Source organism: Sporocytophaga myxococcoides (genome assembly GCF_000775915.1).
GTDB lineage: Bacteria > Bacteroidota > Bacteroidia > Cytophagales > Cytophagaceae > Sporocytophaga > Sporocytophaga myxococcoides_A.
Map to the genome: position 1 here is coordinate 1 of NZ_BBLT01000006.1, position 57,671 is coordinate 57,671.

The 57,671-nt window shown below is 37.8% G+C and carries 46 protein-coding genes and 1 pseudogene (1 of these 47 running past the window's edge); 34 read left to right on the top strand and 13 right to left on the bottom strand.

Annotation, left to right across the window (positions count from 1 at the left end):
• The 12 genes and pseudogenes from MYP_RS14480 to MYP_RS14540 form a co-directional block, all read left to right on the top strand.
• On the top strand, positions 1-185 hold a 185-nt coding region (locus MYP_RS14480), incomplete at its 5' end, for a hypothetical protein (RefSeq protein ID WP_045464768.1).
• The gene (locus tag MYP_RS14485) at positions 182-421 is read left to right on the top strand and encodes a hypothetical protein (RefSeq protein ID WP_045464770.1); all 240 of its coding nucleotides are present in this window, start codon (positions 182-184) and stop codon (positions 419-421) included. The genes MYP_RS14480 and MYP_RS14485, both read left to right, overlap by 4 nt.
• Positions 421-3,141 (top strand): CHC2 zinc finger domain-containing protein, encoded by a 2,721-nt coding sequence (locus MYP_RS14490; protein WP_045464772.1) that lies wholly within the window; start codon positions 421-423, stop codon positions 3,139-3,141. The genes MYP_RS14485 and MYP_RS14490 overlap by 1 nt, the downstream gene beginning before the upstream one ends.
• A gap of 133 nt (positions 3,142-3,274) precedes the next feature.
• Positions 3,275-4,168, top strand: a complete 894-nt coding sequence (locus MYP_RS14495) for a tyrosine-type recombinase/integrase (protein ID WP_045464774.1) — start codon at positions 3,275-3,277, stop codon at positions 4,166-4,168.
• The gene (locus MYP_RS25150) at positions 4,158-5,003 is read left to right on the top strand and encodes a tyrosine-type recombinase/integrase (RefSeq protein ID WP_081990531.1); all 846 of its coding nucleotides are present in this window, start codon (positions 4,158-4,160) and stop codon (positions 5,001-5,003) included. The genes MYP_RS14495 and MYP_RS25150 overlap by 11 nt, the downstream gene beginning before the upstream one ends.
• Positions 5,004-6,297: 1,294 nt before the next feature.
• Positions 6,298-6,618: a hypothetical protein gene (locus MYP_RS14510; RefSeq protein WP_045464778.1), complete on the top strand. Its 321-nt coding sequence runs from the start codon at positions 6,298-6,300 to the stop codon at positions 6,616-6,618.
• A gap of 271 nt (positions 6,619-6,889) precedes the next feature.
• Positions 6,890-7,861 (top strand): annotated as a pseudogene (locus MYP_RS14515) (RHS repeat-associated core domain-containing protein); the annotation flags it as partial.
• 103 nt (positions 7,862-7,964) lie between these two features.
• Entirely contained in the window at positions 7,965-8,582 is a 618-nt protein-coding gene (locus MYP_RS14520) for a hypothetical protein (protein WP_156140644.1), read from the top strand.
• Between the two features lie 502 nt (positions 8,583-9,084).
• Positions 9,085-11,052, top strand: coding sequence for an RHS repeat domain-containing protein (locus tag MYP_RS14525; RefSeq protein WP_045464783.1), 1,968 nt, complete (start codon positions 9,085-9,087; stop codon positions 11,050-11,052).
• A gap of 4 nt (positions 11,053-11,056) precedes the next feature.
• Positions 11,057-11,494, top strand: a complete 438-nt coding sequence (locus tag MYP_RS14530) for a hypothetical protein (RefSeq protein WP_045464785.1) — start codon at positions 11,057-11,059, stop codon at positions 11,492-11,494.
• Positions 11,495-12,248: 754 nt separating this feature from the next.
• Complete coding sequence (locus MYP_RS14535) at positions 12,249-12,521, top strand: hypothetical protein (protein ID WP_156140646.1); 273 nt, start codon at positions 12,249-12,251, stop codon at positions 12,519-12,521.
• Between the two features lie 219 nt (positions 12,522-12,740).
• Positions 12,741-13,010, top strand: coding sequence for a hypothetical protein (locus tag MYP_RS14540; RefSeq protein ID WP_045464789.1), 270 nt, complete (start codon positions 12,741-12,743; stop codon positions 13,008-13,010).
• Between the two features lie 132 nt (positions 13,011-13,142).
• Here the strand turns inward: MYP_RS14540 and MYP_RS14545 are convergent, their stop codons facing one another.
• Entirely contained in the window at positions 13,143-14,615 is a 1,473-nt protein-coding gene (locus MYP_RS14545) for a T9SS type A sorting domain-containing protein (RefSeq protein WP_081990532.1), read from the bottom strand.
• Between the two features lie 315 nt (positions 14,616-14,930).
• Between MYP_RS14545 and MYP_RS14555 the strand changes: the two genes are divergently transcribed.
• Positions 14,931-15,116, top strand: coding sequence for a hypothetical protein (locus MYP_RS14555; protein WP_045464795.1), 186 nt, complete (start codon positions 14,931-14,933; stop codon positions 15,114-15,116).
• Between the two features lie 131 nt (positions 15,117-15,247).
• Here the strand turns inward: MYP_RS14555 and MYP_RS26765 are convergent, their stop codons facing one another.
• On the bottom strand, positions 15,248-15,382 hold the full coding sequence (locus tag MYP_RS26765) for a hypothetical protein (protein ID WP_262506780.1): 135 nt from the start codon (positions 15,380-15,382) through the stop codon (positions 15,248-15,250).
• Between the two features lie 89 nt (positions 15,383-15,471).
• Between MYP_RS26765 and MYP_RS14560 the strand changes: the two genes are divergently transcribed.
• The 6 genes from MYP_RS14560 to MYP_RS14585 all read left to right on the top strand — a co-directional run bounded on the left by MYP_RS14560 (position 15,472) and on the right by MYP_RS14585 (position 21,916).
• The gene (locus MYP_RS14560) at positions 15,472-17,325 is read left to right on the top strand and encodes an arylsulfatase (protein ID WP_045464797.1); all 1,854 of its coding nucleotides are present in this window, start codon (positions 15,472-15,474) and stop codon (positions 17,323-17,325) included.
• 171 nt (positions 17,326-17,496) lie between these two features.
• Positions 17,497-17,877, top strand: a complete 381-nt coding sequence (locus tag MYP_RS14565) for a rhodanese-like domain-containing protein (protein ID WP_045464799.1) — start codon at positions 17,497-17,499, stop codon at positions 17,875-17,877.
• Between the two features lie 160 nt (positions 17,878-18,037).
• On the top strand, positions 18,038-18,607 hold the full coding sequence (locus tag MYP_RS14570) for an RNA polymerase sigma factor (RefSeq protein ID WP_045464801.1): 570 nt from the start codon (positions 18,038-18,040) through the stop codon (positions 18,605-18,607).
• Entirely contained in the window at positions 18,604-19,653 is a 1,050-nt protein-coding gene (locus tag MYP_RS25155; RefSeq protein ID WP_052430227.1) for a FecR family protein, read from the top strand. Before MYP_RS14570 ends, MYP_RS25155 begins: the two co-directional genes overlap by 4 nt.
• Complete coding sequence (locus MYP_RS14580; protein ID WP_045464803.1) at positions 19,646-20,917, top strand: hypothetical protein; 1,272 nt, start codon at positions 19,646-19,648, stop codon at positions 20,915-20,917. Before MYP_RS25155 ends, MYP_RS14580 begins: the two co-directional genes overlap by 8 nt.
• 327 nt (positions 20,918-21,244) lie before the next feature.
• Complete coding sequence (locus MYP_RS14585) at positions 21,245-21,916, top strand: alpha/beta hydrolase family protein (protein WP_045464805.1); 672 nt, start codon at positions 21,245-21,247, stop codon at positions 21,914-21,916.
• A 217-nt stretch (positions 21,917-22,133) separates the two neighbouring features.
• Here the strand turns inward: MYP_RS14585 and MYP_RS14590 are convergent, their stop codons facing one another.
• A complete protein-coding gene (locus MYP_RS14590) occupies positions 22,134-23,096 on the bottom strand; it encodes an alpha/beta fold hydrolase (RefSeq protein WP_197060103.1) in 963 nt (320 codons plus the stop codon).
• 611 nt (positions 23,097-23,707) lie between these two features.
• On the opposite strand from MYP_RS14590, the gene MYP_RS14595 reads away from it, so the two are divergent.
• The 9 genes from MYP_RS14595 (at position 23,708) to MYP_RS14635 (ending at position 35,343) form a co-directional block, all read left to right on the top strand.
• Positions 23,708-28,048 (top strand): DEAD/DEAH box helicase, encoded by a 4,341-nt coding sequence (locus tag MYP_RS14595; RefSeq protein WP_045464806.1) that lies wholly within the window; start codon positions 23,708-23,710, stop codon positions 28,046-28,048.
• Positions 28,049-28,151: 103 nt separating this feature from the next.
• The gene (locus MYP_RS14600) at positions 28,152-29,072 is read left to right on the top strand and encodes a methylenetetrahydrofolate reductase (RefSeq protein WP_045464808.1); all 921 of its coding nucleotides are present in this window, start codon (positions 28,152-28,154) and stop codon (positions 29,070-29,072) included.
• A gap of 94 nt (positions 29,073-29,166) precedes the next feature.
• Positions 29,167-29,799: a pyridoxamine 5'-phosphate oxidase family protein gene (locus MYP_RS14605; protein ID WP_045465454.1), complete on the top strand. Its 633-nt coding sequence runs from the start codon at positions 29,167-29,169 to the stop codon at positions 29,797-29,799.
• Positions 29,800-30,064: 265 nt separating this feature from the next.
• Positions 30,065-32,098 carry a M3 family metallopeptidase gene (locus tag MYP_RS14610; protein ID WP_045464810.1) on the top strand — a complete coding sequence of 678 codons (2,034 nt, stop codon included), beginning with the start codon at positions 30,065-30,067 and terminating at the stop codon, positions 32,096-32,098.
• Positions 32,099-32,362: 264 nt separating this feature from the next.
• A complete protein-coding gene (locus MYP_RS14615; protein ID WP_045464812.1) occupies positions 32,363-32,950 on the top strand; it encodes a hypothetical protein in 588 nt (195 codons plus the stop codon).
• Between the two features lie 236 nt (positions 32,951-33,186).
• Complete coding sequence (locus MYP_RS14620) at positions 33,187-33,669, top strand: GyrI-like domain-containing protein (protein ID WP_081990533.1); 483 nt, start codon at positions 33,187-33,189, stop codon at positions 33,667-33,669.
• Positions 33,670-33,737: 68 nt separating this feature from the next.
• The gene (locus tag MYP_RS14625; protein WP_045464816.1) at positions 33,738-34,277 is read left to right on the top strand and encodes a dihydrofolate reductase family protein; all 540 of its coding nucleotides are present in this window, start codon (positions 33,738-33,740) and stop codon (positions 34,275-34,277) included.
• 105 nt (positions 34,278-34,382) lie between these two features.
• Positions 34,383-34,790, top strand: coding sequence for a hypothetical protein (locus MYP_RS14630; RefSeq protein WP_045464818.1), 408 nt, complete (start codon positions 34,383-34,385; stop codon positions 34,788-34,790).
• Between the two features lie 154 nt (positions 34,791-34,944).
• A complete protein-coding gene (locus tag MYP_RS14635; protein ID WP_045464820.1) occupies positions 34,945-35,343 on the top strand; it encodes a lipocalin family protein in 399 nt (132 codons plus the stop codon).
• Between the two features lie 192 nt (positions 35,344-35,535).
• Here MYP_RS14635 and MYP_RS25160 read toward each other — a convergent pair whose 3' ends face one another.
• On the bottom strand, positions 35,536-37,341 hold the full coding sequence (locus MYP_RS25160; RefSeq protein ID WP_052430228.1) for a glycosyl hydrolase 53 family protein: 1,806 nt from the start codon (positions 37,339-37,341) through the stop codon (positions 35,536-35,538).
• 200 nt (positions 37,342-37,541) lie between these two features.
• Here MYP_RS25160 and MYP_RS14645 point away from each other — a divergent pair, with 200 nt between their 5' ends.
• Positions 37,542-37,943, top strand: a complete 402-nt coding sequence (locus tag MYP_RS14645; RefSeq protein ID WP_045464822.1) for a hypothetical protein — start codon at positions 37,542-37,544, stop codon at positions 37,941-37,943.
• A 287-nt stretch (positions 37,944-38,230) separates the two neighbouring features.
• Here the strand turns inward: MYP_RS14645 and MYP_RS14650 are convergent, their stop codons facing one another.
• Both MYP_RS14650 and MYP_RS14655 read right to left on the bottom strand, forming a co-directional pair.
• Positions 38,231-42,883, bottom strand: coding sequence for a DUF7619 domain-containing protein (locus MYP_RS14650; RefSeq protein WP_045464824.1), 4,653 nt, complete (start codon positions 42,881-42,883; stop codon positions 38,231-38,233).
• A 354-nt stretch (positions 42,884-43,237) separates the two neighbouring features.
• On the bottom strand, positions 43,238-43,543 hold the full coding sequence (locus MYP_RS14655) for a hypothetical protein (protein WP_156140648.1): 306 nt from the start codon (positions 43,541-43,543) through the stop codon (positions 43,238-43,240).
• Between the two features lie 289 nt (positions 43,544-43,832).
• On the opposite strand from MYP_RS14655, the gene MYP_RS14660 reads away from it, so the two are divergent.
• The gene (locus MYP_RS14660) at positions 43,833-44,687 is read left to right on the top strand and encodes a HEPN domain-containing protein (protein ID WP_045465457.1); all 855 of its coding nucleotides are present in this window, start codon (positions 43,833-43,835) and stop codon (positions 44,685-44,687) included.
• 25 nt (positions 44,688-44,712) lie between these two features.
• Complete coding sequence (locus tag MYP_RS14665) at positions 44,713-45,306, top strand: hypothetical protein (RefSeq protein WP_045464828.1); 594 nt, start codon at positions 44,713-44,715, stop codon at positions 45,304-45,306.
• Between the two features lie 223 nt (positions 45,307-45,529).
• Here MYP_RS14665 and MYP_RS14670 read toward each other — a convergent pair whose 3' ends face one another.
• The 4 genes from MYP_RS14670 to MYP_RS14685 form a co-directional block, all read right to left on the bottom strand.
• The gene (locus MYP_RS14670; RefSeq protein ID WP_045464830.1) at positions 45,530-45,994 is read right to left on the bottom strand and encodes an HAD domain-containing protein; all 465 of its coding nucleotides are present in this window, start codon (positions 45,992-45,994) and stop codon (positions 45,530-45,532) included.
• 608 nt (positions 45,995-46,602) lie between these two features.
• Entirely contained in the window at positions 46,603-47,235 is a 633-nt protein-coding gene (locus MYP_RS14675; RefSeq protein WP_045464832.1) for a transposase, read from the bottom strand.
• Between the two features lie 606 nt (positions 47,236-47,841).
• Entirely contained in the window at positions 47,842-48,990 is a 1,149-nt protein-coding gene (dinB, locus tag MYP_RS14680) for a DNA polymerase IV (RefSeq protein ID WP_262506781.1), read from the bottom strand.
• Entirely contained in the window at positions 48,977-51,925 is a 2,949-nt protein-coding gene (locus MYP_RS14685) for a DNA polymerase III subunit alpha (RefSeq protein WP_045464834.1), read from the bottom strand. Before MYP_RS14685 ends, dinB begins: the two co-directional genes overlap by 14 nt.
• A gap of 807 nt (positions 51,926-52,732) precedes the next feature.
• Here MYP_RS14685 and ilvC point away from each other — a divergent pair.
• On the top strand, positions 52,733-54,253 hold the full coding sequence (gene ilvC, locus MYP_RS14690) for a ketol-acid reductoisomerase (protein ID WP_045464836.1): 1,521 nt from the start codon (positions 52,733-52,735) through the stop codon (positions 54,251-54,253).
• Positions 54,254-54,342: 89 nt separating this feature from the next.
• Here the strand turns inward: ilvC and MYP_RS14695 are convergent, their stop codons facing one another.
• A complete protein-coding gene (locus MYP_RS14695) occupies positions 54,343-55,221 on the bottom strand; it encodes an alpha/beta fold hydrolase (protein WP_045464838.1) in 879 nt (292 codons plus the stop codon).
• 103 nt (positions 55,222-55,324) lie between these two features.
• Positions 55,325-55,720 (bottom strand): rhodanese-like domain-containing protein, encoded by a 396-nt coding sequence (locus MYP_RS14700; protein WP_045464840.1) that lies wholly within the window; start codon positions 55,718-55,720, stop codon positions 55,325-55,327.
• A gap of 145 nt (positions 55,721-55,865) precedes the next feature.
• Between MYP_RS14700 and MYP_RS14705 the strand changes: the two genes are divergently transcribed.
• The gene (locus MYP_RS14705) at positions 55,866-56,768 is read left to right on the top strand and encodes a LysR family transcriptional regulator (protein WP_045464842.1); all 903 of its coding nucleotides are present in this window, start codon (positions 55,866-55,868) and stop codon (positions 56,766-56,768) included.
• Positions 56,753-57,202 (top strand): GNAT family N-acetyltransferase, encoded by a 450-nt coding sequence (locus MYP_RS14710; RefSeq protein ID WP_045464844.1) that lies wholly within the window; start codon positions 56,753-56,755, stop codon positions 57,200-57,202. The genes MYP_RS14705 and MYP_RS14710 overlap by 16 nt, the downstream gene beginning before the upstream one ends.
• A 240-nt stretch (positions 57,203-57,442) precedes the next feature.
• Here the strand turns inward: MYP_RS14710 and MYP_RS14715 are convergent, their stop codons facing one another.
• Positions 57,443-57,671: the 3' portion of an Hsp70 family protein gene (locus MYP_RS14715; RefSeq protein WP_045464846.1), read on the bottom strand. It continues 1,013 nt past the right edge of the window; 229 of the gene's 1,242 nt are visible here — the last part of the coding sequence; its start codon lies beyond the right edge, outside the window — the gene reads right to left on this strand; its stop codon occupies positions 57,443-57,445.

A 57,671-nucleotide genomic window follows, 5' to 3' on the forward strand; every position in this document is an offset into this window, starting at 1 on the left:
AAACCCTTTTAAAGGACTATTGTAGCCCTGAGGCGTTTGCTATGGCCCTCGACGAAGCTATGTTAAGAATGGTATTACAGCTGAGACATGATCCGGAAGCCTTAAAGAGTACGGTTCGTCATTACGAAAAGCTGTACATATTGAAAAGTCTCATTGTTTATCCTGAAATCCTTCACCAGCCATGAAAGCAGAAAAGACAAGAGAATTAAGGTTCCGATTAGGACAGCTGTTTTGTGAGAGCTTAAGAATGAGCCAGAGCCTTTACCAGTTGTGTCTTATAAGAGAGAAGATAGAAGGCAGAGGCTATGAGCAATATGATAAAGGAGATATACTTGGAGAGTTCGCAAGGCTTCAGGGAGTACTGAGCGAACTGGACCGAGAAATGAAAAGCATACATGATCTGTTAAACCATCCTAAGTAATGGAGATATCGGAAATCAAGGAAAGCCTTGCAATAAGTACAGTACTGGACTATTACGGGCTAAAGCCTGACAAGAACCACCGTTTGAACTGTCCGTTCCATGAGGACAAGACGCCGAGCATGCAGGTGTATTATAAGACCGATACGGCCTACTGCTTCTCAGCTAACTGTACAACTCACGGCCGAAGTCTTGATGTAATAGAGTTTATTATGTACAAAGAGCAATGCAGCAAAGGGGAAGCCATCAACAAGGCGAAATCCCTTGCTGGTCAAAGCTCCCGACCTCAGTCTTTAAAAGCGGTAAAGTTGGAGGCAGAAACAGGAAAATCGAATCTTGCCCGTATTGCAGTATTAGGAAAAGTCATGAGCGAAGCCCGCCAGAGCTTGCAGCGGAGCAACAAAGGACAGGCATACTGTAAAGAAAGGAACCTTGATTATATAAAACTTGAAATAGGTTTTTTAGAAGAAAGATACCATAGAAACTGGAATACAGCTTTAAAAGCCAGTGGCCTTGAAATCGGCCTGCTTACAGAGCAGGAGAATAAAACTCTTAGTCCTGTATTGAGGAACTGTCTGATCTTCCCGATCAGAAACAAGTCCGGCCAAATCGTCAATCTTTACGGGCGTAGCATAGCAGGAAAGAATCACTACTATCTTAAAGGGAGACATCAGGGTTTATATCCCTGTTATCCTAAAGCAGAAACACAAAGACTGATACTAACGGAAAGCCTTATAGATGCTGCAACTTTAGCGCAATATATATTAAAAGAAGAGTATGAGATACTGGCCTGTTATGGCACGAATGGTTTTACAATAGAGCATGAAGAAATAATCAAAGTATTAAAAGGATTAGAAGAAGTGATCTTCTTTTTTGATGGAGACGATGCTGGAAGAGCAGGAGCAGAGCGGATATCCGAAATACTTAAAACTTATAACTTAAAACTTACCACTACAATAGTTCCCACACCTGAAGGCGAAGACATCAATAGTCTTGCACAAGGCCACGCAGAGGAAGCAGCAGAACTGTTTCCTCATCTTTTAAGCCAGCGTACAACGCTTGAAAAACAGATTGCTTCAACAGAAAACAGATCTCTTTTAACAGAAGCGGAAACCCTGCAAGAACCAAAATCCTGTATATCCTCCAATCCCATATATCCTAGTTCTGACAGCTTAGACATCACTAATCCCGATAAAATTACCTACGAAACAGAAGCCGTTAAAATAACAATCTGGGGCGGTATAGAAAAGCACAACTTACACAGATTAAAACTAAGTCTGAGTCTTGAAAACAAAGGCAGCGGTCAGAGCTTCCGGGATGATGTGAACTTATACAGCAACAGGAGCTTTAAGCAGTTCCTTCAGAATGCCTGTGAAGAACTGGGAGTACTGGAAACATTTTTAAAAAACATTTTGCAGGACTTTACAAAAGAAGTAGAAAACTACCGCCTTGATCAGAAAGAAAAAGCAGCGATACAGAACAGACCTGAGAAAGTGGAACTGAGCGGGAATGAGCAGAAAGAAGCAATCGAACATCTTAAAGACAAATCTCTTGTAAAGAGCCTCCGTTACTCCATGCAGCAATGCGGACTGATAGGAGAGACAGATAACGGGCTTTTGCTGTTCCTGATCTTTTTAACAAGATACTTTGATAGTCCGCTTCATGCTCTGGTACATGGCAGTTCAGGAAGCGGAAAGACGAATCTATTAAAAACGATCTTAAAACTGGTACCGGAAGAATGTAAGTATGAAACCACGGCTTTAACAGAAAACGTACTGTTCAGACCGCCTTATAGAAGCTTCTGGAAAAACAAGATCCTGTTACTGGAAGACCTTGACGGAAGTTATAAAGCATTACTGCCACTAAGGGAGTTTATGACAGCACAGAGGATAAGCAAGTTTGTAACGGAAAGTGATCCGAGAACAGGAGCCTTTAAACAGGTACATTTACAGGCAGAAGGACCGATCTGTATAGCCGGAGCCACTACCAAAGACAAGATCTATGAAGATAACTCAAACCGCTCCTTTTTAATACATGTGAATGAAAGCAAAGCGCATCAGGATGCAGTTCTGGACTATCAGAACAAACAGGCTGCCGGACTTACAGATACTACTTCAGCAAAACAAACAGCTCAGAAAGTACACAACATACAACGTATGTTAAACCACAATCTGAAAGTAATAAATCCCTTCCAGCCCTCATTGAAGCTACCTGAATACGTGTTCAAGAAACTGAGAACGAACACGCATTATATTACATTAATACAGTCTATCACCTTCCTTCATCAGTACCAGCGTGAAATAAAGCAGAGCCGTGCAGGGGAATATTATATAGAAACCACATTGGAAGATGTGGAGCTGGCCAACCTGTTAAGCAAAGAAAGTTTACTTAGAAAATCTGATGAGCTGAGCGGAGCAGTAAGAGAGTTCTTTGAATCCCTGAAATCCACAGTGCGACAGACCAACAGAGATACCTTTACAGGTAAGGAAATCAGAGAACAGTTCAGAATGCATCCTATGCAGTTCAATCGCCGGATTACAGAGCTTCAGGCAAGGGGCTATCTGAAACAGGCGGGGGGCAATCAGAAGACAGGCTATGAATATACAATCACGACCTGGGATGATTATAAAGTCCTTCAGAGTGCTTTAAATATCATGGATGATACATTGTCTGTTCTGTGGCAAAAGTACCCTGATGGGAAGTATAACAGAAGCATAACATAAGTATAACACTAAAAAAAGCGGAGCAACGGCAAGTTAAGTTATTGTAAAACAGGATAAATAAATTAAGTATAACAGTATAACAAGTATAACACGGAATGAGGATGGGGGTACTGTTTTTTGTAAAAGGCACGGCATGAAAAAGTTAAAGTTAAAAGAGGAAAAACACAAAAGACTTGAATCCGGCTTTAAGGAATGGTTAAAGGTAACAGGTTACTCAACCTCAACAGTAAACAGCCTTCCAGCTCATATAAAAGAGTTCTTCTACTGGCTTGAACAGAGCGATCTAAGAATAGAAAGTATACCCCCTCAAACCCTTCAAAGCTACTTCCTTTATCTGAAACAACGTCCAAGACAAAGAAGGACAGGAGCATTAAGCAACAACTATTTATTAAAGCATCTTCAGGCCATAAAACGCTTGAGCGAATACCTGAGAAATACAGATCAGGAAAGTTTTGATGCGGATATTGTCATTACCGGAGATAAACGAAAGATCCCGGAAATATTAAGCAGGGAAGAAATAAAGCAGCTGTATGAAGCAACGGAAGACAGCCCGATGGGACTAAGAGACAGAGCCATGCTAGCAGTTTATTATGGCTGCGGACTAAGGAGAAATGAAGGCATCAACCTTGACAGAGAAGACATTTTAACGGATAAGAATCTGTTGTACGTACGCTATGGGAAGGGCAATAAAGAGCGTTATGTACCAATGACAGCAGAGGTAAAAGAAGATATAGAGAGTTACCTGCTTTATGGGAGGCCTTTTTTAGTGAAAGAAGAATATGAAGAAGCTTTCTTTTTAACAGAAAGAGGAGAGAGGCCGGAAAGCCAAAGCTTGAATATCAGATTAAAACAGCTGACAGAAAAAGCAGAGATCAACAAAGTAATAAGCCTTCATATCTTACGTCATACTATTGCCACCCACCTTTTAGAAAGCGGTATGAGTCTTGAGAACATCGCCCTGTTTTTAGGGCATGAAAGTCTGGAAAGTACTCAAATCTATACCCATATAATGAACAATGACCTTTGAAGATTATCTGAAGACCCGGCAATTAAGCTCTGATACGATAATACGGTATAAGAAGCTTTTAGGGCCATTTTTTGACTGGATGAAGGATAGAGGCCAGGAAGAAGAAGAAATCGTTTACAGCGACCTTTTAGATTATATTAAGACCTGTCGGAAGAAAGAACATAGTAACAGTTTTATCAATCAGCAGCTAACAGCAATAAGGCATTATTACAATTACCTGAAATACATCGGAAAAGTAAATAGCAGTCCGGCAGCAGGACTTTTTGTAAAAGGCAGCAGAAAAACCGTTCCTCATGATCTTTTAAATGAAGAGCAGCTGAAAGAACTTTACGATAACTTTACGCCTGAAGAAGAAGCGGAAATACAGCAAAAAGCCATACTGGGCCTGATGGTCTGGCAGGGCCTTTTAAGTAATGATCTTGCAATACTTGAACCTCATCATCTTAAACTGAGAGAAGGTAAAATAGAAGTACCGGGCACAGGTAAGACAGACAGAAGAATCCTGCCACTGGAAGCAGGACAGATTATAGACCTTTACGAATACCTAACAAAAAGAGAACAGAAAAATAAAACACTGTTTACCGGAACAGGCAAAGAAAGCGACTTACAGAACGTCCAGGACAAACTAATAAGAAAGCTCAGAAAGAACCATGCCTTCCTGATCAATGCAAACCAGATCAGACAAAGCAGAATAAGCCTCTGGATAAAGCAGTACGACATAAGACAGGTTCAGTACCTTGCAGGACATAAGTATGTAAGCAGTACGGAAAGGTATAAAAGCACCGACCTTGAAGACTTGCAGAAAGAACTTGAAAAGCACCACCTGGGAAGCTGAGATCCAAATCCCAAACCCGCACTAAGCCAAACGCACAAACCCACCGCACGGGCCTTGCGTTCCGCCAACTGGCGGACACGCATAGAGGTATAAAGGCGTTCGTGCAGTCCTCGCTTAGTTCCGTCAGGCAGTGCTGCAAGGCGTTCGTTCGTGCAGGGTCAACCGCACAAACCCACCCTTCACCCTTCCTCTCTCAGCCTTGCATCACCGCTCCACAAGTACAGCCTTGCGTGCCTCCGGCAGTACTTGTTCCGCTCTGCCTTCCTTCACACGCTCCGGGCTTCCTCACGGCTGCTCTTGTGTCCGTGTCTTCGCTTCCTTCGTTCGTGCCTCACTCAGTCAGCAAAGCCCCGTACACCCGCAGCCTGAGTTATTGCTCGCCTGCTATGCACCACCGGACACGGCCGGTCGCTCCCCTCGTGGGTCGCTTCTTCCGGCCGGCCGCTGTTGCGCTCGCATAGGCGAGCAGGTTGACTGCCTGTATCTGGTGACTGGAGCCTTTTAGATACCTGCTTCGGGTTGACTAAAAAAAGCTCTCTATCAAAGGACGCGGTAGAGTACAGTTCCCTCATACCCAAACATAAAGCAAAGTTACGGGCTGCGGAACCGACAAGCACAAGGATGCGCTTCGCCGGAAAGAAAAAAAATCTCCACCCTCACACGCACCAACCGCACAGCCACCGGGTAGTATTTTTTTCCTTCCGCCCTTGCACTTGTCTCTCCGACCCGTGTGGATGGGGCATTATGTTTAAGTATTCGTTTCGTTATCGCATAGGTGGCTGGTGGCTACTTGGCGGTGTTTGTCCTTCTCCTTCGTTCCGTATCCGCTTCTCTCGTTTAGGCGGTGTTCACGAGTATAGTATCCAGGTTGGCAGGTGGCAGTTAGCACTATCAGAGCTCCCTTTTTAGGGGGCTTTTTTTTGAGCATCCAGTCTTCACGGATTGACTGATCCCAACCTTTAAAAACGACAGTCAACACAAATAAAAACAACAAACAAAAAGATAGCACAAAGTTAGGGCAGGGCACACCCGCAAAGCCACGCCCTGATTAAAAAGCAATGAACCCGCCCGTTTAGCCGTCCCACGTGCTGACCCGCCGTAAAGCGGTCGGAACCCTTGCTTTTTACCCGTGCCCGCCCTGAAAAAAGCGCTTTCTTTTTTTCTGTTTTTTCTTTTGAAAAAATAAGCGGGCAAGCCCGGAAGACATAGCAGGAAAGGAGAACATGAAAATCAAAGTTCAACTGAAATCCAAAACTCAAATGAAAAGAAAATCACAATCAACGTTCCCGTTCAAATGCAGACGCTTTGCGACCTTCTGGAAACCACACCTGAAAGCGTGATCCAAAGCTTTATAAATGATCTTTCACAGGAAAATGCAAGCAGCGGAAGCGATGAAAGGCACATGGCAGCAGAATATTTTATGCGCTGCGGATATGGAATGCACCTGTTCGAATATAATCAGATTGATGGCATGTTCAGCGGACTGGATGACGTACGGAAAGCATTTTATAATTATGGAAACAGCCGTATGGAAGAATACCAGAGCTACCGCAAAGCTTATCTGAAAGAATGGAGCAAGTACTGGAAGGAGGAGAAGAAAAAGAAAGGGCTTTAAATAAAAGAAGTAACGGGGCGGCAGCCCCGTTACTTCTTATGATGAATCAGAAGTCTTACAGGAGCTTTTTTATCTTCAAATGAGGAAAGTGTCGGGAAGATAAAAACAACTTGCCAGAGAGCTTTTAAATACTGATTTTTTATTAACTTGCAGAGTATAAACGTTCTTTGAATACAACAGTGGGGAGGCATTGAAAGCAGAGCCACTGAAAAAAAACAGGCCTAAGCAAGCATAAGGAGGCAGCGATTCCGGCGCGGATTATTATCCGTTCGGAATGATCGCTAAAGCTTACAACTCCAATAATTATAGATATGGATTTAACGGAAAAGAAAAGGATGATGAGCTAAAAGGTGGAGGAAATAGTTATGATTTTGGAGCTAGACTTTATGATCCTAGGTTAGGTAAATGGTTGGCTGTTGATAATTATTCTAATAAATATCCAAGCGTTTCACCTTATAGTTTTGCTTTCAATAATCCCCTTTTGTTTATTGATCCTTCTGGTGATACAGTAACTGTTCATGTAACAGCCATAAAAGTTGGGACGACAGATATTAACTTATTTTCCTCAGATGAAGTATCAAGTGGTACAACTCAAAAAACAAAAGAAGTAAATGTTTATAGAATTGATGTTACCAATCAGGCTGGTAGTACAGCAACGTTCTATTATACAAGGATTGCCTATAGAGGTGATAAAGACAACCCAGATGCGGATCCAACTGAAGTTACATTTGATCCATCTGAAGACGGTGAAATTTTCCTAGGAAAAATTAGGAGCAGATGGTCTGGTACCGATAATGTATTAGAGATTACGCCTATGTCTGGCAATAGGGAAGATGGATATGACTCATATAAAGGATTGGCTGATGACAGGGTTTTGCAAAATAGAAAATATGTACAATTCCATCTTAAAGGTGCTTCAGATGGTTGTTTGCTATGTGTAGGGTCTGGGCAATTTGAAACTACAGAAACAGGACAAACAATTGATAATACAAATTTAAAGGCAAATTCAGGAGATACTCAGAAGGAATTTATGAAGAAGATTAAAGATTTTAGAAAAGCCGATAATGATGCAGGAAATTCAGATGTTATAATAATTAAAGTTGATCAATTGAAAAAGTCTGCAACTGCAGCTACAACTGCGACTGAAGAGAATACAAATACTAATACTGAACAAAATGCAAATACTAATACAGATTCCAATAATAATAATGGAGGAACTGTAGATCCTATAAAGAATGAATAATATGTTAATCTTTAGACTAAAAGTTTTTTACGCCTTAATAATATTAGTGTTGATGACCGATTGTGTCAGAACAGATAAACATAATGGGGCAAAACCAAATAAGATGACATTGGTATCTTTTGATTCAACTCAATTAACAAGTCAATGCGGAAATGGTTTTTATGTGGATGTTAAAATTGAATCTCGTCCCACTTTGAGAAAAGAGTTGGAGAAATATTTGTATAAAGCACTTATTGATTATGAAGTATGTGGGCAAACTCCAGATTCTTTGTATACTAAGGAATCATTCAGTAAAACAATTTTATATGTTTATGATAATGAATATTTTCTTAATAACTCTGCTTATGATGATAAAAGTAGATGGAGGGAATCCTATGTTAACTTACTTAAAAATTGTAAGAGTGATTCTGTTTTATATAAATTAACTGATAGTTTGTTATATAGAAATATAGCTGATGGGTTAATTGCTCTCTGGGATAAAGATATTACTAAGTTGGAGCTTCTTGATAGTTATGCCCAAAAAAATAATAATAACTACTATAAGTTAACATTGCTTGCTATAATATATCATAATAATGGGTTGGAGAATAAAAAAAATAATGTTCTACAAAATTTGATTTCATTTAATCGAAAAGAAACGAAAGAGTTAATAGAATTAATGAATAAAGAGAAGAAGGTAGATTATTTTACATATATGGAAACAATATTTGGTGGAATGTAATTTAGTATTTTAATTTCATTTTTAGAGTCACAACTGTTGTAATCTATATGTAAGCAGTACTTCTGATGAAAGAAGTCTATGAATGAGAATGAATAGATTGAGAATAATTTACCAATAGGTCCGAAAACGTTCGGTTTTCGAAAGAAATTCTTTAAAGTAAAATATGAAGAGTATCTACTAGAAGTTAATTAACATTTCATAGTAGGTACTTTTTCTGTTCTTATATGGATTATTAATGATAATGGTTAATAATAAAAGTCGTTCATTGAATTATTGACTATGTTTACTATCAGAAAGGAAAGAACGATCAGCTGGTTCATAAGTATGAATATGACGGAGATAACAGAATCACTCAAGTATCTACCAGTACGGATGGTGTAAACTGGGTAAAGAGGCAGAGTACGATTATTATGCGCATGGCCCTCTTGCTCAGGCGAAGATAGGAAGAAACGCTATTGAAGTTCAGAACTATGCCTATACACTACAAGGCTGGATCAAAGGAGTGAAAGGAGATCAGTTCAGTTATGCACTAGGATACTATGATAAGGATGGTAAGAAGGATTATTCAGCTATTGGTGGAGGTACTCAGGGCTTGCAGACTACCCCTGTAGCCTTGAATGATCAGGGCAAAAATACCAGTTTGTACAATGGCAATATTGCTACCTGGACAAGTCTGAATAAGGAAGTAAACTACACAACTGTCAGCGGGCAGCGCGTTTATCAGGCCTGGACCCAGCAGTTTGAATACGATCAGCTGAACAGGATTAAATCGGGCAAGACTCCTGGAAATGACGCCTATAAAAACACTTATGCTTATGATGCCAATGGCAACATAACAAGCCTGAACAGATACAATGAAAGTGGCGTTCAGTTTGATCAGCTGAGCTATAACTATGAAAACAAGAAAGCAGGCTACCTTGCCAATACCAATAAACTAAGATCTGTTTCTGATCTTCTGTCGATGGCTGGAGTTCATATTTCTGATATTGATAACCAGGGAACAGATAACTATGAATATGATGAGATAGGTAACCTGAATAAAGATGTTCAGGAGCAGATCAAGAAAATCGAATGGACCGTTTATGGTAAAATAAAAGCAGTAACAAGGGAAGGAGGAAGCTCGAAATCAAATCTGAGCTTTGAATATGATGCATCCGGAAACCGGACAGTGAAAATTGTGACGGATAAGGACGGAAATATTACAAAAACTTTCTATATTCGTGATGCTCAGGGAAATGTCATGAGTACTTATGAAATTCCTTCAGCAGGTTCTTTAACATTAGATGAACAATACATCTACGGTAGTTCAAGGTTGGGAGTACTGAGAAATGAGGTTAGATCTTATGAACTGACGGATCATTTGGGTAACGTAAGATCTGTAATAGGAGAGTTGAGAGATGTTAATAATCAGGTGGATGTGGTTTCTGCTATGGATTATTATCCTTTCGGGATGATCGCGAAGTCATTTAACTCGAATAACTACCGTTATGGGTATCAGAGTCAAGAAATGGATAATGAAATCTATGGAACGGGAAATGCATATTCCTTTGAATATAGAATACATGATCCTCGTATTGGTAGATTTTTAAGCATAGATCCAATGTTTAAGGACTTTTCATGGAATAGCCCATACGCCTTTGCAGAAAATAAAGTAATACATTGTTTTGAACTTGAGGGTCTAGAAAGTGTGGATGTTAATTCAGGTGAAATCGATAATACTCTTACTGGAGATAAGGATAATGTGAATGCGCAAAATAAAAGTAAAGACTTTTCCCCATGGGCAGATTTAATACCGTTAAAACCTTCAAATGCAGTAGTGGATGCAGCAGCAGAAAGAGTAACAGGGCTTATGTTACAACCAATAGAAGAAGCTTATGGGAATCAATTAAATTTAGATTACTATTCGGTAAGTATAACTAAACTTCCAACTGGTACTTCCCCCGAACAATTGTATGAATACATACGTCAAAACTTTGCACAATTTAAAACTGGTAGTGGTACTAACTTTACAGCCTATGATAGTGATGAAGGGGCAAAATGGAAATCCAAAGATGCAATTGGTTCTGTAATGACATTTGAGATTCCCTTATTTGGCGATGGAGGTCCATTTACCCCTAACTTAGACGAATTATCTGTAATTGCTACTGATGTTAAACCTAACTATTGGGTATTTTCTCCTGTGTTTACATTACAAGATTTAGGTCATCCCGTTTGTGGAAATAGGCAATTTGGTTTGATTCCAAATCAAAATCAAGGTTATACCTTTTTTACAAGAGGTGCTGATAGACCTTGGGGTGGCCCCGATGCTCTTTTAGACAATGCGTTAGTATTTCCAGGTGCAGAAAGGTTGTGGCCACAGGTTATGGCAAACGTAGTGAAATATGTGAATGATAATGGTGGTCAAGCTACTGTTAACCCTTATATCTCTAAGCGAATTGATTGGACGGAGGATTACTTAAAGAAGAAATAACTTTATGAAGAAGATTGTAAAGGTTTTGCTTACGACTTTTGCTGTGATATTGATATCATTTTCAATACTTGCATTATTTTCAGAACAAAATTATTTATACGTTGTCCTAATTGGAGGTTTAAGCTATTTTGTGCCATTTGCTATATTGAATTATATATATGTATCTATAATTTTTTATGGGATATTACAAAAGTCTTATTTTGCAAAACTTTTTGTTCAATTGATGATCATAACAAGTATTTCTACCATCTTGGTCATAATTGCAGTTATCTCAGAAATGTATTATCATTATTCCAAGTTTGATATTGACATTCTAATAGAGAATAAAAGGAATGTTTTTCAATATTTCATTTTTGGAATAGTTGTAGCAGTAGTCACAGGAATAATTGATTATTTAATATTTTTTAAATCACTGACTATGCCTGCTAAAAAAGGATTGTAAATGTCATACACCCCGGCTGGTGTCTTCACCAGACGGAAATTGTGCCGCAACTCCCACAATCTTTCCGTAAATAAGACTTCGATACAACGAAGTTGATGAAAATGAAAAGGTTGAGGGTAGTAGATAAGTGAGTTCGAAAGGCGGTTCTTTTTAAGAAGGAATTTTAAAAAGTATAAGAAGAAAAAGTATCTGAAAGAAGTATTTTAACACTTCGGACAGGTACTTTTTCTGTTTTGTTCGAGTCTTATGGCTTTGGCTTGTCTTATTTGTTCTGAAAAGTTCATATCGGGGAGTTTTTGGGTATAAGCTTCGATAGGAGTAAGTCCTTTTATCCCCGCTCACACCAGGTCTGCCGACTACTCCCCGGCTGGTGTCTTCACCAGACGGAAATTATGATAAAGTAATAGAGTTAAAAAAGCCGGAGCTGGTATGACGAGATCGGCAACCTGATCAGGGATGAGAAGGAGGAGATTGACCGCATCGAATGGACGGTTTACGGTAAGATCCGGAAGGTTATCTTCAAAGGAACTAATGACAAAGTATCGGTAGATTTTGCTTATGATGCGAGCTGGATTCCCTTTGTTAGTGGATGCTAATAGTGTTCCCAAGTTTAGATAAATCTTCTGATTTATCTCGATAGGGTGTTAGGGTAGAAGGTTCCATTATGGATATTGAGGTGATTTAATAAATTCCCTGCTGATGATGCTAATGCTTTTATTCGAATTGAATAGAATTGAGAAAACTATTGAATAAAATGAAACTATTGCTTTTTATATCTTTCGGGTTCACAATAGTTTCAGACATGGGGACTCATTATCTGAAGTATAAACTTTACCAAAGTGGCTTGCAGATTAATGTAGTAAAGTTTTTAAGCTTTAATCAAATAAGAAAAGAGAGAATGTTTCCTGAGAATAGATCTTATGGAAGCCAACTTGATAAGTTAAGAAATGCTCATTTGTTTAATGTTATATTTTTTGGGGTTTCAGTAATTCTTACGGTTTTGTTGTTTATTCCCAAAAATCAATAAAGATACATAGTAAACTTGTTTTACTTAAGTCTTATGGCTATTACTTGTCTGATTTGTTCAGAAAGGTTCATTCAGTTTATATATTTAATGAAGCCTGAAAACATTGCAATGTTCTATAAAATTAATGATGGAATTAAATAAGGTCTTTATCTCACTTAATAGCATACTGTCAAATGAGGCACTTGAAACAATAAATGGTTATAATACTTCGAATAGTGCTTGGTTTTTGTTTGTTATAGCGAATATGAAGTTTTTATAGGAGCTAAATTCGGAACGGTATTTAATAATGATAAAAACTTTATCTGTGGGGTTGATGCAGAAATTATAAACATTACCCAAGAGTTCAATGTGAAATGGGAATCTATTCCAAAAGGTTGGAAATCCATATGTGAAATAAGATTTGAACGTAATTTTTTTAAAATTAAAGAATTCCTTGATGAGACTGATGAGTGGTTTGTTTCTGGTAAAAGCATATTATTAGCGGAGTAAATCAAGTATGGTGATATACCAAGTTTCAGTGCAAGGATACTTGTTCAGGGAGAGATATAAAATAAAAAAGGCTCGACCTTCAATGTAGAAGCTTGAGCCTTTTTAATAAAACTATTTATAAAATCAGTACTGTTATTTTTTAATTAATTTTCCTTTTTGAACAGTATTACTATTTCTTACAATTTCATATAAATAAAAACCACTCATCATTCCATCTGTCTGCATTGAGGAAGTAATCTCCTGATTGTACAGTGTTCTACCATTAAGATCTTTTATTATCAGATGATCTCCATCCTGATAATTTTGAACGTTAATATCACTTTGAACAGGGTTCGGATAAATAAGTAAAGCACTGTTGTTATCCGAAGGGTTTAAACTTGTGAGCACGTCTTCAACAGTTACATCAATCTTTGCTCTTTTGCTTTCACAACCATCTTCATCAGCTTCTGCTACCCAATAAGAAACAGTACCAATAGCAGCAGTCGAAGGAGTTGGTGCATTAGCGCTATAGTTATCACCTCTTTCAGATGTATACCATTTTAAGGCAATACCTGTATTAGTAAATGCGGCTGTTAAAGGGACGGCAGGTGTGCCAATAGTATACACAACTGGAGTAGTTATAGATGGCACTTCGGAGGGATCGTTTTCACCATAAACTTTTACTGTTAAATCTACGACTGACCAGGTAGATGCATTGGATGTCATACTAACAGAATTTACCGGGATGTAAGATGAAATGTCTAATGTTTGAGACGGATTTGTATAGGTTGCAACCAATTCATTATTAACGTATAAATTGTAGTTCGCGGTGCTAGTCCAAACACCACTTGAAGAGTAAATATCACTGTATAGGTCCAATACAACTTTCTTCTGGCACGTGCTGAAATTATTCAATATGGCAGAGGGCTTGGGATTACGGCTCGAGGCTGATGTATGATAAATTAACGATTGTGGTTCTACAATAACATCAATCTTTGCTCTTTTACTTTCACAACCATCTTCATCAGCTTCTGATACCCAATAAGATATTGTGTCTATATTAGCAGTAGAAGGAGTTGGTGCAGTAGCGCTGTAGTTATCACCCAATTCGGAGTTGTACCATTTTAATTTAACACCTTTGTTGGTCATAGTAGCAGTTAGGGGAGTAGCCTGTGCATTTTTGCTATAAAGTACCGGTGTTGTTGCTGATGGAGCCTGAGATGGATCATTATTACCATAAACTTTCACCTGTAAAATAACTACAGACCATGTTGAAGCATTGGATACTAATTTAACAGAAGTAACAGGGATGTAGGATGATATATCTAATATTTTAGATGGTTGTGTATAGGATCCAATCAATGCATCATTAACATAAACACTGTAATTGGCTGTGCCGGTCCATACATTACTACTGGAAAAGATATCACTATAGATATCTAATTCAACTTTTGACTGACAGGTGCTAAAATTATTTAACAGTACGGAAGGTTGTGGATTTCGATTTGCTGCTGAGCCACGATAACTTAAAAATTGAGAAGATACATCAAGGGAAGAAGCATATACAATAGAATTAAATCCTGCTATCATCAGGATAATAATAAAGTTTAATAGACATTTTTTCATACGCACTATGTTTTGGGGTAATAGAGCTATTATACTTTAATTCGACCTTCATGTTGCGCAGCGCCTACAAATATTGATTAAACATATTGATCAATTCTGTTAAAGATTCTCTTTTACAAAAAGATATAAAGACGTATTTTTTCAACTCGTCTTTCAAAAAAAGCGCCACCAAACTGCTTTTGTAGACATAAATTCGATCGAAATCTTTCGTTTTAATATTAAGTTTTATAACTACCTGAAAAATTTCTCTTTTCCTTAAAATATTTTCCCCAACCAACCGTCTATAATCTCATTATAAACTGATAAAAATTGAGTATGCAAAACGAAGGTACCTTTTTATTTTCTGAGAATTCAGATGGGGTCTTTACTTTGAATCAAATTATTAATGCAGAGATAATTCCGAGATTTAACCAACTTTCTGAAATCATTGCGCCCGGTAAAGAAGAACTTGAAGAGCTTGAAATGTTAAAAGAGATTATGCTGAACTATTTGTTTTTTTAATATTTTAAAGCCAAGACTTCTCAAATTTATTGAGAATAGTTTATTCTGAATCCTATCTTATTAAAACTTATTACTTAAAACTTATTACTTTTTTGTTGGTATGATAAAAGTTTTAAGTAATTCCTTGTGTTTTAGTTTACAATCAAATGCGATATTTGAACTGCCGGAATAGAACCATCCATAGAACCACTGTCCGGCAAGAATTCATTCCAGGTTGAAAGGAATGCAGGAATATATCCACTTATAGTCCTGAATACCAGCAGCAAGAATTAATATATTTCTGATGATGTAGAATTGTCAGGATATAACTCATTCGTGCTGATATATACATTTCAGTTATCAAAAACATTATTCAATGAAGAAAAAGTTACTTTCAGCTTTGCTGCTAAGCACTGCGCTATCGTCGTTTGCCCAAAATGAGGAGCCGCAATGGAACGGGAAAATTAACAAGTCCTGGAAAGCTTCCGAACCTCAAAAGGTGGAATATCTTAAGAAAGCAAAACCAGGAGCTCCAAACGTATTACTTATATTACTTGATGATGTGGGCTTTGGAGCTACCAGTGCTTTTGGTGGTTTGATTAACACACCCAATTTTGATAGACTGGCAAACAATGGACTGAGGTACACTAATTTTCATACGGCAGGTATCTGTTCACCTACGCGTGCCGCATTGCTTACAGGAAGGAATCATCATGCTGTTAAAATGGGATTGTTTCCTAATTACCATTTAGGGGCTGATTTTCCAAGCTATGACGGACATATTCTTCCGGAAAACGGAACCATCGCAGAAGTGCTGAGGGACAATGGATACAGTACCTATCAACTAGGAAAGTGGCACTTAACTCCCGATGAAGAAACTACTGACCTGGGCCCTTTTGTGCGCTGGCCTTCAGGTAAAGGTTTTGATCATAATTTCGGATTTCTAGGAGGTGCTACGGATCAATACCAACCGGATTTAGTAGAAGATAATCAGCATATAAAACCTGACGGAAGACACCTCAATCAACTGCTGACGGATAAAGCGATAAATTATATTGATAAACATAATAGCATTGCTCCTGACAAACCTTTCTTTATTTATTATGCTACCGGTGCTGCACATGCTCCGCATCAGGTGGATAAAGTCTGGAGTGATAAATACAAAGGCAAGTTTGATCAGGGATGGGATGTTTACAGAGAACAGGTTTTTGTAAATCAAAAGAAATTGGGCGTTATACCTGCCAATGCCAAACTTCCGGAACGTCATCCTTTAATCAAAGCCTGGAAAGATGTTCCTGCTGATGAAAAGAAATCTTTTGCGCATTTCATGGAAGTTTATGCAGGATTCCTGGAGTATACAGATTATGAAATCGGTCGTCTGGTTAGCCATTTGAAAACAACCGGAGAGTTTGAAAATACCGCCATATTTATTATTATTGGTGACAATGGGGGAAGTAAAGAAGGGTCTGAATATGGAGTAATTACTAAAACCAACCGTTTCAGCAATATTAATTTTACCAGAGATGAGTACCGCAAATTTGTATTGAGTGAGTTTGATAAAGTAGGAGGTAAAGAGGTAGCAAGTATCGCAAACTACCCGTTAGGATGGGCTCAGGCAACCAATACGCCTTTCAAACACTGGAAAGGAGATGCTAATTCTGAAGGTGCAACGCGCAACCCTTTAATCGTGCATTATCCAAAAGGAATAAAAGAGAGAGGTGTCAGAAATCAATATGGTCACGTGATAGATATTTTTCCTACAATTACAGAGCTTACCGGAACTCCCCAGCCTGAACTTGTCCGTGGATACAAACAAACCGTTCTTCAGGGAATAAGTCTCGTATATAGCATAGCCAATGCAAATGCACCTTCAAGACATTCACAACAGCACTATTGCATTTTTGCTAACAGAGCTATTTATAAAGACGGATGGAAAGCAGCAGCAGCGCATAAGCCCACTACTCTTGAGCTTTTTCCTTATTCTGATGAACCTGAACCGACCATTGACGGGAACCCTGATAATGACATCTGGGAGCTGTTTAACCTCAATGAAGACTTTAACGAACGCATTGATCTTGCAGCAAAATACCCTGATAAGCTTAATGAGTTAAAAGCCTTGTTCGAGTCTGAAGCCCGCAAGTATAATCTTTATCCGCTTATAGACTTTGAACATGCTGCTATCAGAAGAAAACAGGTTCTTGAAAAGCAAGCTGAAAAGCCAAGGCAGTAGCGGTGCGTCTAAGGTCAGCTATTTCATTATTTTAATACCAGGAAATACTGAAAGGCGTACTTGATTGGTTTCAGATAAAAACAATACAATGAAATTTTAATTATCTTTCAACTTTGATTCCCTTCTTCGGATAAGATCCCGAAGAGGGTTTCTTTTTAAATGAACGATACTATGAAACTATACCTATTCATTGCAATTTGCTTACTAACCAATACTGTATTTGCACAGCAACCTGTAGCAATTAATCAGGATTATATAAAGCTCGTTCAGCAGCTTAAAAATCGCGAAGTCTATCTTATAGATGTCCGTACGCCTGAAGAGTATAATGAGGGCAACCTTGAGTATTCTCTTAATATAGATTATAATGGAAAAGACTTTAAAAAAAATCTAAGTAAACTGGACAAGCAAAAACCAGTGTATGTGTATTGCAGATCTGGAAATAGAAGTGGCAAAGCTCTTGATTCACTGAAAGCTTTGGGATTTTCAAAGTATTATAATATCGGAGGCTTTGAAAATCTTAAGGCAGAAGGTATGCCTGTAAAGAAGCAATAAAGGTTCCTCATGTTTGTTCATTAGAACATCGTTTAAACAAGTATTTATTTGTATATCAGATAATATTCTGTCCGATTCTATTATTGTTTTTTGCTATTCCCATTCCTTATTATTACCTTTCCTTATTAAAAGGCTATTTTTTAAGAGTATTTTCATATTTATGGAAAAGTCTGATATAGCAAAAGCAGCAGAAGGAGACCTTAAAGCATTTAAGAAAATCTTTGACTATTACCTGCCCCGAATGAGGCCGGTATGTTTGAGGTATGTCCATACTGCTTTTGAAGCAGATGATATTCTTCAGGAAGCTTTTGTTAAAGTTTTTCATAATATCAAAAACTTTAAATTCGAAGGATCTTTTGAGGGCTGGGTCAGGAGGATTGTCGTAAACACAGCCCTGGATCATTTTAAAAGAAATTCAACCTTCTATTCTCATCTGAATATAGACCAGATTAATGAAAATGACACAGAAAGTGAAGAGATCGACTTTTCAGATGCAGAACCCTCAGAGCTTATTCAGTTGATTAACAAGTTGCCGGAGGGTTACAGAATGGTTTTTAACTTATACGTATTAGAAGATTATTCTCACAGGGAGATAGCAGAATTGCTTGGTATATCAGAAGGAACCTCAAGGTCTCAGTATTCCAAAGCAAAAAATTCTTTAAAAAAAATGATTGTCGGGCAACGATTCGAGTTTAAAAGCACTCTAATAAATAGATTTAATTCTAAATGAAAAATTCAAAAGAAAAGGATCTTTTTAAAGAGGCAATGCGGGAAAAATTCCGTGATGAATACCTTTTGACGGATCATGATCATGATGTCTGGAGCAAGGTTTATCATGAAATAAGTGATTCTAAGTCTTTACCTATTAGTAAAAAAAATAAATGGTATTATGTAGCCGCAGCCATTCTTGTCTTTGTAAGCGCTCTTACAGCGACTATTTTTGTTTTAAAACAAAATCAAATTTCATCAGCGTCTGATATTACTGCTCAAACTACTGAAAATCCTATTTCTGTTCCCCAATCTTTAACTAAAGATGAATTAAAGCAAGAGCAATCATCTTCAATACCTTCATCATATACTGATAAAAAAACAATCAATAAGACTTTTAAACAATCAGTAGAGCCTGACTTTGCAAATGGTTTGAAATATCTTGCAGCAGAAAAATCAGTCATTCAGAATCTTGAAGATGGGTCTGTAGTTACATTAAATACAGCTACTGAGTTGAAGAAGGAAAAGGTATTTCACAACAATAGAAATGTCCTTATAGAGGGAGAAGCATTTTTTGAAGTAACTTCCGATAAAAATAATCCTTTTACAGTATACTTTGACCAATATAAGCTCGTGGTAGTCGGAACAAAGTTTAATGTGCGGAACAGGAGGGGTGAGAATTATTCTGAAATTACAGTTCTGGAGGGAATTGTAAACGTTTATGATAATAATACTCCTGAAGGTATTCTCGTAACAAAAGGTCAGCAACTAACAATTCCTGTAGAAGGTAATACAATATTGAAACAGGTGGATGCAGAAAATTTCCTTTCATGGAAAACCGGAAAACTCGATTTTCGCAAAGCCAGACTGGAAGATATTGCATTGATATTATCAAGAACAAAAGAAACCCAGATCACCCTTGATGATAATATAAAGAAATGTAAATTTACCGGCGATCTTTCGGGACTTTCAATCGAAGAGGCTATTCAGGTCATAACCCTGACTAATTCATTGAAAGCTGAAAAGACTGAAGGTAAAATTCATTTAACAGGAAACAGTTGTGAGTAAATGGGTATTGTTATTTCTGCTGACCTTTACATCTTTTAATCTATCTGCTCAAACCTCTGCAACAGAAAAAGATTTCCTGCAAAACACCTCTACTAGTCTTCTGAATAGAAAGATTTATTTTGATTGCAAATCCGGAAGTTTGGATAATGCACTCATTAAACTACTCTCAGAGCAGAATATTTCCATTTCCTATTCCTATGACAGGGTGAAAGAATTCTCTGTTAAAGCAAACCTTTTCCAATCAGCTTTATTTTCGCAGGTGCTGGATTATCTTCTTAGAGATACAGGTTTAAATTATATTCTTGTTGGTAACATCATAGTTATCGTACCTGACGAAAGGCAGAAAGAGCCTGAAAAGTACGATACTATTGTTAAAAGTTCTGAGAAGGTCAAGGCTCACATCTATACTCCTAATCATAATCTTGAATATCTTCCCTATTCTGAAAGACGCAAAATACACAGGCTTTATAGGGAAGAGCTTAGGTGGGCTGCAAGATTTAGCCGCGACAAACATGTACTTGGTATTAATCCCGATTCAGTTGTCAAAGAGGTAAAAAAGCAAAATCAGAAAATAAGTAAAGATCTTCCTCCTTTTTATTTTTCTTTAGGTATAGGGTTTACTGAATATAAGCCATTATACAGGAATAACCCTAAGTACGAATCCGTTAAAGAATTAAAATTATCTAAAGTTATCAGTAGTACACCAATCGGCAGCTTGGGGTTAGGATTGCATTTGGGAAACTTCCTTATTGGGACGGGTTTTGAAGTAAGCTCATTACAAGTTAAGGGACATGGAGGTGGTTTAGCTTTAAAATTGAAAAATGGACGTTGGGAATATGAATACATTACCGTATCATATAATGACTTTTATTATATCTATAGCATTCCACTTCAGGTGTCTGCTTTTACAATCTGGAAAAGGTTTGTTTTAAGTGGAGGGGTAAAAACAGGTATAAGTTTCTTTCAATCCGAAAAGGTCAGTAAACATAAATATTCAAGTTATGTCGAATATAAATACAACGGTGAATCATACAGTGAAGAAACTAAAAAGATGGCTCTATTGTCAGCAGTAGAAGCAAACTTAGGATATCTCTTAGGACGACAGACCATTGTGTCTTTAGGAGCTTCTTATAATTATAACTTTCAATGGTTTACTAAGAATACAATCTATACGCTCTATCCGAATGGATTTACATTTGACCTTTCGATCTCTTATTTTTTTAGCCAATATGATTTGAATAACTTTTTGAAAATTAAGAAGTAAATGTCTCCTGTTGAATAATTTTTACTTGTTGTATATTGTTCTGTGTTATGTTAATATAGCTTAGGTTGAAGTGGGAGAGAAATTAGTTTTTTGAGGAAGGATATTTTTAGGGAGAAGGAAGATCTATTCTTTACATACCTTTGGATTGCAGGGCTGGTCTAAGGTGCAGACACCAGAGGAGTAGACTTAAGGCATTTTGGACTAATTGGACTAATTGGACTAATTGACAATCACTGTTCTATAACTTCAATTAATATCGGAATGATTTGGATCCTGTACTCTTAGGAAGTTAAATTATCTTTAACTTGCACTTTTATTCCTTTAAATATGAAAACAAAATCGCTATCATTTGTTGTTTCGCCAGAAATTGGAAAAGTTTCTGCCGAGTTGATTACTCCTGATAATCCAATCTGTACAATGACATTTGCGCATGGAGCAGGTGCGGGAATGAATCATGAATTCATGGTGTCGATTTCAAAATCACTTGCCGAAAAAAACTTTGCGGTACTTCGATTCAATTTTCCATTTATGGAAAATCAAAAAAGAAGACCTGATACCCCTGCTGTAGCTCACAAAACGATTGAAGTGGCGATCAAAAAAGCCCATGAATTTTTCCCTTCTCTTCCGGTTTTTGTGTCGGGCAAATCTTTTGGAGGAAGAATGAGTTCACAATATTTGGCAACCCAGCCGGCTGCAGATGTAAAAGGGCTTATTTTTTTTGGATTTCCGCTTCATCCACCTGGAAAACCTTCTGTAGAAAGAGCAGAACATCTAAAGAATATTGTAGTACCAATGCTTTTTTTGCAGGGTACCAAAGATACGTTGGCATCCAATGACCTGATAGAAAAAGTGTGCGCTTCCCTTCATTTAGCAACCCTCATAACAATTGAAGGAGCAAATCATGCATTCAAGGCAGGAAAACAAGATCTCATGCCGATACTTACTGATTCAACTATCCCCTGGGTTAATAAGCAAATAAGACGTAATACAAAATCATGAGTAGGTTTGGTCATCATGAGCATTAAGAAGGACCTGATAGTTACAAAATGACTTGCAATTACAATCAAGAATCTGCCAGATAGCTCAATTTTAAATCCTTTTGGGAAGCTCAAATGTTTCACAAGCTCAACATGACAGGATATTGATTAACTAAGTTGATATGGATATGGTGCAGACGCCGGCCGAGAGGATAGGACATTATGTTTCTACTTCCTTATTAAGCATTATGTTGTGTTAGCCATTTTAAAATTGATCGGGTAGTTTCTTCTGGCTTTTCTTGTTGAATCCAATGACCACAGTCCAGACTAACAATATCCAAATTAGGAACAAAGTTTTTCAGGTTTTCAGACTTTGGAATCGTGTCCCTTTCACCATATATCATAAGAGTCGGCTGATGAATGATTGGGGTTACGTCCGCCATTAAGTGCCAGTTTCTATCAAGGTTTCTGTACCAATTGATACTTCCTGTAAAGCCTGATGTTTCAAAGGCAGAAACAAACACAGACAGCTCGTTGTCTTCCATTAAGGGCTCTCCAAGTGGATTTTCTGCTCTCGCAAGATTTATCATCAGCATTCCTGGCCCTGGTCGAGTGGGAGGTACGTTTTTACGGAAGATGTTACGAAGGAACCGGGATGTATTTTCATTCATTATAGCATCTGCTACTCCTGATTGTCGATTGAAGTGAACAAAATAAAAGTCTCCTCCAAATATTGCTTCCATCAATTCAATCCATGGCTTTTCTCCACGCTCTTGATAAGGCAAAGCCAAGTTTATTATTTTATTTACCCGTTCAGGATGCAATAGTGCCAGACTCCAAACGACATTTGCGCCCCAATCGTGACCAACAAAAGTGGCATCTTTATATCCAAAGTAATCGAGCAGTGCGACCAGGTCACCTGTCAGGTGTTCAATATCGTATTCAGTTACTTCGGTCGGACTGGATGAGTTGCCATAACCTCTCTGGTTTGGAATGATAACATGATAGCCAGCTGAAACAAGAGCAGGTACTTGATGACGCCAGGAAAAAGCATGTTCTGGAAAGCCGTGACATAGTATAATAGGTTTTTCAGCATTTTGTTTACCTGCTTCAAAGACTTCCAGCTGCACACCGTTGACTGAAATAAGAGTAGGTTTGGGAAAATTAATTGAGTTAAACATTGAATTAATTTCGTTTGTCATTTTATTCTTTACAAGATTAATTAATGATGCAAACTTATACCTGCAAAGTGACAGCCTTATGTCAGGAGAGGTGCATTTTTTCAGAATGGCTGTATTAAAACCACTGGTTAATAAACTTGCTCCCATTTGTGGGGGAAAATCAAAAAGCATCAGCCAGAGGAGGGAGCACTATTGGAAAGATTCCGTCCGGAGCAGACCCCAGCCGGGGAGGAGGAATTAATTAAATAACAAACATCAATATTGTCATTCTGGGCTCTGTGAAGAATCTGATGGTTACAAAATGACTTGCAATTTTCAATCAAGAATTTGCCAGATAGCTCATTTTAAAATCTTTTGGAAAGCTCAGATTTTTCGCAAGCTCAAAGATGACAGGGTAATGACTAACTAAGTTGACGGCTAAGGTGCAGACACTGGCTAGGGAGGAATTATCCATAACCTTGAGCAATAACTTATAACCCTTTGATTAACAGTGATATTTTTTTAATGCATCATCCCGATTACAATTAATCTGTTTTTCAGGAGTTTATTTCATTCTTGTTTTGTTTTGTAAGGTGAGGTTTCTTTTCTCATCAAAATAAGGTAACTTTTACAATAAACGATCGGAAATACTAATGCTATCGGACAAATTTCATCCTGCTGTTGCTTCCTGGTTTACCCAAACCTTTACTCGGCCCACTAGTGTGCAGAGTCAGGCCTGGAATGAGATTAAAAAAGGAAAATCAGTTTTAATTGCAGCCCCGACAGGTTCTGGTAAAACGCTGGCTTCTTTCATGTCAGCCATTGATGACCTTGTAAAGCAAGGATGCAATGGAGAACTGGAAGATGCAACACAGGTCGTTTATATTTCTCCTCTCAAGGCCCTTAGTAATGATATAGAACGAAACCTTCAGCTTCCATTAAAGGGAATTTCAGAAGAACTTGTCAAAACGGGTTGTCCTGATGTAAAGATCAGAGTGGGAGTCAGGACCGGAGATACAACCACTGTTGAGCGCTCTTCAATGATCCGGAAGCCTCCTCATATCATTGTAACCACTCCTGAATCTCTTTATTTATTGCTTACAAGTGTAAACGGAAGGAAAATACTATCAACTGTAAAATCAGTAATCGTTGATGAGATACACAGTATTGTAGGCAGCAAAAGAGGAAGTCACTTGTCCTTATCGCTGGAACGTCTTCAGCATCTAACCAGAAACAAATTGATAAGGATAGGTATTTCTGCTACCCAGAAACCAATAGAAAAAGTAGCTGACTTTCTTATGGGGAATGCCCAAAAGAGACCGTGCAAGATCATTAATACAGGTCATAAAAGAGCAATGGATCTTACCATTGTGGTGCCTGGTTCACCTCTTACATCTGTTATGTCTCATGAAGTATGGGGAGAAATTTATAACAGATTAGAGATATTAATTCTTGAACATAAGACTACATTAATTTTTGTCAATACAAGAAGGCTTGCGGAGCGATTGGCGCTGCATTTAACAGAGCGACTTGGCCCTTCTGCCGTAACTGCTCACCATGGTAGTATGTCCAAGGATCAAAGATTTGATGCCGAACAGAGATTAAAATCAGGAAGTTTAAAAGCGCTGGTTGCTACTTCTTCTCTTGAATTAGGGATTGATATTGGATTTGTAGATCTGGTTTGTCAGATAAGTTCACCCAGGTCCATTGCTGCATTCCTTCAAAGAGTGGGGCGTTCAGGTCACTCCGTGGAAGGCAGACCTAAGGGTATGTTGTTTCCTCTTACAAGAGATGAGCTTCTGGAATGTGCTGCTATATTTGATTCGGTCAGAAGAGGGGAACTCGATGCTATCGTGATGCCTGAGAAGCCTGTTGATATCCTGGCCCAGCAAATTGTTGCCGAAGTTGCTTCTGAAGAGCAGGATGAAGATGCTCTTTATGAAATGTGTCGAAATGCCTATCCATTCAGGGAGCTTACAAGAGAAGCGTTTGATGAAATCATCAATATGCTTTCGGACGGTTTTACAACCAGAAGAGGAAAAAGAGGGGCTTATATTTTTCATGATGTAGTTCATAAGAGACTGAGAGCCAGAAAAGGGGCAAGATTAACAGCCATCGTCAACGGTGGGGCAATTCCTGATAATTTTGACTTTGATGTAATCAAAGAACCTGAAAATATTTTCGTAGGAACCTTAAATGAAGATTTCGCTATTGAGAGTTTACCTGGAGATATCTTTCAGCTGGGTAATGCTTCCTACAGAATCACAAGAATAGAAAACAGTAAGGTAAAAGTAGAAGATGCAGCTGGGCAACCTCCTTCATTGCCTTTCTGGCTTGGAGAAGGGCCGGGAAGGACAACGGAGTTATCCGATGCAGTATCAAGAATCCGGGAGACTGTTTCAGACCTTATTGGTGAAGTAGATGAGTTTTCATTAAAGGATGAAGACAATAATTCCTGGAAAACCAAAGGTGTTGATTGGCTAGTAAATGAAGTGGGGCTTTGTGATGCAGGAGCAGACCAGCTGGTGACTTATCTCGCATTATCCAAAGTAGCACTTGGCACGGTACCTACTCAGAAAAGACTGGTATTAGAACGCTTTTTTGATGAAGCAGGAGATATGCATCTCATCGTACATTCTCCTTTTGGAAACAGGGTAAACAGAGGTTGGGGATTGTCTTTGAGAAAAAGATTTTGCAAGAAATTTAACTTTGAGCTTCAGGCTGCGGCAACAGAAGATGCCATCATCCTTTCCCTTGGCTCCACTCACAGTTTTCCTCTTGAGGAGGTTTTCAGTTATCTGAAAGAACAATCGGTTGAAGAAATATTAATTCAGGCCTTACTTGATTCACCGATCTTTGAAATCAGATGGAGGTGGAATGCCAGTGTGGCACTTGCAGTTTTGAGAAGGAGAGGCGGTCAGAAGATGCCTCCGCAGCTGCAGCGTATGCAATCAGAAGATCTTGTGGCGCTGGTATTTCCCGATCAGTTGGCCTGTTTTGAAAATATACAAGGGGAAAGAGAAGTGCCCGATCATCCTTTGGTAAATCAGACTATTCATGATTGTCTTACGGAGGCAATGGACATTGACTTGCTGAAAGATGTATTGAAGAGAATAGAAAAAAGAGAAATAGAGCTTGTTGCCAAAGACCTCCGGGAACCGTCTCCGCTTGCTCAGGAAATTCTCACAGCAAGGCCTTATGCATTTCTGGATGATGCTCCGCTTGAGGAACGAAGAACCAGAGCAGTATTGAGCAGAAGATGGTTGGACGCTTCAGAAGCTGATGATCTTGGCAGATTGGATGCTGCTGCTATTGAACTTGTGAAATCGGAAGCATGGCCAGTAGCGTCCTCTCCTGATGAACTACAAGATGCATTAAGCATGCTTGGATATATTACTGAAGAAGAAATGAAAAGAGGAGATGGAAGATTTCCATGGGAAGAGTATTTTCATGTTCTTACTAAAGAACAACGTGCAGCTGTATTTAAAACTTCTAAGGGGAATAAACTCTATATTTCTATTGATCGGGTTCCGCAATATGAATCGGTTTATAAGGATTTCAGATTAACTCCTTCTTTACCTGTTCCGGAAAGACTTAGAGAAAAAAAGTGGGGGAAAGAAGATGCCTTAAAGGAAATAGTCAGAGGAAGACTTGAAGGTCTTGGACCTCTTATGGAAGAGGAATTGGCAAGTCAAATGGATATTTCACGAAGTGATATAAATTATGTACTGCTCTCATTAGAACAGGAGGGGTTTGTATTCCGTGGTTCCTTTAATCCTGGTTCCAAATCTGTTGAATGGTGCGAAAGGAGACTATTATCTAGAATTCACAGGTATACACTTCAAAAGCTAAGAAAAGAAATTGAAGCTGTTTCTCCTGCAGACTTTATGCGATACCTTACCGAATGGCAAGGGTTGTCAGGGGAACAGGCAGAGGGCCCACTTGCAGTAGAAGCTGTTCTCTCAAAGCTGGAGGGGTTTGAAGCTTCAGCTGCTGCCTGGGAATCAGAGATCCTTCCGTCAAGAGTTGCCAATTACAATCATACATGGCTGGACTATTGCTGTATGAGTGGAAAATTTGTCTGGGGAAGAATAGGTAAAACAGATGCTACTGTTAAAAAACTAAATTCACCGATCAAGACAACTCCTGTCATGCTCGTCTCAAGGAAAAATGCTGAAGTATGGAAATATGATGCGGGTAATAACAATGCTCCTGAGCTTTCAGCAAAAGCCTTGCAGGTTGTGAATTTTCTGAAGGAAAGAGGAGCTTCCTTCTTTGAAGATATTGCAACAGGAACAAGGTTATTCGATTCCCAGACAGAAGAAGCAATTGCAGAGCTTGTTTCTGCAGGAATAGTAAGTTCAGACAGCTTTACAGGACTTCGGGCTTTATTGGTTCCGTCAAAATACAAACTGGAATCCTCTGCAAGAAGATCTGCACCATTTACAATGAGCGACTCGGGAAGATGGAGCCTTATCAGGAATGAATACCATGAAGAGCCTTCGAAGGATAGATTTCTGGCAATGACAGCCAATGTATTGCTAAAGCGCTATGGAGTTGTGTTCAGGAAGCTTGTGGAACAAGAATCAGTGATGCCACCCTGGCGGGATCTTGTAAGAACGTTCAGGAAAATGGAAGCAAGAGGTGAAATCAGAGGAGGACGGTTTGTGGACGGTGTCTGGGGAGAGCAGTTTGCCTTGCCGGAAGCAGTTACAATGCTACGGGACATCCGTAAAAAAGAACTGAAAGGTTCGATGGTTGTCATTTCGGCTGTAGATCCATTAAACCTTACTGGTGTATTGCTTCCAGGAAAAAGAGTTACTGGATATTTCGGAAACAGAATATTATTGAAGGATGGTGTGCCTATAGCAGTGCTTGAAGGCGGAGAGGTCAGATTTTTACAAGAGTTTGAAAAAATGGAAAAATGGGAGCTTCAGAATCTGCTTATCCGCAAGAATATTGCTCCTGAGCTGAGAACCTACCTGGGTGTTTAATTTCTTCTATATGAGTTAATTTTATTGAACTCACCATTGGTGTTCTGATTTAATAAATTTATTTATTATTTTTAGCTTTTGAAGATTAAGAACCAGAGAACTAATGTTGACATACGGTATTACCCCTCCTAAAGCTAAAAATGCTGAAGAACGCATTCTGGAAATTGCAGAGAAGCAGGTAAGCAGAATTAAGGGCCTGGGAGCGGATGCGCTTATCATTTATGATATTCAGGATGAATCTGACAGGATTTCAGATAACAGACCGTATCCATTTTTGCCTACGCTGGATCCTAAAGTGTATGCGGATGTCTACCTTAAAGAATTAACACTTCCTAAAATTCTCTTCAGATCTGTTGGGAATTATTCACCGGAATTGCTGCAGGCTGAACTTAAAGAAGCTTGTAACAATCAAAATTATGTCTTTGTAGGGGCTTCTTCACAAAATCAAAAGGTACAACTGACTCTGGATGATGCCTATCAGCTGTGCCAAAATGCTAATAGGAACATTCGTCTGGGAGGTATTATGATCCCGGAAAGACATCAGAAGAAAAATGATGAACACTTCAGAGTGAAGAATAAAATTAACAATGGATGTGAGTTCTTTATTTCTCAGGCAGTCTATCATAGTGAAGCATCAAAAAACTTTCTATCCGATTATTATTATCTTTTCGAAACAATATCGGAAAAGATGAGACCAATCATTTTTACACTTACATTATGCGGTTCGCCTAAAACACTTGAGTTCCTTAAGTGGCTTGGTGTATCTGTACCTAAGTGGGTTGAAAATGAATTACTGAATTCTAAATATATTCTTGAGAAATCATTTGATGTCAGCTATCAGATATACAAAGAACTACATGAGTTTGCAATGGACAAAAATATTCCTGTAGGCTTTAATATTGAAAGTGTTTCCATTAATAAGGAAGAGATTGAGGCATCTGTTGAGTTGTTTGAAAAGGTGAGAAAAGATTACAGAATCGCACAACCTAAACATAGTATACTAGAAGATACGGCATCGTTTTAAAGATTAGAATTATAAGTTTTAAAACACCTGCCGGAATTTTGGCAGGTGTTTTTTTTTATCTAAACAGTTATTAATGAATTATCAATTTTTCAATATGCAAAAGACAGAAAAAACAACCGCAAGCAGATATGCTAATCAACGTATGCATTATTCGGAAGAAGTAATCTTCCCGATTCTGGATGAAGCATTGTTTTGCATTGTCAGCTATTCATTAAACAATGAACCTTATTCTATTCCCACAGCCTTTGTGAGAGAAGGCTCAAAGCTTTACATTCACGGTTCTGTAGGAAGCCATTTTTTGAGGCAACTGACTCCCGGAACTCCGGTTTGCATAACGGTAATGCTGGCAGACTCATTGATAGTAGCTAAGTCTGCTTTTCATCATTCTGTGAATTACAGATCTGTGATCATTTTTTCCAAAAGTGAGGTCATTGATGACTATAACCTCAAAGCTGAATTTTTCAAAAAACTGACAGAGAAAATGGTCCCGGGTAGCTGGGATTACCTGCGTCCAATGAAAGCAAGTGAGGTGAATAAAACGATGCTTATTGCTTTCGAGATCAAGGAAGCTTCAGCAAAGATAAGAAATGCTCCTCCTAGTGACGATGAAGAAGATGTGAATCTTCCGATATGGTCGGGCCTTATTCCTATTTCCCCTAAAAGAATGACGCCAATTCCTGATGAATCAAGTGTCAATATACCATTGCCGGATCATTTAAAATCATAAGACTTAACGATGCTTGTCAGATAATATCAAATCTACCATTGATTGATTTATTAAATTGTTCAATTAAGACATCTTTTTTTACATTTGCCGGAACCGATAAACATTGATTCAATACGCTGCTTTGGTTGCTTTTTCAAGCAAGCACAAGTGGCAGATCAACAGAAAATTTAAATGAAAAAGAGATAAATCTTTCTTTCCATGTTAACTTATCCCGAATAATTCAGTTATTAACTATTTTAGGCGTTCTATTAACATAAAAATATTTATGAATCCACTTTTACAGCGTTATAATACCCCTTTTGGTACAATACCTTTTGATCTTATTAAAAATGAACACTTCCTGCCTGCCATAAAAGAAGCAATAGCTTTAGGTAAAGAGGATATTAAAAAGATTACATCCTCTAAGGAAGTCCCTGATTTTGAAAACACTATTGTGGCTCTGGAAAGAGGCGGTGAATTAGTAGGTTCGGTTTCTTCTGTTTTCTTTAATCTGAATTCAGCAGAGACGAACGATGAAATTCAAAAACTTGCAAGAGAGATTTCTCCTCTGCTTTCAGAATATTCAAATGATATCCTGCTGGATCAGGAACTGTTTGTGAAGATCAAAACAGTTTATGATCAAATAGATAAGGTGACTCTTTCTCCTGAACAAAATACCTTGCTAGTAAAGACTTATAAGAGCTTTGTCCGCAATGGAGCCAATCTGTCTGAAGATAAAAAGCTGAAACTTCGTGAAATCGATAAACAGTTGTCTCAATTGTCACTCTTATTCGGAGAGCATGTTTTAAAAGAGACCAATGACTTTTTTATGGAAGTTACTGATGAGAAGGACCTTTCAGGATTACCACCATTTGTAGTGGAGGCAGCAGCCATTGCCGCCAAAGAAAAAGGCAAAGAAGGCAGCTGGATCTTCACACTTCAGTTCCCAAGTTATATCCCTTTCATGACCTATGCTGATAACAGGGCTCTGAGGGAAAAAATGTTCTATGCTTTCGGATCCAAAGCTTTCAAAGGTGATGATAATGATAATCAGAAAATTGTTTTGGATATTGTAAGGCTTCGTCATGAAAGAGCTAACCTGCTTGGGTATAAATCTCATGCAGATTTTGTGCTGGAAGAAAGAATGGCCGAATCTCCATCTAAAGTTAGTGCATTTCTGGATAACCTTCTTAAGTATGCTAAACCAATTGGAGAGAAAGAGCTAAAAGAACTTTCAGAATATGCAAGATCTATTGGGGGACCTGAAAAATTGGAAAGATGGGATATCTCTTATTATTCAGAAAAACTGAAAAAAGAAAAGTATTCTATTGATGATGAAATGCTGAAGCCCTACTTCAAACTGGAGAATGTAATTGATGGAGTATTTCAGATTGCAGGAAAATTATATGGTTTGAAATTCAAAGAAATAAATAATGTGCAGGTTTATCACCCGGATGTAAAGGTATACGAAGTGTTGGATGAGCAGGATAAACATGTTGCTGTATTCTATGCTGACTTCTTTCCAAGAGCAGGAAAGAGAAACGGTGCATGGATGACCTCATTCAGAGGTCAGAAGAAAGTGAATGGAGTTGATATCAGGCCACATGTCTCTATAGTTTGTAACTTTACGAAGCCAACAGGTACTCAACCTTCGTTGCTTACATTCAATGAGGTTACTACTTTATTTCATGAATTTGGTCATGCATTGCATGGCATGCTTGCGGATGGAACCTATGAAAGTCTTTCCGGAACCAGTGTTTACTGGGATTTTGTAGAATTGCCATCTCAGGTGTTTGAAAACTGGGTATATGAAAAAGACAGCCTGGATTTATTTGCAAAGCATTATGAAACAGGTGCTGCTATCCCACTTGATCTTGTTAAAAAAATCAAAGAGAGTGCAAACTTCATGGAAGCATACCAGACAGTGAGACAGATTGGCCTTGCTCAGTTGGATATGGGTTGGCATTCAGGTCAAGCGAATGATGTTAAAGATGTAGGTGCTTATGAAAAAGAACTTCAAAAGGCAACTGATCTTTTACCACCGGCGACAGGCGCGAACACAAGTTGTTCCTTTTCTCATATATTCCAGGGAGGATACTCTTCCGGTTATTATAGCTACAAATGGGCTGAGGTGTTGGACGCGGATGCATTTGAATTCTTTCAGGAGAAAGGTATCTTTAATAAAGATACTGCAACCCTCTTTAAGACCCACGTGCTTAGCGCCGGTGGCAGCGAGCATCCAATGGAGTTATACAAAAGATTCAGGGGTAAAGAACCTTCTCCGGAAGCCTTGCTTAGAAGAACGGGAATGCTTAAATAAGTTTAAAGCTAAAAGTTTAAAGTTAAAAGTATTAAGTTTTAAGTAAGATACATTTTCTAATTATATTTCTCTGGGCTCTAACATTGGTTCTCTCAGTATAGTAAAGTTTTCCTCAAGCCCCCGGAGGGGGTGGTATTCTGTCAGCATAGGGTATAGCCCTATGCATGATTGAATTTATCCCTAATTGAGGACCTCCCTTAATGAAAAGGGGAAGGTATAAGTTCTATTTGTTAAGAGTATTCATTATGATATAAACAAATTCATATGAGACATATATTATCGTTAATACTTATCCTGCTTCTGGTATCCTGTTCTTCTGAAAAAGTAAGTAAAGAGCAACAGGAACAAACAATAACTGCTAAAAAATCTACCATTAATAAGCATATAGAAGTATCAAATGATTGTATTTTTGATACAAGTACATTTAAGTTTACATCTGAAGCTATTCATAAGTTCAATCCGAAGATTAAATTTCATTGGAATGAAAATGAAAAACATGCGATTCTTCCTTTGGAGGATGGAGACAGTCTGATATTGCATATTGGAGGATGCAATCATTTTTCTTATTGGGCAAAATACAGAACAGATTATTCCAAATTTAATGACAGTATTTATCTTTTGAATAAAGCAAAATGGATAGCTGAGAATTTCTTTGATAATGGTTTTGATAAAAATTATGTAAGGTTTATAACCGACAAAAAATATTATCAAGAAGATAATGGCAGGCCGTTGATGAAAAGTTATTCTATTCAGACAGATAAGTCTATTCAGGAGAATGAAATTTATGAAGGCTTTTATTTTATGCGGGATGGGGAAAGAACAGAAATCTGGATACATGGATATGTAAATTGATAAGACCAATGAAATTTTAATTTATTCTTTTATGTGTTTTACTATAAAATGATCATGCGCTAATGTTATAGAGCCGCTTTAAATATGCACTTCTAAGAATAAAAATATAGTAGCCGTCAGAGATTTAATTAAGCTTTTTCTTCATCATTATTTATATAATGAAGTATTTTAAAATGGGTTAAAATTATTTTGAATTTTTTAATTTACATATACTTTTCTTAATACTTATTACTCAATTGTATCCACGAATAGAAACAATATCCGGTAAAATATTACTAGGGAAACATCTTAAAATGTCTTTAAAGGAAAATAAGACAGTAGAACTTTGGCGAAGTTTTATGCCATTGAGAAATAGGATAATCAATCCTGTATCATCTGATTTGTTTAGCTTGCAGATATATCAGCATATCAATGATTATATGAATCCGGAGTCTGAGTTTGTGAAGTGGGCTGCTATGGAAGTATCAGATAATATGGAAATACCACAAGGGATGGACTCATATTACTTATCAGGTGGCCTTTACGCAGTGTTTTTGCATAAAGGCGGTCCACAAAACTTTCGTGAAACTTTCCATTTCATATTTAATGAATGGATGCCAGTTTCCGGCTATATTGTGGATCACAGAGAACATTTTGAACTGCTGGGCGAAAAGTATAAAAATAATGAACCGGAATCGGAAGAAGAAATATGGATACCGATCAAGAGGTGGGAGAGTTAAACTGCCTATAACAATCTCATAAATCCCAATTTTAAGAAGTAGAATTAATTAATCAATTACAAGTAAATATGTCTAACGAACGTAAATTAGTTTTATTCATTGCCGCTAGTATGGACGGTTATATTGCAGCACCTAATGATGATTTGAGTTTTCTTTCATTAGTAAATAAGGAAGGTGAAGATTATGGTTACTCATCTTTTATCCAAACTGTTGATACCGCTATTGTGGGCAGGAAAACGTATGACTGGGTCATGGCACATGTACCTGAATTTTCTCACGCTGATAAAGATACTTACGTTATTACAAGATCTCCAAGACCTTCTAATGGCAATGTCACATTTTACAATGGAAATCTTAAAGATCTAATTGTAGAATTAAAATCAAAAAAAGGTAAGAATATCTTCTGTGACGGAGGTTCTGAAATCATTCACGAATTACTTAAGGAAAAGCTCATTGATGAAATGACCGTTTCCATTATCCCAATACTGCTAGGAAGTGGAACCAGACTTTTTAAAGAAGGAGCTCCTGAGCAGAAATTAAAGCTTATTTCATCAAAACAATTTGACACAGGTTTAGCTCAGTTACATTATGTGTTTGAAGGAAAATAATAAGGTGATATAAGCTTATTATCCCCTGAAGTTTGACGGAATTTACCTCCCTGGTACATAATTCTATAAATTAGTTTTGTAGTTAGGTACTTAAAGAAAAAATCAATGGAAAAGATCAGAATGGAAAAAGAAATTAAAGTGTTTTATGTTACTGCAAAATCCTTTCCGGAAGGGATTCAGGAAGCGCATCAAAAGCTTCATTCTTTAATCCCTTTTTCTAATGACCGAAAGTATTTTGGCATTTCAAGACCGGAACAGGGAAGTGGAATAATTTACCGCGCTGCTGCAGAAGAACTGGAGCAGGGAGAAGCAGAAAGGTTCAGGCTGGAAACTCTTGTTTTAAAAAAAGGCGATTATATGAGCATAACTATAAAAGATTATGCAAAAGATATCATGAGTATTGACAGGGCATTTAAAGAGCTTCTTGCACTTCCTGATCTTGATCCGCAAGGATATTGCGTTGAGTGGTACGATCAGGGGAAAGACGTTAAATGCATGATAAGACTTAAGTAAAAATTGCGATTTTTCTTATACCATCCCGTAGTAATTGTTTCTTTATGATGTTTTAAATGAAATTTTTTGTAGATGATAAAATTCTTAATACCTTGAAAATTAAAATTTTAATCTTTATAAATCATTTACAACTTTCACTTAAACAAAGACTCAAATGAAATTAAAAGCATTTTTTACAGCCTTATTATTTTTATCAGTCCTAAGTGTAAATGCTCAGAGAGCTACTCTTATAAAAGGAAACTGGAGGTATCACGATGTAACCGAAAAGGAAAAACTAGATTCTGCCAGTATAAAAATGTTGGAAATGTTATTCAGTGAAATAACTTTTAATATCGAAGAAAACGGTCATTATAAGGCTCAATTTATGGGTAAAGCAGAGGAGGGAGTATGGAAACTTAACAAAGATGAATCTAAAATTACCTTCACTTCCAGTAAAGGACCTGTCAATGAAATGACAATTGTTGATGTTAGCCAGAATAAATTAATTCTGAATTTCGGAAAGCCTAATTCTCTTATCCTGAAAAAGGCAGAACCCGTTAAGGAAAGTAAGTAGAATTATAGTAATGAAGCAGAAGCAGCTCACTAAGCATTGAAATGAGCTGCTTCTTTTACCTCTTAATCTTTTGTAATTTTCACTGTTGGAAAATTCTCATTGATAAGTGATCTTCGTAAAACTCTTTTCAGGCAGCAAGTTTTTTTGTTTCCCGAAATCCAATTTTTTAGCTTAAATTCTAATATCTCCAGGTTAATATTTAATTGCTTTTATCATTCTTCCATCTTCAAATCGAACCAGGTATATACCAGGGAGGTAATGATCTCCAAAACTAATTTGACCTTCTGCCCGAATCTGTTCAATTTGCAGTCCTTGGGAATTATAAATTTCAATACTAGAATTGTTCAGATTAGGTATATTAAAGCTGATGTTAGATGGATTTGGATAAATAGAAATGTCAGAAGTATGAGTAAAATTATCTTTTATTCCGGTAATGGTATTAATCTCAAATGAAATGGGAGACGATGTTCCTTTGCATCCACTCGAAGTGGTGACTACAGCGGTAATGTTCTGATAAGAACCATTGGGAACCTGATTCCATACATAAGAGTTTGTCTGCGTATTACCAATGAGTTTGTTCCCGTTATAAAACTCTGTTAAGGATATATCAGGACTATCTGTCTGGGTATTCAGTGTTACCGATGCAAATCCTCCTGAAGATTGAATACTTGAATTGTTTGCAGGACTGGTAATTGTTATTTGAGGAGCAGCATTAATGGTAAAGTTAGATGTTCCCGATGTTGTTGCTGCATTTGCATTGTCAATAGCCTGAGCTGAAATTTCGTGTGTGCCAATGGATGGGTTTTCCCAGATATAACTATATGGGGAGTCATAATCAGTATAGAGCAATGTCGTACCATCATAAAAGTTAACTCTTGAAATTAATCCATCACTATCAGTAGCGTTTACTATAAGCTCTACTGGAGTTCCCTGGCAAAGACTTAAATTATTAGCAGGGGAGATGAGGGTTATGACAGGAGGTTTGTTCTCGCAGTTATACTTAAATCCCGACATAGCATTTGTTGCCTGATACGGAGTATTTCCCCAATTGCCGGTCCATGCTACTTTATCATATCCTTCCCAGTTATAGGCCTGAGGTTCCCACCAGAAAACACCAAGCCCCTTTTTATTTGACAGAGACTGTAAATTTTTTATTACCTGTTCTACAAATTGCCTGGCTTCCTGAGGAGCCGTTACAGGAACACCTATCTCTGAAACCATGATTTCTTTATTGTATCTAGAAATCATATCATTCATATTGGTTAGGGTTTGCTGTGCATAGGTCTGCCACTCCTGAGGCGTATTTGGGTACATGGACATAGCTATAATGTCAAACTTTGCTCCGTTATTTATTAAGCCTCCGATGTTCCAGCGGAAAAGAGAGTTGTCATATCCATTAGAAACATGTACGATGACTTTTGTGTTGGGAAATATTGCTTTTACCGCTTCATATCCTTTATTTACGAAAGAAGCATAATTGGCCATATTAGTAGAAGCTTGTCCTTCCGGCCAGAGCATGCCATTATTGGTTTCATTTCCTACCTGAACCCATTCCGGTGTGATGTTTTGAGCTTTCAAAGCATTGAGTACATCAATTGTATGATTGTATACAGCTTGTCCCAACTGGGTAACGTTATAATTGGCCCATGCTGCAGGTTTTGTCTGCTTACCGGGATCAGCCCAGGAATCACTGTAATGGAAATCAATCATCAGTCTGTAGCCTTTTGCTGCGGCTCTTTTAGCAACATTCACCACGTCCTGTTTTCCATTCCAACCATTGGCCGGATTTACCCATACTCTCAACCTTATCGAGTTGATGCAATAGTCGTCAAGGATATCAAAAAGGTCTCTTTGAACTCCGTTGCTATCACGCCAGATTCGTCCAGCGTTTTCCATTTGGGAAAGCCAGCCGACATCAGCACCTCTTGCAATCTGTGGTAGGGCATTATTATTTAATAATAACAGAAAAGAAATGGTTATCAGTAAGATCTTATTCATAATTGCCTAAATATAGAGATTTAGTCAATGTTTTTTGAGATTTTTTCGAGATTAGAGAAAATTGCGATAGCCAGGAATTAGGAACCATTAGAGAAAAAAAACAAAGCCTAAGATTAAAAGAATTTTTACTATTTTTATCGCTATATTTTATTCTAATACCTTAATTTTTAACTATAAGAACATTAATTATTTTTTATAACATGAATCTAAAATTATATTTTGGAATTTGCGTCATTATCTTGTTTACAGTTCCAGTCAAAGCCTTTAACATTTCAGTTGCAATAAACAAGGACACTGTTAGCAGTAAAGTTATATACATGGATTCAACAGAGACCTATTCCAGAAATGACTCTGGAGTTATGGATTCTACTAAGAAAGTATTTATATCCTGGAACAATACAGGCCAAGGTTTGGGTTATATTGCTTATAAAAGAGTGAATGGAAAATGGAAGGAAACCTCAAAATTGGAATTCGACAATTCAAATCCCGGCAAACAAATTCAGATTAATAGTATATGGAATACTTCACGAAATGAATTTGAATTCACAATAAAAAGTGAAATAGATGTAGACTCTGTATCTCCAAAGATTTATCTGGGATAGCGAAAGTAATGTTTGGCTTATTACTTCCTATACAGAAAGACAATTCAATGAATTTTATCAGTCAATAAATGAATATTTTTTCAATGTAAATTCACCTACCTTATCAATTATGTTTTAATAATGACTCGTGGTAATTATTTTGTAGCTATTCGTTATGAAAGTTTTGAGAAGCCAGCATGATGACTCTATGATGGATCATACAACCGTCCTACCTTATCCGCATCAAACTTATACCTGATCTTGTCCATCACCTGATACTAATCTTTTTTGCTGAATCAGATAATGCCTTATCGGGTTATTATTACCTTCTGCATCATTTTACCTGCGCCGGTATCAATCAGCATAACATAACTACCAGGTACCACTTCTCCAATGTCCAGAACGGCTTTTCCGGAAATGATCTGATCTGTTAATATGACAGAGCCTGTAAGAGATATCAATTTTATTTCACCATTCTCATTATTATTCAATAGAATCTGGATATAATCTGATGAGGGATTAGGGAAAATGTTTAAGTTATGTTTAGGAAATACATCGTCAGTTCCAGTTATAATAGAATTGATATTAAAGCTTCTGTAAGATTCAGTGGCATCATTAAAGTTGGAATCGCCGGACTGTATTGCTTTAACGATAACAGTTCCTGCACCAGAGAGTATCACTCTGCCATCGTCTAACTGTGCAGGCCCTGAAACAATTATGAATACAACAGGATTTCCAGATGCACCTCCCTTTGCTGAAAGGTAAAAAGCTTGTTCATCCAGTGATTTATCAGGGATTGAATCAAAAATGATTATCTGGTCAGACTTACGGATGGTAAAGGTTCTTTCAATGTATTCGGCAGGAAGATATGCGTTATTTCCATTTTGATATGCCCTGATCCTTGCTTCACCTGTACCTTCTATATAGGCAACCCCGTCAATAACGGAAACAGGACCTGACCATGCGTATTGAATAGGTAAGTCAGATGATATGTTTGTATTAAGGTTTACACGATGATCTAGGAATTCTTTATCTGATATTTCCGGAAAGCTGATATTTTGATTGAATAAATCATTAACGATTGTATGTTTAGTGGTATTGGTTATCACCGGTGGTGCAAGATCAAAATAAATTGCAGCAGTGTTTGATATGACGGTTCCTAAAGGAAGATCTTTTTTAAGCCTTATTGTATAGGTAATAAAGCCTGAACTTCCTTCCAGGTTTCTGGTACTGTCGGGTAACATAATATCAGGAAAGGTCCAGGTTATAATGCCTTTTCCCGTTATATCTAGTTTGTAGGGATGGCTGGAAGCACCTGATTCAAAAGAAAGAAGATTCAGATATTCTGATATCGTATCTTTTATTACTATTGTATAAGCAGTGTCATTGCCTACATTTTGAAAGTTGATTGTATAAGACAGTATACTGTCGTTGACAGTGATATTACGTTCAACGCCTTTGTTGGATATTTTATCATTAGGATCGAAAGCATAAGTGGCCAGGCTTTTTCCTTCTGAATAATTGTTTTCAGGATTGATGTCGCCTGTCGTTGGTCTGATTCCCGCTTTATTCAGAATATATTTTCCAATCAGACTGTTATTAACAGGAAGGTTTACATTCAATTTAATGGTATTAACCGCTCCAGGAGCCATAGAGGTAAAGTTCCAGATAAGAGTATCTCCGGCTAATTCATCATAACCTGGGGAGGTGGAAGTAAGATCCATAAAGGCATCTTTTATAAAAAAGACCTGTCCGGAAGACGTAGTTGTTCCTTTGTTTTCGTACTGAAGACTTAACTGCACATCTGTAGCAAGCCCTATAGTGGAAGGTACGCCAAGACTGACACTCAGGTCAATTATAGCATTGGGGACAATTCCAAAATCAATTTTATCTATTAAAGGTGAATTGTTAAGATTCACATGGTATGGTGTCTCTGGGCAAAAAACGGCTATGTTCCTGTTGGGTGCAGGGTAAACCTGATAGTCTCCCAATGGAAGTTTGGTGCTATAAAAACCATTGGCATCTGTATAGGCATAATAGGTATAATACAAGGAAGATTCTTTAAACTCAATAAGTTTGCCGGGCATTCCCTGATCTTCTGCATTCCAGGTACAATTCTGATATAAAGTACCACTTACGGTATTGCATTGAGCATCTCTAAGAACAATGGTATCGCTTGCGAAACATTTGGCATTGTGAGAAACTCTTACAGTATAAGTACCACCTTTCTTTACATTTAAATATCTGCCGGTATCTCCGGTTGACCATTGGTAATACGTTGCATTTGCTCCGGCATCAAGACCTATAGTGTCACCTTCACATAAATAGTTATCAGCTCCTATATTTACAGAAGGTCGGTCTTTTCTTGTCACCATAATCGTGTCGCTTGTTAAGCACGAGCCTAATTGAACGGTAACATAATATTTTCCTGTAAGCGAGATATTTATTTCATTTTTGGTAGAGCTATTATGCCATTTTGCGGAGGATCCAGGAATTGAATTCTTTAAAGTCAAGGATTGCCCGGGGCATAGAATGGTGTCATTGCCCAGATTAATTTGCGGGGTACTAAAGGAAATATTTATCGTATCGGTTGCAGATCGGAAGTATTTGCTTATCACCTTAACCCAGTATGTACCCGATTTATTTACTTTTATTGTTTGGGTAGTATCTCCGGTTGACCAAATATATTGGTTAAAAGGATTCTTAGCATCAAGAACAATACTATCCTTATCACATAGAAATTGATCAGCACCAAGGTTAACATAGGGTTGGTATAACGATATAATATTTATCGTATCGGAATTGCTGCATCTGTCATAAGAAACAGTAACACTGTATTCACCTGTCTGGTTTATAGTTTTTTGAGGTCCTGATAAAAAAGATGCCGGCTTCCATAAATATGTTGCGCCCGGGTTGCCTGCGTCTAAAGTAATCTGAGCCGGGGAAATGATGGTTGTGTCTCTTCCCAGATTTACAACAGGTCTGCTTCGTTGAAAGGCTTCAATGGTATCCGTATAAATGCAACCATTATCCACTTTTACTATATATACACCAGCCTGCTTTATACTTATCGTTTTAGTTGTCTGTCCTGTAGACCATGTGTAATTGCTGAAACCGTCCAGGGCATCCAATATAGTAGAGTCTCCTTCGCAGAAAGTAATATCAGGGCCTATAGGGTATTTGGAACCATGTGAAAATGGGGATGAGTTTTTCTTGGTTGTATCGATAGCAATAGCTGTGACAGCGCAGGGGTTGGTCAGCTGACCAGAATAGGTCCAGTTGCCTGAATTGGTGGATACCTCTGCAATAAAGTCTTTTCCCTGAGCATTATTGTTAAAACCATTGTCATAAAACAACTGTACAACTGTTCCTTCCGTTGAAGTACCGGAAATTTTATCCGGAGATCGGTAGTTGATAACAGGAGGAGCTAAGGCAGTAGATGAGATGCTGCCTTCATTATTGAAAATTATGTTGTTCCTGACTACTGCAGAATTCCCATTCGAAATAGCTTCTGATTTATTAAAAGCTATAATATTTTCGGCTCCTTTTTTTCCTATATGGTAAATGCCATAAATATTTGTAGTTATTCCATTGCCTCCATTAGGGATCGGATTTTTTCCAGATATATCAGTTCCAATGAAGTTGTTATAAATATATGTCTGTAAAATATCATCTTTAAAGTTCGCTGTGTACCAATATTGCACACCGACATTAATACCATTTTCGGAATTTCCTGATATAATATTTCTATCCGATTCAAGTTCACCTCCGATGAAAAGGCCGAGTGCGGTGAATAGTTGTATGCCATGTCCTGTGTTTGGAAGCGCAATACTTCCTGAAGGATCTGTCCCTATTTTGTTACCTGTTATTTTTCCACTAAAACGATAACCCTTGCCAGCATCAACTGAGTATACATCTGCACTGCTTATACCATGGTTCCCATTGCCGGAAATTACATTATCGGAGATAACAGATTGGTCAGCTTTAATTTTTATTCCACTTCTGGAATTTCCAAGTCCAGGATCTCCATTCGCATTGGTTCCAATGAAATTGTTACAAATATAAATATTTGAAGATGTGGGAACATTTATTAATATTCCGTTTCCCGATGCGTTGGTTTCACCGGTATTTGAAATAAGCAAATTACCTTTTCCTTCTTTTCCAATGTATATATATGCTAATCCATTTGAGTCGTAATATGCTTTAGGGCTGGAACCAATTCCATTAGAGAAGTTTCTTAATGTAAGGCCATAAATTTCCACATTAGAGCAGTGATATAAGGATAAGCCTATAAACTGTCTGTTACCTTGTAATACTATTGTTTCTTTTCCATCTATAAATCCAGGTTGAGTTGAGCCGTCTATAAGAATGTTTTTAGATATATCTTGTAGAGGAGTTAGAATATTAATGACATGAGGGCCCTGACCGGGAATGTTAAAAAAGATGGAGTCTTTAGCCTTGGTTGTATAAGAAAATTCCAAAGCTTCTCTAAGGCTTCCTGGCCCTGAGTCATTGGTATTGGTAACAGTATAACGAGTAGCTTTAAAGTTTTCAAAATTATCCAAAGGAATATCGCAGGTACTGTTTTTGCCTTTAATAACCAAAGCCGGCCCTGGTAAATTATTACCATTGATTGTAATATTAGAATTCCTCTCTCCGAAAGTACCATCTGGATACATTACATAAAAATAATTACTGATTTTCCAGTTTTCTTTGGTTAAAATGGGTAATGGACTATCAAGGTAAATAGTAAGTGAGCTTGGTATATAATCTCCAACACGGAGATGTTTTATAAAGTCAATTCGACCACTTGATGAAGTCGAGGCATTTGCCTTATTAATTGCTTCGTACAGGGTTCCCGGGCCATCAGCAGCAAAACTGTTAACCACAATGATCTCTCCCTGGCAAAATGCAAGGTGAAAAGTAAAATACAATAAAAATGACAGTAAAAATTTCTTCATAAAAGTGATTATAGACTGTTTATTCTGAAAAAATATAAAAGGTAAATGGTGGATTGTTATGTCGTTGATGATAAGTCTTTTAGCTGTTATTTGTGAAAGGGGCAATTTTACAAATTAATGATTAAAAAGGACGGTTTTTCAGCATATACTGTCTGTCTTACCTTATTCTTACCCAACAAATAACTGATCTTATCATCGCCTGATAGATTGTTTTTTGCGCAGCTGATTCAAACGTCCCCGCCTGGACCCAAAATTATCAAGCGTACGCTTGATACATGTGATTCCGGCAATTATTTATTTTGGCCATATCAAAAACAATAGCCGGACAATCTCTCATCCGGCTATTCTTATTCACTATGCGGCTTTAGCTTCCGACAGTTCTTCTGATGCGGCATCTAAGAATTGCAGCAAAAAGAAAAGATCTTCAGGCATTTTCTCAAACGGCCATCCGAGCAGGACATCAGGTTCCATACTGAGACATAAAAGAAACATGTCTCTCAGACTTTGGCTGAGTCTCTTTGTCGGCACGACCTTTAAAAAGACGTCGAGTTCATCAATGATATTTTTGTTGAGTTTTGAATGCTCCGGAAGTTTGATCTTCCGGCGCTTGGGCGTATCTCCGCCTTGCGGGATAGCCTGGTTGATTGGTTCTGCTGGCATTTGTATAAAAATGGTTTGCCCGAGGATTGCCAACAGAACGCAGTTCGTGCCCCTGGCCATTACTGATACCAGGATCCTCAGGCAATAAGTTAATGCTGTAGTACTATCTCAATACCACATGAGTCTTTAATAAAAATAAAATAGGGTGGTATTGCTACCACGTTCTGTTGGCGGAATAAAGATAAGAAAAATACTTGCAATTGTGTCATACATAGATCTTTATCTTTTTGTTAAACTTTGTACATGTTTTTTTGATATATTAGATTTTTGTAACAATTATTATCAATCATTGAAGATTAGTATAGACTTTCTTCCCGCACATAAACAGGAAGAGCTTATTGCAGTAAGAGATCTTATTGTAGACGCGTTTGAACCGGAAATGATTATCCTTTTCGGATCTTATGCGCGCAATGAGTGGGTAGAGGACCGCTATGTGGAAGGCGGTATTACTTATGAATACAAAAGTGATTTTGATATACTTGTTATCTCTCGTGTAGAGCTGGGCCCAAGACGCAGCAACCGCTGGTATAAAACGGAAGAAGCCGTAAAGAAGCTCCCCTTACAAACACCTGTAAGCCTTATCCATCATGGAATAAAGTTCGTCAACAAAGAGATCCGCAAAAACAGTTATTTCTTTACAGACATTCTTAAAGAAGGCATTTTGCTGTATGATACTCTGAACTTCCAGTTAGCAGAGCCGGGTATCTTAAATGAACAGCAACTGAAGAAGCAGGCTAAAGAGGATTTTGAGCAGTGGTTTGGAAGTGCGTGTAGATTTTTTGAATCCTTTCAATTTAATTTCGAAAAGCAATATTATAAAGAAGCTGCATTCCTGCTTCATCAAGCTACAGAAAGACTTTATACAGCTTTACTTTTAGTATATACAGGCTATAGACCGAAAACCCACGATATACAAAAGCTGGGAGAGATGGCTGCTCAGATCAACGAAAGATTTAAAACTGTTTTTCCTTTCGCAGACCCGGAAAACAAAGCTCGCTTTGAACTTCTCAAAAAAGCCTACATAGATGCGCGCTATCAAAAGACTTACGCAATCAGCAAAGAAGATCTGGAATATCTTGCTAAACGCGTGGAGGTATTGAGAGATTTGGTGAAGGAGGTATGTGAGGAGAGGGGGAGAGTATAATAATTAATGAGCAAAATTATATTATATGAAGCCAAGAAAAATAATTTTATATAAACCTGGAATAATTAGTTTGATACTTCTTCCCATAATCTGTATTGGCTATGCGTATTTTAAAGGGGTATTTATTGAATACCGAACAATTCCCCTTACATATCATTCAGCCAAAGATCCTTTTTTAAAATTTCCAGAGAGGATCTATGAAAAAATTATAATAGACAATAGGTCTGAGGTAGATAAGGAATTGGAAACTATAAATAAAAAAATAGATCAAATATGTAAATTGAATGATACTATAAACGGAATACAAATTCATTTTGCTGAAACTGCAAAGTATGAAAGTTTTATAAAGTCGTTAAATGTTATTCTCCGTGGGAAATACAAATGGTTTGTAGATAAAGATAATATCTGGATCTTTCGCTATCCTGAAGTTGAGGATTCAACAGAAGCGTTTTATTTTATATGTGGAACTGTAGATATTGAAGAAGTACAAGTTGTTGAAATTGGTTGGATAGATCAAATTAAATCATGCTTCGCTTCGTGTCGAGAATACTATTCATTTATAATTGTTTATTTATTTTTTGCAGTGATATCATTAATAAATTTAAAGAGTTTTAGCTAGATCTGTAGTTTGCTATCTTGTTGTTCTGTTGTAGAGACGCCATGCTGGCGTCTCCCTTTCCACCATATGCAGCATTTGATTTTCACAACAAATCTTTTATGAAGAATAAGAAGCCTTATTTTCAATCAAGGTTGGTGGTTAGTATTTAATTATTGTTGGTTATCACAGTTTTGAGACGCCAGCATGGCGTCTCTACGGGATCAACTAAAATGTCATTTTTATTTTAATAACCTTTTAATATTCTTATTGCTCTTTCTGTGCATTCATCATCAAGACCAATCATTGATTTTGTCGTCACCCGTTTGTCTTTAATATCCGACAACAATGAATTAATGGATAAATCATCATCTATGATTACAAATTGTCTGCCTGTTCCGAAATTATCAACCCATTCCTTGATTTCAATGCATCTGTCAGGCATTTCATCAATAGCCTGTCTGGTATTTACTTTTTCAATTGACAGTACCGGAATGTCTCTATTATTAAAAATCTCTTTCCATTTTTCGACTGAATAGGTAATTCTATGAGTTGTAGTCAACACTATTGATGCATTTGTTTCAGAGAGCAGTCTTATTAAATTCTTTTCTGCTTTACTGTTAAATTTCAAAAAGCCGTCAGGATGTAGTTCTGTGATACGCCAAGGCGGTGTTGTTACGAGGACTCCATCGATATCAAGTAGGATTGTCATATAAAATTTAATACAAAGACGAAATTAATTCAATTTTATACAATGTTCAAATTCGTAGAGACGCCATGCTGGCGTCTCTCTTTCCACCATGTGCAGCATTTGATTTTATACAACAAATCTTAAAAATAAGAAGCCTTTTTTCAATCAAGGTTGACGGTTAGTATTTATTATTGTTCGTTATCACAGTTTTGAGACGCCAGCATGGCGTCTCTACGGGGATCATTTGTATAATTTATCTTTTTTACAGTTTGCAGGATTATTGATAATGTAATTGGCAATTTTTATGTATTCCTCTTGAGAACGAATAATACGGTCATAAAAACGAGGCTGCCAGTCAAAAAGAATATTGTTATTATGGGCGAAGGTGGTTACAGCAGATTTATATCCTCGTATAATTGAAGCCAGATTTTTGATTGTGGTTCAAATTTATTTTGTGATGTCGTAGAGACGCCATGCTGGCGTCTCCCTTTCCACCATGAACAGTATTTGATTTTCTACAACAAATATTTCTGGAAAACAAACCTTATATTCAATCAAGGTTGGCGGTTAGTATTTATTATTGTTCGTTGTCACAGTTTTGAGACGCCAGCATGGCGTCTCTACGGGGATCATTTGTATAATTTATCTTTTTGCCAATTTGCCGGATTATTGATAATGTAATTGGCAATTTTTATGTATTCATCTTGAGTACGGATAATGCGGTCATAAAAACGAGGTTGCCAGTCAAAAGGAATATTGTTATTATGAGCGAAGGAGGTTACAGCAGATTTGTATCCACGTACAATTGAAGCCAGATTTTTTGATTGTGGTGCAAATTGGTTTTGTGATGTTGTACGATGCATGGCGTCTCTCTTTCCATAACGCAGGTCATCTGATGAGGTGTTGTAATTGTTTTGATTTATGGTAAGACGTTGCAAATTGTATTTGTTCTGCCCAATCATAATAATACCATGAATATGATTCGGCATTACTACAAATTCGGCCAATTCCAGATTCATATCAGGTCGTAATTCAATTGTTTTGTACCATTCATCATAAGCGACTTTACCAATTATTGTTGGAGTTAATTTACATTTAGGCATAGAGGTGCAATCTCTGTCGTCTTTACATACGATTTCACCAAAATAACATTCTTTATATTTGGTACAGATAGTTACAAAATACATTGCTTCATTACCATAATCCCAGGATTGCAGACGAGCAGAGGGGATTCTGTATTTATTCGCAAATAATTCTGTCATATTATAGCTGGTTTATTTGATTAAAAAAATAGATACTTTATGTGTCCCCGTAGAGACGCCATGCTGGCGTCTCCCTTTCCACCATGTACAGCATTTGATTTCTCACAACAAATCTCTGCAAAAAAAAAATGAATATTTATATCATTATTTTAATAATTATAGCTGGTGAAAATTATTTTATCACCGTTCATTATAACAGTTTTGAGACGCCAGCATGGTGTCTCTACGAATGCGATTAATAATTTTTCATAATTTTTCTGTATACGGTTCTGATGTTTTATTCAAGGCTGATGGTCAATATTTATTATTGTTCGTTATCACAGTTTTGAGACGCCAGCATGGCGTCTCTACGAATGCGATTAATAATTTTTCATAATTATTCCGTATACGGTTCTGATGTTTTATTCAAGGCTGATGGTAATTATTTATCATTATTCATTATCACAGTTTTTGAGACGCCAGCATGGCGTCTCTACGAATGCGATTAATAATTTTTCATAATTTTTCTGTATACGGTTCTGATGTTTTATTCAAGGCTGCTGGTCAATATTTATTATTGTTCGTTATCACAGTTTTGAGACGCCAGCATGGCGTCTCTACGATGAATCACACAGCCCGTCCCACCTTATCCTCACCAAACTTATACCTGATCTTATCCATTGCCTGATACAGGTTGATTTTCTTTGCGGAATCTTCAAAAAGACTGATCTGATAATTCCCGTGTACCAGATGGCTCAAGCGTACTCCCACCAACCTGATCAGCATTCTGCGGTTGTAAAGGCTGTCAAACAATTCTTTTATATGCTGCATCAGTACCTCGTCGGAAGCAGTGTAGGGAATGCTTTTCTGTTTGGTACAGGTGTCGAAATTGGAGTAACGAAGCTTTAAGGTGATGCAGCCAGTAAGCCAGCCTTCCTTTCTAAGGCTAAAGCAGAGCTCTTCCACCATTTTAAGAATAACCGAACGGATCATCTTTACATCAATCGTATCAGCTTCAAAGGTTGTTTCAGTAGAAACAGATTTACGTTCTGAGTAAGGCTCAACAGGTGTATGGTCTATAGCATTAGCCCTTTGCCATAGCAAGATTCCGTTTTTCCCCAGAAGAGACTGCATTACCTCCACAGGCATGTTGCTTAATGTTTTCACATCTACGATGCCAAGGCTGTTGAGGTACTGTGTTGTTTTTTCACCTACCATGGGGATCTTGGAAACAGGCATAGGAGCGATGAAGCCCTTTTCCGTACCGGAAGGTACTTCTTTAGCTCCGTTAGGCTTGCCTTCTCCGGTAGCTATCTTTGAAATAGTTTTATTAACAGACAAACCAAAAGAAATGGGCAACCCGGACTGATTCATGATACGTTGCTTCAGTTCTTTTGTCCACTTGTAACAGCCAAAGAAGCGGTCCATGCCGGATACATCAAGATAAAATTCATCTATAGAAGATTTTTCAAAAACTGGAGCACTTTCCGCAATGATTTCTGTAATTTCATTAGAGCACTTACTGTATTTTTCCATGTCTCCTCGTATCCAGATAGCCTGAGGACAAAGCCTTCTGGCCATTTTGCTGCTCATGGCAGAGTGTACACCGAATTTTCTTGCCTCATAGGAACATGAAGCTACCACACCCCGGTCGCTTGCTCCGCCTATGATGATTGGTTTCCCTTTTAGCTCTTCGTTATCTCTGCACTCCACAGAGACAAAGAAAGAATCAAGGTCCATGTGTACGATGGTTCTGTTTGGATCATTGATGTTCACGTATAACCTCCTTTTTTACCATGGGTAGTTTTTGCATATAGTTTACTTCAAGACTCGGATAGCCGAATTCTACGGTTACCTTGCCTTTCAGCATATAAAAGCCTTGCCCTTTAAGCGGATATTTTTGCAGGGAAGGAGGGAAATGTATGGTGTCAAGGCTTTTGCCTTTTTTGTCTATAAAATGCATAAAAGACATCAGCTCATTTCTGACAGTATACAAGTCTTTGGTGGCAATGAAATAACCAATCATAGTCACTTGTTTGCCGGCATACTGCAGCATTTCATCTGCGGAAATATCTCCTGTATAGTTTTGAGGTAAAAGATCAAAAGGCATACAGAGCGGAAAGCCTAGTATCTCAAACTGATCAAAAGCATCTTCATAGCTGAAGCTGCTCAGAGGGGGAAGCACCAGCTCTTTACGTTCAAGCTGAAATAGTTCCGCGCCTGGTACTTTGCTTTTACTTTTGCTGAAGTGCAGTGCCGCATCCATAAGCAGGACCTTTTTGGTTTTGCCCGTAAAACGAAACGAACCTATACGAATCAGAATGTTGAGCTGCTCCAGAGAAAGTGGGATACGTTTTATAAAATCATAGAGATCTCTGTAGGGACCGTTTGTCTCGCGCTCAAGCGGAATGGCCTCACCAATCTTTTGCTCAAAATCCCGCAGATGAATAAAACCTGTATAGATCTTATTTCCTATAATGGTTGTATAATAGTCACTGTTGTTGACACAAGGAGGTTCCGTTTCCGCACCGGACATGCGGGCTTCGTGGAAATAGAATTCCGTAGAATAAAATCCCCCGAAGTTGTTGATCACGGCAGTCATGAATTCCTTGGGGTAATATGTTTTAAGATAAAGGCTTTCATAGCTTTCCACCGCAAAACTTGCAGAGTGTGCCTTGCAGAAACTATAGCCGGAAAAGCTCTGTATCTGTCTCCACAGCTCATTGGAGAAATCATCGGGGTGGCCTTGTTTTCTGCAGGAGTTGATAAAGTTGCGCTTTACCTTGTCCATCTCTTCCTTACCCTTGTATTTGCCGGACATAGCCCTTCTGAGCAGATCCGCTTCCCCCAGATCAAGTCCTGCAATGTAATGCGCCACTTTGATCACATCTTCCTGATAGACCATTACACCAAAGGTTTCCTTCAGCATCTCTTCCATAAGCGGATGCAGGTATTTGATAGTCTCCGGTTTATGAAAGCGGTTGATATATTCATTCATCATACCTGACTGCGCCACACCCGGACGAATGATGGAAGAAGCAGCAACCAGTGTTTTATAATCCTGGCAACGAAGTTTTTTAAGCAGCATTCTCATAGCTGGAGATTCTATATAGAAGCAACCTATGGTATTACCTGTTTTGATATTTTCTCTTACCTGAGGATCTTCCTTAATCTTTTCAAAATTGATCTCTACGGTCTGTCCGGTGTTTTGCTTGACCAACGAAATAGTATCTTTGATATGCCCCAATCCCCGCTGACTGAGAATATCATATTTATGTAGACCCATATCTTCAGCCGCCCACATATCGAAGTGGGTGATAGGGAAGTTCTTGGGCGGAAGATCTGTCGCTGTATAATAATTGATTTCCTTTTCTGAAATAAGAATTCCTCCGGCATGTATGGAAAGATAATTGGGGAAATCTTCCATAAGTTTTCCATAATGGAACATAGTCTTCACGATCTGATCTTTATCTTTCAGTTTGGAAGGATCCTGCAGCGTGAGAATGTTATCTATCTCAGGTTTGGGCAATCCGAAAACTTTTCCGAGTTCTCTTATAATGGATTTGCCCCGGAAGGTACTGTAAGTTGCAAGCAATGCAGTATGCTCATTGCCATACCTTTTGAATACATAGTCCGTAACATCATCGCGATCTTTCCAGGAGAAGTCGATATCAAAGTCCGGCGGAGAGGTACGGTGAGGATTGAGGAAACGCTCGAAATAAAGGTCCAGTTCTATGGGATCCACTTCCGTGATGCCCAGACAATAAGCGATGATGCTGTTGGCCCCGCTGCCACGACCCACGAAGCTGAAATTCCTGTTCTTCGCATAGCGCAATATATCCCAGGTGATCAGGAAATAAGCATTAAAGCCAAGCCGATCAATGACCTCCAGTTCTTTTTTGACACGTTCCTGAGCAGCTTTATTATTTCTGCGGTAGCGGTGTTTGAGGCCATCCAGGGCTAGTTTCTCCAGCAGGAGCTTGTCATCATAAAGGTTGCCAGTGAAGGTTTTACGGCTTTTATTTTCACCATCAAAATAAATAGAGCAGGAGTCCGCCAGATCCATCGTATTTTTGATGATTTTCTGGAAGCGGCCATAAGCCCCAAACAGTTGATCAGCAGACAGCATGATCTCATCCTGCATGGCCTGTTCTTCCATCGTAAGCTTGCTCAACAGCGTGTTTTTGCTGACCGCCCTGAGCAGTCTGTGCAGATTGTATCCTTGCTTACTTTTAAAAGTAACAGGATGGAGCATCACCATTTTGTGCTGTTGCTTGTTCAGGTCAGAGAAAGGAATGCGGCTGAGTTCCGGGATGCGAATGCCCAGCCATTCGTTATCTCTCAGCGCTTCAGGTTCTTTTTTGCCTAAAGGATAAATAATGTAGGCGTCATTCATTTCAGGCGCATGAGCGGGTAGGGCCTTTTTGCGCATGTTATGAATAGAAAGCAGCTTGTTCAGTTCTCTGAAACCTTCATTGTTTTTGGCAATTCCGATGAAAAGCAGTTCGTCTCCATTCCGGAATTCGATGCCGACAATAGGTTTAATTCCCTTTTCCTGACAGGTTCTGACAAATTCAAAAGTGGCGGAGGTATTATTGATGTCCGTAAGTGCAAGAACATCAGCGCGTTTTTCACAGGCTTCTTCCACCAGCTCTTTTACGGAAAGCGTCCCGTACCTCATCGAATAGAAGCTATGACAATTTAAATACATTCTATGCTAATTATTTTATCAAATATTGTTAAAAAAACGATCAGTTGCTAAATTTGTTAGTACAATTCGGTGAAATAGTTTTGGGGAATGATGAGAAAGGGAAAAGCAGAAAAAAGTGGAGGAAGGGAGATAGTCTGGACGAATCGGAATCGCCTTGCCGGACTTTTGATACCTCAATCTAAATATTAGATACTATATGTTAAATCTATTGTAATAGAGTGATTTGTAGGCTTATTCAGTTATAAAGAATTACTTTACAACTGCCTCAGAGGGTAAGGATTAAGAGGTAGCTTTTTCCCTCTAAGTAAAGATCGAAACAGAGTGATTTAACCTATAGTAGAGATGCGAGAAAGGTGGAAGACATTTATGAGTTTTAATTATGGTAAATTCGCCATAGTTAAAAACATGAAATGATTCATTCCATAAAAAATTACTAACCACAATTTTATCCTCAGAACCTCATCATTTTTTCCGATGAGAATATCTTTTTGTAATAAAATCTCCATCAGATTTTATTTTTAAGATTTAATTTGTTGATAATTAGTGTATTATTTGAAGTCTACCCGAATGGATTTTTTTCCGGAATATTTAGGTAACTTTAACCGGAGAAAAATATTTCCTGCTTAAATATTCATTAAACATCCCTGGCCGAACATATTTCTTTCCAAAATCCATAAAAAGTACCTAAACTTTGAGGAAAATGAACATCTCTTTTCCATAAGATTTGCGATCTTTGTAATGATGAAAAGTCTGCATATGCCAGCTTTTTTCAAAAAATACTGAACCTTAAATATTTAATAAAACAAAATGGCTAATTATTTCAATACACTTCCGCTCAGAGAAAAACTAAATCAATTGGGCGTTTGCGAATTCATGGACAGTTCTGAATTCACTGATGGCGTAAAAGCTTTGAAAGGTAAAAAAATCGTAATCGTAGGTTGCGGTGCTCAAGGTTTGAACCAGGGTCTGAACATGAGAGATTCAGGTCTTGATATTGCTTATGCTCTGAGAAAAGATGCTATTGATCAGAAAAGACAGTCATGGAAAAATGCTTCTGACAATGGATTTAAAGTTGGTACTTACGAGGAGCTAATCCCTTCTGCAGACCTTGTTATCAACCTTACTCCTGACAAGCAGCATACTTCTGTTGTTACAGCGGTTATGCCATTGATGAAAAAAGGCTCTGCACTTTCTTATTCTCACGGTTTCAACATCGTTGAAGAAGGAATGCAGATCAGAAAAGATATCACTGTAATCATGGTGGCTCCTAAATCTCCGGGATCTGAAGTAAGAGAAGAGTATAAAAGAGGTTTCGGTGTTCCTACCCTTATCGCAGTTCATCCTGAGAACGATCCTGAAGGAAAAGGATGGGATTATGCTAAAGCTTATGCAGTAGCAACAGGTGGAGACAGAGCAGGTGTTCTTCAGTCTTCTTTCGTAGCTGAAGTAAAATCTGATCTTATGGGTGAGCAAACGATCCTTTGCGGTCTTCTTCAGACAGGTTCAATTCTTTGCTTCGACAAAATGGTTGAAAAAGGTATCGATAAAGGATACGCTGCTAAATTTATCCAGTACGGTTGGGAAGTGATCACTGAGTCATTGAAACATGGTGGTATCACTCTGATGATGGACAGACTTTCTAATCCTGCTAAAATTAAAGCTTTCGAGCTTTCTGAGGAACTGAAAGACATCATGAGACCTTTATTCCAGAAGCATCAGGACGATATCATGAGCGGAGAGTTTTCTTCTACCATGATGAAAGACTGGGCTGACAACGACAAAAATCTATTGACATGGAGAGCTGCAACTGGAGAAACTGCATTTGAGAAAACAGCTCCAGGGTCAGTGCAAATATCTGAGCAGGAATTCTATGATAACGGTCTGTTAATGGTTGCTTTCGTAAGAGCTGGTGTTGAGTTAGCATTCGAAACAATGACAGAATCAGGTATCAAAGAAGAGTCTGCATACTATGAGTCTCTGCACGAAACTCCGCTTATCGCAAACACTATTGCTCGTAAAAAACTTTTTGAAATGAACAGAGTGATCTCTGATACAGCTGAATATGGTTGTTATCTGTTTGATCATGCTTGTAAGCCTTTACTTGCTGATTTCATGAAGAAAATTAATACTGATGTGATCGGTAAAAACTACAATGAAGGAAAATCAGGTGGTGTGGACAATAAGACACTTCTTGCTGTAAACGAAATCATCCGTTTCCATCCTATTGAAATTGTAGGTGCTGAGCTAAGAGAAGCTATGACAAGCATGAAACAGATCAGCCTTGGCGCTGAGTCTCCTGTAAAAGAGAAAGCTGCTGCTGCTGTTTAGTCTTAAAACTACACTGAATGCAATATAAAAAGGCCTCCTGATTTTCGGGAGGCCTTTTTAATTGTATTCTGGTTCTATACAATTGGATCTTATCTTCGGCCTGATTTTACATTCACAGGTTCAAAATGATCCTGATGTAATATAAACTCAAGCAGGTCTTCATTGAGCTGCTCCTTGTGCGTATAAAAGAATCCATGTGGAGCGCCATGATAAATTTTATAATAATTATCAGGAATCATTTGAGCAGTTTTATCACTGCTGATTCCGATTGGTACAATATCATCCGCATCACCATGGATAATCAGGGTTGGCACATTTACAGCTTTTAAGTCTTTTCTGAAATCTGTTTCCGAATATGCAGTCACAGCTTTTTGTGTAGGTATCGGACCTGCAAATGAAGCCAGTGTTCTGTAATACTCCAGTAAAGGATCGCTCAATGGCCGGTGCTCTTTAGTTACCCCGAAAAACTGCTGACCAAACATATCTATAAATCCTATCCTGTCTTCTTTAATCACATTGATTGCATTGGTGAAAATCTCTTTATGTGCTCCATCAGGATTATCTTTTGTTTTTAGCAAAAAAGGAGTAACAGCACCCAGTAATACTGCCTGTGATACTCTTGATCCCCCATATCTGCTGAAATATCTTACAACTTCACCACCGCCCATGGAAAATCCCACGAGCGTTACATCTTCCAGGTTCAGGGTATCCAAAACAGCTCTTAAGTCATCAGTAAAAGTATCGTAATCATAGCCATTAAGAGGTTTGGATGATTTACCAAATCCCCGTCTGTCGTAAGTGATTACTCTTAATCCATTTTCAACCAGGGCATTTACCTGGTATTCCCACATCTCCTGGCTTAAAGGCCACCCATGAATCAGTACAACCGGCTTTCCTTCACCCAAATCCTGGTAATAGAGCTCTATTGGTTGCCCTTTTTCCATGGATTTTGTTTTAATATATCCCATATCTGAACTGTTTTATAGTTATAACAATCAGAATATCCCAAAAGATTACATAGTTGTGTAAGTGGTTGATGGTTAAGTTTTTGTTGGATTTAGGGAGCGCTTATTAGCAGGAGCATTCTACCTTAGATCCGTTTGGTTCACTTTGTGTCCCTTGGGTTGAGTAGCCATCCTTTTTCCACCATTCAAGACCACCTATTAATTCTTTTACATTAAAGCCTTGCCTTGCCATATTGAACGCCCCTTTGGTAGAAGCATTACATCCGATACCATCACAGTAGGTGACATATAGAAAATTTTTATCAAGCTTCTGCGTCTGTTCTTCATTCATTTCCCGATGAGGTATATTTATAGCCCCTGGTATATGTTCTGCTTCAAAAGCTGTGGGCTTTCTTGCATCAATAACGATTATATTTTCACCCTTTTTTAAAGCTTCAAACAAATCTGATGGATCCATTTCAAATTGCAGTTTGTTTGCATAGTGTTTCATCTGTTCGTTCATAGTTTTGCTTGGTTAAAAAGTATAAGCAAATCTATATTGTTGAATGATCTGTTAAAAACGAAAAGAATTCATCAGTCTGATTAATTATTTTCATGAATTCATCAATTGATTTTTTCCGTAATTTGTAGATATAATATTATCACAGATGGAGATCCGACATTTGAAACTTGTTAAAGCTATTGTAGAAGAAGGCAGTATTTCCAAAGCCATTTTTAAACTACATCTTACCCAGTCAGCCTTAAGTCATCAGCTTAAAGAAGCAGAATACCAGTTAGGAACAAAGATATTTCTAAGGGGCAATAAAAAGCTTGTTCTGACCAAAGCCGGGGAAAAGCTTTATGAGGCAGCCAACGAGATTCTTGATAAGCTTTCGGATACTCAATATTCTATCAAACAAATGGTTTTCGGAGAAATAGGAGAGATAAGAATCAGTACAGAATGTTATTCCGGATATCACTGGCTGCCTTCGGTTATGAAACAGTTTCAGCTATTGTATCCTAATGTCGACCTTAAGATTGTAATGGAAGCTACACATTATCCTTTACAAAAGCTTCTTGCAAATGAATTGGATATCGCCATTATCAGCGACGCTGTTAGAGATGAAAATATTAAGTACATTGAGCTTTTTCAGGATGAGCTGGTCATGCTGGTTTCAGAGAACCATCCCTGGTCTGATAAGAAGTTTGTACTAGCTGAAGATTTCGTCAACGAGCATCTGATCATTCATTCGCTTCCATTGGAAACGGTTTCTGTTCATCAGTTTTTTCTTGCACCCGCCAAAGTGAAGCCTAAGAAGATAACACCACTTCCATTGACTGAAGCTTCTGTAGAAATGGTAAAGGCAGATATGGGTGTGATGTCTATGGCGAAGTGGGCGGCTCAGCCTTATCTTAAAACCTCAACCTTAAAAGCGGTAAAAATCGGTAAGACAGGATTGAAAAGAAAGCATTATATCGCTGTACTGAATGGTAAAAAGCAACCTGATTATTTTACCCATTTTATAGATTTTCTGAAAACGGAGTTGCATGTTGTATGGAATATAGAATAAGGCTTTGTGAGGAAAAAGATCTGCCTGTTCTTATTGAACTATGCGCGAAGCATGCTGCCCATGAGAAAGCAGTTTACGATGCTAAGGATAAAGAAAGGTTGTTGAAAGTTGCATTGTTTGGAGATAATCCACAGCTACATTGTCTGGTGGTGGAAGCAGATGAGAATGTAGTCGGTTATGCTAGTTTTACTTTTGATTATTCGACCTGGAGTGCTGCTTCTTTTTTGCATCTTGATTGTCTTTATCTGGATGAATGTTATCGTGGATATGGAATAGGAGAGGCAATGATTTTACGTATAAAAGAAATTGCCAAAGCTAATGGGTGTATAAATGTCCAATGGCAGACACCGGTATTTAATGAAAAGGCAATTAAGTTTTATAAAAGAATAGGAGGGCAGAGCAAGGATAAGGTGAGGTTTACAATGACAGTTTAATTGATTTATAGATTAGTGCTTTAATTCCCGTCATTAAGATAAAGATGGGATTAGTTTATAATAAGTCTCATGATTTTAGTTTTGTCATTTTTCTCCTTGATAAGAAAAGTAACCATAATAATCAAGGCTGTGATGAAATTTGCTAAAATTTCAGTTCGATCCGCTAAAAATTTTGAAACTCCTATTGTTGGCCACTACAGGAGAGCTTTCCAGAGATTTTGATTGTTGAGAAGGTTCATTTTAATTTCTGTAAAAATAACTTAGAGCTAATCCTTGCGCCACACTGTTAAAGTTGTCTCCACGGTGTATCTTTTCATCTGAAAATTTATTGGTGAAGATATTTCTTACTGCCTGAAGGGAAGAGGTTCCGCCTGTTAAGAATATGTTATTGATTTCACTATGAGGTACGCCTGATTTCTCAATAAATTCGGATAAGAATGCTTCGATTTTGCTTACTTCTTTAATAGCA

What these genes read in the sequence shown, in the direction of transcription:
- MYP_RS14600 (WP_045464808.1), top strand. Translation starts at nt 28,152, where the DNA reads ATGTTGACATACGGTATTACCCCTCCTAAAGCTAAAAATGCTGAAGAA.
- MYP_RS14610 (WP_045464810.1), top strand. Translation starts at nt 30,065, where the DNA reads ATGAATCCACTTTTACAGCGTTATAATACCCCTTTTGGTACAATACCT.
- MYP_RS14530 (WP_045464785.1), top strand. Translation starts at nt 11,057, where the DNA reads ATGAAGAAGATTGTAAAGGTTTTGCTTACGACTTTTGCTGTGATATTG.
- MYP_RS25155 (WP_052430227.1), top strand. Translation starts at nt 18,604, where the DNA reads ATGAAAAATTCAAAAGAAAAGGATCTTTTTAAAGAGGCAATGCGGGAA.
- MYP_RS14570 (WP_045464801.1), top strand. Translation starts at nt 18,038, where the DNA reads ATGGAAAAGTCTGATATAGCAAAAGCAGCAGAAGGAGACCTTAAAGCA.
- MYP_RS14695 (WP_045464838.1), bottom strand. Translation starts at nt 55,221, where the DNA reads ATGGGATATATTAAAACAAAATCCATGGAAAAAGGGCAACCAATAGAG.
- MYP_RS25160 (WP_052430228.1), bottom strand. Translation starts at nt 37,341, where the DNA reads ATGAATAAGATCTTACTGATAACCATTTCTTTTCTGTTATTATTAAAT.
- MYP_RS14535 (WP_156140646.1), top strand. Translation starts at nt 12,249, where the DNA reads ATGAAACTATTGCTTTTTATATCTTTCGGGTTCACAATAGTTTCAGAC.
- MYP_RS14510 (WP_045464778.1), top strand. Translation starts at nt 6,298, where the DNA reads ATGCAGACGCTTTGCGACCTTCTGGAAACCACACCTGAAAGCGTGATC.
- MYP_RS14545 (WP_081990532.1), bottom strand. Translation starts at nt 14,615, where the DNA reads ATGAAAAAATGTCTATTAAACTTTATTATTATCCTGATGATAGCAGGA.
- MYP_RS14665 (WP_045464828.1), top strand. Translation starts at nt 44,713, where the DNA reads ATGAAGCCAAGAAAAATAATTTTATATAAACCTGGAATAATTAGTTTG.
- MYP_RS14645 (WP_045464822.1), top strand. Translation starts at nt 37,542, where the DNA reads ATGAATCTAAAATTATATTTTGGAATTTGCGTCATTATCTTGTTTACA.
- MYP_RS14625 (WP_045464816.1), top strand. Translation starts at nt 33,738, where the DNA reads ATGTCTAACGAACGTAAATTAGTTTTATTCATTGCCGCTAGTATGGAC.
- MYP_RS14560 (WP_045464797.1), top strand. Translation starts at nt 15,472, where the DNA reads ATGAAGAAAAAGTTACTTTCAGCTTTGCTGCTAAGCACTGCGCTATCG.
- MYP_RS14595 (WP_045464806.1), top strand. Translation starts at nt 23,708, where the DNA reads ATGCTATCGGACAAATTTCATCCTGCTGTTGCTTCCTGGTTTACCCAA.
- MYP_RS14585 (WP_045464805.1), top strand. Translation starts at nt 21,245, where the DNA reads ATGAAAACAAAATCGCTATCATTTGTTGTTTCGCCAGAAATTGGAAAA.
- MYP_RS14590 (WP_197060103.1), bottom strand. Translation starts at nt 23,096, where the DNA reads ATGACAAACGAAATTAATTCAATGTTTAACTCAATTAATTTTCCCAAA.
- MYP_RS14635 (WP_045464820.1), top strand. Translation starts at nt 34,945, where the DNA reads ATGAAATTAAAAGCATTTTTTACAGCCTTATTATTTTTATCAGTCCTA.
- MYP_RS14490 (WP_045464772.1), top strand. Translation starts at nt 421, where the DNA reads ATGGAGATATCGGAAATCAAGGAAAGCCTTGCAATAAGTACAGTACTG.
- MYP_RS14615 (WP_045464812.1), top strand. Translation starts at nt 32,363, where the DNA reads ATGAGACATATATTATCGTTAATACTTATCCTGCTTCTGGTATCCTGT.
- ilvC (WP_045464836.1), top strand. Translation starts at nt 52,733, where the DNA reads ATGGCTAATTATTTCAATACACTTCCGCTCAGAGAAAAACTAAATCAA.
- MYP_RS14605 (WP_045465454.1), top strand. Translation starts at nt 29,167, where the DNA reads ATGCAAAAGACAGAAAAAACAACCGCAAGCAGATATGCTAATCAACGT.
- MYP_RS14485 (WP_045464770.1), top strand. Translation starts at nt 182, where the DNA reads ATGAAAGCAGAAAAGACAAGAGAATTAAGGTTCCGATTAGGACAGCTG.
- MYP_RS14565 (WP_045464799.1), top strand. Translation starts at nt 17,497, where the DNA reads ATGAAACTATACCTATTCATTGCAATTTGCTTACTAACCAATACTGTA.
- MYP_RS14670 (WP_045464830.1), bottom strand. Translation starts at nt 45,994, where the DNA reads ATGACAATCCTACTTGATATCGATGGAGTCCTCGTAACAACACCGCCT.
- MYP_RS14685 (WP_045464834.1), bottom strand. Translation starts at nt 51,925, where the DNA reads ATGTATTTAAATTGTCATAGCTTCTATTCGATGAGGTACGGGACGCTT.
- MYP_RS14700 (WP_045464840.1), bottom strand. Translation starts at nt 55,720, where the DNA reads ATGAACGAACAGATGAAACACTATGCAAACAAACTGCAATTTGAAATG.
- MYP_RS14650 (WP_045464824.1), bottom strand. Translation starts at nt 42,883, where the DNA reads ATGAAGAAATTTTTACTGTCATTTTTATTGTATTTTACTTTTCACCTT.
- MYP_RS25150 (WP_081990531.1), top strand. Translation starts at nt 4,158, where the DNA reads ATGACCTTTGAAGATTATCTGAAGACCCGGCAATTAAGCTCTGATACG.
- MYP_RS14555 (WP_045464795.1), top strand. Translation starts at nt 14,931, where the DNA reads ATGCAAAACGAAGGTACCTTTTTATTTTCTGAGAATTCAGATGGGGTC.
- MYP_RS14630 (WP_045464818.1), top strand. Translation starts at nt 34,383, where the DNA reads ATGGAAAAGATCAGAATGGAAAAAGAAATTAAAGTGTTTTATGTTACT.
- MYP_RS14675 (WP_045464832.1), bottom strand. Translation starts at nt 47,235, where the DNA reads ATGACAGAATTATTTGCGAATAAATACAGAATCCCCTCTGCTCGTCTG.
- MYP_RS14655 (WP_156140648.1), bottom strand. Translation starts at nt 43,543, where the DNA reads ATGCCAGCAGAACCAATCAACCAGGCTATCCCGCAAGGCGGAGATACG.
- MYP_RS14710 (WP_045464844.1), top strand. Translation starts at nt 56,753, where the DNA reads ATGGAATATAGAATAAGGCTTTGTGAGGAAAAAGATCTGCCTGTTCTT.
- MYP_RS14705 (WP_045464842.1), top strand. Translation starts at nt 55,866, where the DNA reads ATGGAGATCCGACATTTGAAACTTGTTAAAGCTATTGTAGAAGAAGGC.
- MYP_RS14495 (WP_045464774.1), top strand. Translation starts at nt 3,275, where the DNA reads ATGAAAAAGTTAAAGTTAAAAGAGGAAAAACACAAAAGACTTGAATCC.
- MYP_RS14520 (WP_156140644.1), top strand. Translation starts at nt 7,965, where the DNA reads ATGACATTGGTATCTTTTGATTCAACTCAATTAACAAGTCAATGCGGA.